Origin of the sequence: Micromonospora sp. NPDC050397, from assembly GCF_044901685.1 — a bacterium.
In the GTDB taxonomy this organism is placed as follows: domain Bacteria; phylum Actinomycetota; class Actinomycetes; order Mycobacteriales; family Micromonosporaceae; genus Micromonospora_G.
Window position 1 is genome coordinate 55,665 of record NZ_JBJDPS010000003.1, and the last position, 57,671, is coordinate 113,335.

A 57,671-nucleotide genomic window follows, 5' to 3' on the forward strand; every position below is an offset into this window, starting at 1 on the left:
CGGGCACCGAGCTTGCCGAGCACGTTGCCGACGTGGGTCTTCACCGTCTCCACGCCGACCACCAGCGTCTCCGCAATTTCCACATTGGATAGACCGGCGGCCATCAGGCGCAGCACCTCGGCCTCCCGCCCGGTCAGCCGGGCCCGGTCGAGCCGGTCCCCGCCGGCGCCGCCGTAGCTGGCGACGAGTCGCCGGATGGCCGCCGGGAAGAGCAGCGAGTCGCCCCGGGCCACGATCCGGATCGCGTCCAGCAGCTCCGCCGGTCTGGCCCGTTTGAGCAGGAAACCGCTCGCGCCGGCACGGAGGGCGGAGTAGACGTACTCGTCGTTCTCGAAGGTGGTGATCACCAGCACCCGGGGCGGGTCGGCGGAACCGGCCAGCAGTCGCCGGGTCGCCTGGATCCCGTCGATCGCCGGCATCCGTACGTCCATCAGCACCACCCTCGGCCGCAACCGGGCGAGCAGGGCGGGCAGTTCGGCCCCGTCGCCCGCCTCGCCAACCACCCGCAGGTCCGGTTGTGCGTCGATGATCGCCCGCAGGCCGACCCGGATCAGCTCCTCGTCGTCCACGATCAGCACGTCGATGGTCAAGGCGTGTCCACCCTCCCGATCGGCCTGTCCACCCTCCCGATCGGCCTGTCCACCCTCCCGATCGGCCCGTCCACCCTCCCGGCCGGCAGGCGGACCGACACCCGCCAGCCGCCGTCCTCCGGCCCGGCGGTCATCCGTCCACCGAGCAGCAGCACCCGTTCCCGCATGCCGGCCAGGCCCCGTCCGCGCCGACGCCGATCCGCCGCCCCGCTCACCGGGTTGACCACCTCGATCTCGAGATACCCGGCGGGTACGCCGACCCGTACCGAGACCCGTTGCCGGCCGCTGTGCCGTACGGCGTTGGTCAGCCCCTCCTGGACGATTCGGTAACCCTCCCGGGAGATCACCGCCGGCAGCCGGTCGACCGCACCGGTCAACTCGATCTCGACCGGCAGTCCGGCCGCCCGGGTCTCGGCGACCAGCCGGTCCAGGTCGGCCAGGTCCCGCCCGGCCCGCCCGTCCCACTCGTCCCGCTCGTCCCGCCTGTCCTGTCCGTTCCGCTCGTCCCGTCCGTCCCGCCTGTCCCGCTCGTCCCGTGTTACCTGCCCGCCGTGTAAGACCCGCTCGTCGCGTCCGGCCCGCTCGTCGTCGCCGTCACGTTCGCGGAGCAGGCCGAGCACCTGGTCGAGGTCCTCCGTCGCGGCCCGCGCGGTCTGCTCGATCGCGAGCAGCGCCCGACGGGCGAACTCCGGATCGGCGTCGAGCAGTTCCCTGGCCACCCCTGCCTGGAGGGTGGCCACGGTGAGCGCGTGCCCGACCGAGTCGTGCAGTTCGCGGGCCAGCCGGTTGCGTTCGGCGAGGCGGGCGGCCCGCGCCTCCAGCACCGCTACCCGTTCGGTCTGCGAGGGGCCGAGCAGCACCGGTGCCATCTGGGCGGCGAGCGCACCCAGCCCGGCGACCGCGTAGCCGAGCCCGAGCAGCAGCGCCAGGCCGGCGACGACGAACCAGACGGTGTCGTGCTCGTCGAGCGGGCCGAACCGGGCGCCAGCCATCGCCTCGGAGCCCACACCGAACCACTGGACGATGAAGACCAGCGCCATCGGCAGGGCGGTGATCAGGCCCCACATCACCAGTCCACCGCTGACCAGGTGCAGGCCGATCCAGAGCGCGGCCCGGAGCCGGGACTCCCGGTCCAGCCGTCCGGACCGGGCCGGCTCCGGCAACTCGACGTCGAGCAGGGCTCGCGCGGCGGCGATCTCAAGCGCCCGGCTGCCACCGAGGAAGATCGGTACGGCGGCGATCACCACCGCCACCGTCAGCACGATCCAGGTGGCGCCGCGCGGCGCCGACGACTCGGTCAGCATGGTGCCGAAGAGCACCCCGAGCAGCAGGTACGGCAACAGCAGCACCCCGCCGAGCAGCAGGAAGACGCCACGGCGGTAGGTCGTGCCCCGTACCAGTGGGGCCAGTGCCGAGCGGAGCGTCACCCCGCCATTGTCGGGGTTGGACGGCCGCCGGTGGGGTCAGCGATGGGCCTGGATGTACTGCTGCGGGTCCTTGTCGTGGAACATCAGGCCCTTGCCGTTCGGGTGCTGGCCGTAGAAGGTGAGCCAGCGGGCGCCGAGTTCGGCTCGCAGTTCGTTGCCGGCGTGCCGCCGGAAGTCGGCCAGCGCCCCGTCCTCCTCCTCGGCCAGGTGCTCGCTGTTCTCCCTGCGAGCCCGCCAGACCGCCGCCCACCACTCGCTGGTGCCGAGCACGTACCGCTTCGCCTCGGCGATCGCGTCCCGGATCTTGTTGTGGTCGCCGATCGCGTCGTCGGTCTCCGCCGGGCCGTCGTCCCCGTGTCGGACCAGGTACGGGTAGAGGATCGACTCCTCCGCCTCGGCATGGATGTCCAGGTGCAGCGCGAGCGCCTCCCAGACCGCCCGGATCTCCGCCTCGTCACGGGCGTCGTCGAGCCGCGCGAAGCCACGTCGGAAGGCGTGGTGGTCGTCCAGGATGAGTGCGGTGATGTCGTCCATGTCGGTCGCGCCCTTCGCTCAGGGTTAAGGAGGGGCCCCTTATTAACGCATAGCGTTAATAAGGGGCCCCTCCTTAACGCCAAATTCCGTCAGAGGATGGGCGGCACCTCGGCGCTGATCGGCATCGCGAGCACGGTCGGCCCGTCCGCGCCGAGCGCGGCCCGGAACGCGTCCACGAACTCACCCGGTGTACTCAGCCGGGGCGCGTGGCAGCCGAAACCGGCGGCCACCGCCGGGATGTCGAGTCCGGGCAGGTCCAGGCCGGGTACGCCGTCGGTCTCCTTGAACCGGGCGAACGCCTTGAGGATGCCGTACTGGCGGTTCACCGGCACCACGAAGATCACCGGCAGCCGTTGCTGGGCGGCAGTCCAGAGGGCCTGCACCGAGTACTGGAACGAGCCGTCCCCGATCACCGCGATCACCGGCCGGCGCTGACCGGTGACCCGCTGGGCGAGCGCGATGCCAACGGCGGCCGGCAGACCGAAACCGAGCCCGCCACTGGCGGTGGTGAAGTACGAGCCGGGACGGGTCACCGGCAGGTAGCGGCGCAGGATGGTGAGGTTCGACGGGGTCTCGGTGACCAGCATCCCGTCCGCCGGCCAGTGCCGGGCGAGCAGGGCGAAGAGCGCGGCCGGGGAGAGCGGGTCGCCGGCCTCCGGCTCCGGCGGTGGTTGCCGGGGTGGCGGCGGCGGGCGCCGCGCGACCGGCACCAGGGCGGCCAACGCGGCGCAGGCCAGCCCGGGGTCGCCGAGCAGGCTCTCGCCGACCGGGGCGCGGGCGGCCTCGGCCGGGTCGTCGGTGATGTGCAACAGGCGGGTGCCGTCCGGCAGGTAGTCGCCGGGCACGTGCGGGTAGTAGCGGAAGACCGGCGCCCCGATCACCAGCACGGTGTCGTGTCCGCGCAGCCGCTCGCCGAGCGGTCCGATGGCGAACGGCAGCACGCCCTGGAACTGCGGGTGGTCCTCGGGAAACCCGACCCGTTCCGGTGCCGGCGCGGACCAGACCGGCGCCCGGGTCCGCTCGGCCAGTGCCACCGCCGCCGGCCAGCCTCCGCTGCGGTCGACGCCACCACCCATCACCAGGACCGGGTTCCGGCTCTCCGCGAGCAGGTCGGCGAAGTGCGCCAGCCGCTGCGGGTCGGCGGCGTACCGGCGGCTGACCTCGCGGAGCTGCGGTGCCGGGTCGGCCGGATGGTGCCAGTCGTCGAGCGGCAGGGAGAGGAAGACGGGTCCGGCCGGTGGTTGGACCGCCGTGCTGTACGCGCGCATCAGCGCGGCCGGGATGTCCTGCGCCCGGACCGGCTCGTAGCTCCACTTGACGTACGGCTGGGCCAGCTCGACGGCGCGTACGTTGGTCAGCCGGGGCTCGATCAACAGCATCTCGCGGGCCTGCTGGCCGGCGGTGACGATCAGCGGGGTCTTGTTGTACCAGGCGCTGACCAGGGTGCCCATCGCGTTGCCGGTGCCGGGGGCGGTGTGCAGGTTGACGTGCGCCGGTTCGCCGGTCGCCTGGGCGTACCCGTCGGCGATCGCCACCGCGGACGCCTCCTGGAGCGCCAGCACGTAGCTGAAGTCGTCCGGAAACTGCCCGAGGAACGGTTCCTCGGTCGAGCCGGGGTTGCCGAAGACCGTGGTCAGGCCGAGCTGCCGGAGCAGGTCGTACGTCGTCTCCCGGACCGTGGCCATGGACAAACTCCCCCCGTCTGAGCGGGTCTACCCACGATCACGCCAGATATCCGGGGGGATTTTCCCCGTCCGGTCCGGGCCGGCGAACGCGCTGGTCAGAAGCGCCGGGCGAACGCGCTGGTCAGAAGCGCCGGGCGAACGCGCTGGTCAGAAGCGCCGGGCCGGCGAACGCGCTGGTCAAAAGCCAGCCGGAAGCCGGTCAGAAGTATGCCGGGTAGAGGTTGTTCGTGGGCCAGGTGGTGACCTTGCCGGCCGCCGCCCAGAGCAGCGGGTCGATGTCGGCGTAGCCCAGCCCGGAGGCATCGTCGCGCTGGTTGAACAACACCGCCCAGCTCCGCCCCTGGTACGTCCGGACCAGCAGCGAGTACGTCCCCGGCAGGCTGCCGGTGTGCCAGGTGTTACGCCCGGTGCCGCCGGTGGTGACGGGGCGCACCTGCCAGCCGAGCCCGTAGTACCAGCCGGACGGGTTGACCCCGATGCCGCCCGGGGCGGCCCAGACCCGCCCGAGCGAGGTGCTGTTCAGCACCGGACCGGCCGCGTCGAACGCGGACGCCCAGCGGACCAGGTCGACGGCGGAGGCGATCCAACCCCCGTTGGCGTCCTGCAACCGCATGCTGAACGTGCCGTACGGGCCGGGGACGGTGGCGCCGGTCTCGTTCAGCACGGTCGGACCGCTGAACTGGGAGCGGTAGCCCACCTCACCGCCGTGCGGGGCGATGCTCCAGCCCTGCGCCATCCGGGTGATGCCGAGCGGGGCGAGGAGCTTCTGCTGGACGTACGTGGCGTAGGGCTGGCCGCTCACCGCCTCGATCACCCGTCCGGCGAGCTGGTAGCCGAAGTTGCTGTACGCGACCGTCGTACCCGGGTCGTGTTGCAGCGGCTGCCCGGCCATGTAGCGGATGACGTCGGCCGGGTACAGCTCCATCGGCACGCCGAGCGCCCGGGAGATCGTCCGGTCGGCGAAGTTCGGGTCGTACGCGAGCGCCCGGTCCCAGCCGCCGGTGTGCTGGAGCAGTTGCCAGAGCGTCACCCGGGACAGCCGGGGGTCGGCGGTCTGCCCGGCCGGCGGGGTGAGGTCGAGCAGCGAGCCGACCTGGTCGCCCAGGGCCAGCGCCCCGTCCTGCGCCAGCCGGGCCAGCGCGGCGGCGGTCACCGACTTCGACAGGCTGGCGATCCGGAACAGTGAGGTCGGCGAGACGGTCTGGGCGGGGTCGTCGCTGAAGCTGTAGCCCCGGGCGAGGACCAGCCGCCCCTGGTGGGTGACGGCGAGCTGACCGGCGGAGATGTTCCGCGCCTGCATGAAGCTCTTCATCGTGTCGTCGAAGCTCTTCAGCGCGGTCACCGCCGTGCCGCTGACCTTCCAGACCGGTGCGGCGGCCCGCGCGGGCGCGGCGGTCACGGCCGCGGCCGGCAGCGTCCCGACGCCCGCCGCTCCGACCAGCTTGCCGAAGGTACGCCGACTCACCCGCGCCTGTCGCATGCCCGTCCTCCCCACGATCATCGACGGAGGTCAGGGTAACGGAGAGACGAATTTTTCCCGTCGGTGGTGGGGGCTACGGTGTGGCCCGTGGACCTCACCGTCATCCTGGGCCCGATGAAGAGCGGAAAGTCGCTCGAACTCGTCAGCCTGCTCTCGCCGCTGCAATACACCAACGTCCGGCACCGGGTCTACCAGAGCGCCCGGCACGTACGCGACATCGGTGTGGTCTCGCGCAGCGGCGCCGCCCTCGCCACGGTGAAGACCACCACCCTCGGCGCCGCCCTGGACGAGGAGGTCGACGTCGTCGGCATCGACGAGGTGCACATGTTCACCGTCGACGACGTGGCGGTGGTCCGGGCGCTGCTGGCCCGGGGGACCAGGGTGGTGGCGGCCGGGATCGACCTGGACCACCGGGGCGAGATGTTCGCCCCGGTGCGCGCCCTGCTCGAACTCGGTCCGGCCACGGTCACCTACCGGCGCGCGGTCTGCGACATCTGCCGCCACTTCACCGCCGTCTACACCCAGGTGCTCGAACACGGCGAGCCGATGATCCGGGTGCTGCCGCCGTCGACGGCCCTGCCCGACGACGGCACCTACACCTACGAGGCCCGCTGCCGGGACTGCGTGGTGCTGCCGGTCAACACGACCGTGCCGGTCGGCGCGAACGCCTGAGCCGGCACGGTCGGCGCCGTCACTCCGTCGGCTCGTAGCCGAGGTTGGGGCGCAGCCAGCGCTCCGCCTCGGCGGGCTGCACGCCCTTGCGGGCGGCGTACTCCTCGACCTGGTCCCGGCCGATCCGGCCGACCGCGAAGTAACGCGAGCCGGGGTGGGCGAAGAGCAGGCCGCTGACGCTGGCCGCCGGGGTCATCGCGTACGACTCGGTGAGGTCCATGCCGAGCGCCCGCGCGTCGAGCAGGTCGAAGAGCTTCGCCTTCTCGGAGTGGTCGGGGCTGGCCGGGTAGCCGAAGGCCGGACGGATGCCCCGGAACCGTTCCGCGTGCAGGTCGGCCAGGTCGGGCTCCACCCCCGGCTCGTACCAGGCGCGGCGGGCTTCGAGGTGGACGTACTCGGCGCACGCCTCGGCTAGCCGGTCGGCCAGCGCCTTGACCGAGATCGCCCGGTAGTCGTCCTGCTCGGCCTCGTACCTGGCGGCAAGCTGGTCGGCGCCGTGGATCGACACCGCGAAGGCGCCGAGGTGGTCGCCCTCGGTGGCGACGTAGTCGGCGAGGCACCGGTTCGGCCGGGCGTCGCCCCAGGCCGCCTGCTGGCGCAGCATCGGGAAGCGGGGGCCGCCGTCGACCACCACGTCGTCGCCCTCGCGGTGCGCCGGCCAGAAGCCGTACACCCCGCGCGCCTCGAACAACCCGCCCGCGATGATCTCGTCCAGCAGGGCGTTGGCCTCGTCGTACAACTCGCGGGCGGCCGGCTGCTCCAGGATGCCCGGGAACTTGCCCTTGAGTTCCCAGGCGGAGAAGTAGAACTGCCAGTCGATGTAACCGCGCAGCACGGTCAGGTCCGGCGTGACGACCCGGATCCCGGTGAAGTCCGGCGTCGGCAGGTCGGCGAAGTCGAGCCGCTCACCCCGGGTCCGGGCGTCGGCGAGCGACAGCAGGGTCCGCTGTTCCTTGGCCGCGTGCTGCTCCCGCAGCCGTTCCTGGTCCAACCGGTTGGCCTGGTCGAACTCCTCGACCCGCTCCGGGTCGAACAGGTCGGCGACAACGCCGACGACCCGGGACGCGTCGAGCACGTGCACGGTCGGCTGGGCGTACGCGGGCGCGATCCGGACCGCCGTGTGCTGCTTCGAGGTGGTGGCACCGCCGATCAGCAGCGGCAGTTTGAGGCCCCGCCGTTCCATCTCCCGGGCGACACTGATCATCTCGTCCAGGGAGGGGGTGATCAGCCCGGAGAGGCCGATCGCGTTCGCGCCCTCGGCGACGGCGGTGTCCAGGATCTTCGCCGCCGGCACCATCACCCCGAGATCGATCACGTCGTAGTTGTTGCAGCCCAGGACCACCCCGACAATGTTCTTGCCGATGTCGTGCACGTCGCCCTTGACCGTCGCGAGCACCACCTTGCCCTGCACCCGGCCGCCGTCGGTCCGCCCCTCCCGCAGCGCGGCCTCCTTCTCCTCCTCCATGAACGGCTCCAGGTACGCCACCGAGCGCTTCATCGCCCGCGCGCTCTTGACCACCTGGGGCAGGAACATCTTGCCGGCGCCGAAGAGGTCGCCGACGATCTTCATGCCGTCCATCAGCGGTCCCTGGATCACGTCCAGCGGCCGGTCGAGCAGGAGCCGGGCCTCCTCGGTGTCCTCCTCGATGAAGTCGACGATGCCGTGCACCAGCGCGTGCCCCAGCCGCTCACGCACCGTCCCCTCCCGCCAGGCGAGGTCACGCTCGCGCCGGGTGCCCGAGCCGGTGACCGTACCGGCGAAGGTCACCAGCCGGTCGGTGGCGTCCGGCCGCCGGTCGAAGATCACGTCTTCGACGAGTTCGAGCAGGTCGGCCGGGATGTTCTCGTAGACGACAAGCTGGCCGGCGTTGACGATGCCCATGTCCAGCCCGGCCCGGATGGCGTGGAACAGGAACGACGAGTGCATCGCCTCGCGGACCACGTCGTTGCCCCGGAAGGCAAACGAGAGGTTGGAGATGCCGCCGCTGGTACGCACCCCCGGGCAGCGCTCGTGGATCAGCGGCAGCGCGTCGATGAACGCCTTGGCGTACCCGTTGTGCTCCTCGATGCCGGTGGCGACGGCGAGCACGTTCGGGTCGAAGATGATGTCCTCGGGCGCGAAGCCGGCCTCCCGGGTGAGCAGGTCGTACGCCCGCCCGCAGATGGCCACCTTGCGCTCGGTGGTGTCGGCCTGGCCCTGCTCGTCGAAGGCCATCACCACCACGCCCGCACCGGCCTCGCGGATGTGCCGAGCCTGGGCCAGGAAGGACTCCTCGCCCTCCTTGAGGCTGATCGAGTTGACCACGCCCTTGCCCTGTACGCAGGCGAGCCCCGCCGCCAGCACGCTCCAGCGCGAGCTGTCAACCATGATCGGGATCCGGGCCACCTCCGGCTCGGTCGCGATCAGGTTGAGGAAGGTGGTCATCGCCTGCTCGCCGTCGAGCAGGTCGGCGTCCATGTTCACGTCGAGCAGGTTGGCGCCGCCCCGGACCTGCTCCAGCGCCACCTCGACCGCGCCCTGGTAGTCCTTCGCCTCGATCAGCCGGCGGAACCGGGCCGAGCCGGTCACGTTGGTCCGCTCGCCGATCATCACGAACCCGGTGTCGGGGCCGATCTCGAACGGCTCCAGCCCGCTGAACCGGGTGCGCGGCTGACGCCTCGGCAGTCGGCGCGGGGCCACCCCGGCGACGGCGGCGGCGACCCGCTCGATGTGCGCGGGGGTGGTGCCGCAGCAGCCACCGGCGACGTTCAGGAAGCCCGACTCGGCGAACTCGCGCAACTGCCGGGCGGTGTCCTGCGGCTGCTCGTCGTAGCCGCCGAACGCGTTCGGCAGCCCCGCGTTCGGGTGGCTGCCGACGTACGTCTGCTCGGCCAGCCGGGACAGCTCGGCCACGTGCGGGCGCATCTCCTTCGCCCCGAGCGCGCAGTTCACGCCGACGACCAGCGGTTTCGCGTGCTCGACCGAGGACCAGAACGCCTCGACGGTCTGCCCGGAGAGGGTACGGCCGCTCAGGTCGACGATCGTGACCGAGAGCCAGATCGGCACCTGGGGCGCCACCTCACGGGCCGCCGCGAGCGCCGCCTTCGCGTTCAACGTGTCGAAGATCGTCTCGATCAGGAACAGGTCCACGCCGCCGTCGGCCAGGGCCAGCATCTGCTCCGCGTACGTTGCCTTGACCTGGTCGAAGGTGACCGCCCGGTGCGCCGGGTCGTCCACCCGGGCCGAGATCGAGAGGGTGACGTTCAGCGGGCCGACCGAGCCTGCGACAAAGCGCCCACCGGCCTCGTCGGCGGCCTGCCGGGCGAGCCGGGCGGCGGCCAGGTTCATCTCCCGCACCTCGGCTTCGAGGCCGTAGTCGGCCTGGCCGATGCTGGTCGCGGTGAAGGTGTTGGTGGTGGTGATGTCCGCGCCGGCCGCCAGATACTGCCGGTGTACGTCGAGGATCAGGTCCGGCCGGGTCAGGTTCAGCAGGTCCGGGTCGCCGGTCAGGTCGTGCCCGTGGTCACGGAACCGTTCGCTCCGGTAGTCGGCCGCCGTCAGCCCCGCGCCCTGGAGCATCGTGCCCCAGGCCCCGTCGAGTACGAGAATCCGCTGCTCAAGCAGCTCTCGCAAGCCCTGTCCGTGATCCGCCACCCGTGTTCCTCCATCGCCAGCGCGGCACCACCGCGTCCCGTACGTCACCCGCGCGGCGCTGCGCGTTCCGTAAGAGCGTAGGCGGGTGCCGGTTGGCCGGCGCACAGCCCACGCAGGACGAGCCCGAGCAAATGCGGATCTTCTCCATCAGCGGGTCCCCGACCGGGCGATCGGACCCGTATCGTGCCCCGGTGACCGACTCCGCTCCCCCAACCGCAGCCCCCTCCGCTCCCCCAACCGCGACCCCCTCCGCCTCTTCGGTCGGGTCGAACCGCCGGGGCACTGTCGCGCTCGTGCTGGCCGGCATCAGTCTGGTGATCTCGCTGATCTCGTGCGGGCTGGCGGTCCTTCCGCCGGGAACGGACCTGGTGCGGTTGCAGTCCGAGCCGGAGGCGGCCACCGCGTCCCAGGTGGAAGCGGTCGCACACGTGACGCTGCCGCCCGGCACGGTCTTCCTCGCCGCCGCCTACAGCAACGGCCTGGACACGATGTTGGCGGCAAAGTTCCGCATCCCGCGTGCCGGGGTCGACGCGTTCATGACCTCGGGTGACTTCACCGCCCCGCTGACGCCGGGCCTGCGCGCCATCACCGAGGCGCACAACGTCGGTGGCGGCAACCTCTGGGACCCGGAGAGCCACGTTTCCGTCTCCGGACTCGAAGAGAACGAACCGACCAGCGACGGCACGTACCGATCGTTGCTGCTCGGCCTCGACTCAGCCGACACCGTCACCGTCTACCTGCACGCCAGTCGCGGCTGACCGGGTGGGACGCGGCGCCCCGAGCGTCAGACCGTCCCGGCCTTGAGCGCGGCCAGGAAGCCGGTCCAGGTGGTCGCGCGGAACGCCAGCACCGGCCCACCACGGTCCTTCGAATCGCGTACGCCCACCGCCCCACCAACAAACCGCACCTCGACACAGGCTGCGTTGTCCGAACTGCGGGTGGACTTGAACCAGCCAGGGTCCGAGGATCTGTCGAGGGGGGTCACCTCATCTCCTTGGCGATCCACCGGATCAACGCCAGCGACTCCGCCGAGCTTAACGCGCGCTCGCGTGCCTCCTCGAAGGTCACCGAGTAGTCCGCCACCCTGGTCGACTGATCGATGATGTCGGTTGAGGTCAACACCTCCTGCCACACCAGATCGGGCAGCCGGAGCGACGGAAAGCTGAGGATCTGGAACGGTCCACCGGGAGCGGGATGCGCCCCGGCGGCGAACGGCATCACCCGGATCTCGATCTGCTCGGGCCGCTCGGTGCCGAGCCCGAGCAGGTGTTCGAGTTGCGCCCGCATCACGTCCGGCCCACCGACCTGCTGCCGCAACGCTCCCTCGGCGACGACGGTGGTCAGGCGCAGCGGGTGGACTCCGTCGAGCCGGGCCTGACGGGCCATCCGCACACCAACCCGACGGTCCATCTCGGTCAACCTGACGTACGTGCTGCCACCTCGGATCACGGCGCGGGCGTACGCCTCGGTCTGCAAGAGCCCGTGCAGCAACTCGTTGTGGTAGCCACGGATATGATCGGCTCCCGCTTCGTAACCGAGGAAGCGCAGGAACTCGGCCGAAAACAACTGGGAATACTGGTGCCACCACGCCCGCCTGCTCGCCGCGACACGCAACGCCTCCAACTCCACGGCAGACGAGCGCTACGACCTGCTCGGGACGATCGAGGTCAAGGTCGACCGCCTCAACCCGAACAGGTTGAGCGAAGGACTGCACCCGTGGGCGTTGGCCACCCTCACCGCAGGCGGCTTCGGCTTCGGCCGCTACTACGCCGCATTGTGCACCTTGGACGACGATGGCGAGCCGTACCGAGCCCTGGCACACCAAGACATCGACTGGTCCGGCACCGCCGTCCTGGTTCCGGTAGAGCCAACAAACGGGTCTTCCCTTGATCACGAAGAGTTCGGCTCGCTATAGCCGGCCAAACTCTTCGCGATCATCAAGGGCTTGTCGGGATTTCAGCCGAGATGAGGCAGGAGGAGTTGCTGGGTTTCGCGCCAGAGTTGGGCTTGCAGGACGGGGTCGTCCCCGGGCGCCGTGGGCTGGATTCGACGGGTTCCCCGGACGGTGTAGTAGCCGCCGGAGAGCCCGGCGAAACGCGGGTCGGTGGCGAGGGCGACGATGAGGCCGGCACCGCGCGCCGGGTCGCCGATCCCGAGTTGGACGAGCACCTTTTCCAGGGTGCCGGCAAACCGCAGTTCCCGGCCGAGACCGGTGGTGTTGAAGCCGGGATCGACGCAGTTGGCGGTGACGGTGGTGCCGGCCAGACGGCGGGCGAGTTCCGTCGTGAACATGATGTCGAGCAGTTTGGTCTTTCCGTAGTGCGCTGACGATCCTCGCGCATTGAACGGGATCGTCTCGGTGAGGTCCTGTGGGATGCGCAGGGTGCCGTGGCGGCGGGACGCTTCGGAGGCGACGTTCACGATCCTGGCTGCAGGCGCACGGCGCAGGGGCGCCAACAGTTCGTGGGTCAGGAGCCAGGGTGCGAGGTAGTTGACGGCGATCATCTCCGGATAGCCGTCCGGGGTGGTACGCGACCGGAAGGCGTGAATGCCGGCGTTGTTGACGAGCACGTCGACACGCTCGTAGCGGTCGGCGATCTCGCGACCGATACGCCGAACGTCGTCGAGCCGGGTGAAGTCACCGAGGAAGACGTCGACCCGGTCGGTGCCGATCTCCCGACAGACCTGTTCCGCCTTCTCCTGACTTCGGGCGGTGATGACGACACGCGCGCCTCGCCGGGCGAGGGTGATGGCGGCAAGGCGACCGAGCCCGCTGGTGGCGCCGGTGATGACGATCGTGGGTTCCATGACGGTCCTGTCCGGGGATGGTGGACGCGGAAGCTCTGCCGACGAGGCAGTTTGCATATGTCCACCACCTAAGCTGATATGGTTCGGATATGCAAACTACTTCCGGTGCCGGGGCCGAACGCCGACACCAGGTCGAGCTGGCTCTCGGCGAACGGATCAACGCGCTGATCAGCGCGACCCGCGCGTTGAGTGAACGCAGCGCCACGCACTTCCACCCGGGACTGCAACCGGCCGCGTTCCACATCGCGCGCTGGCTCTACGCCTTCGGGCCGGCACGTCCGAGCGAGGTCGCCGAGGCCGTCGGGATGGACCGCAGTTCCACCAGCACCCTGATCGGCAAGATGCGGTCACTCGGACTGTTGGAGGACTCACCCGCTCCGGACGACCGGCGCAGCATCATCGTGCGACTGAGCCCCGAAGGCCAGGAAAGCGTCGCCGCGACGCTCGAGGAGCGCGGCAAGGAGTTCTACGCCCGTACCCGGGACTGGTCGACCGACGACCTCGCCCGCCTCGTCGAACTCCTCGGACGCCTCACCTCCGAGCGACCACCGGAAACCGGAGCCAGGACATGACCCCGCACCTCCCCCGCCAGGGACAGGGATGCCGCGGACAGGGACGGGTATGGCCCGGGTCGCACGGCGGTCGGACCCACGGATGATCGAGACGAGCGCGCTCACCAAGTGGTACGGCTCCGTACCGGCCGTCGAGGGCGTCACCCTCAGCGCGGCGGCTGGCCGTGTCACCGGCTTCCTCGGGCTCAACGGCTCGGGTAAGACGACGTGTCTGCGGATGCTGCTCGGCCTGGTCCGCCCGACCTCCGGCACCGCACTGATCAACGGCCGGTCGTACCGTGACCTCGCCCATCCGCTCCAGGAGGTCGGCGCCGTGCTCGAACAGGGCATCAGCCATCCGGGCCAGACCGGTCGCGCCCACCTGGTCAGCCACGCGATCCTCGTCGGCGCGAGCCGCGCCAGGGTCGACCGGTTGATCGAGTACGTCGGCCTGGCGCACGCCGCCGACACGCGTACCGGTGGTTATTCGCTCGGCATGCGGCAGCGCCTCGCGGTGGCGACCGCGCTCCTGGGCGACCCTCAGGTGCTCGTCCTCGACGAGCCGGCGAACGGCCTCGATCCCGAAGGCATGGCCTGGCTGCGGGAACTCCTCCGCGAGCAGGCTCGCCGGGGCGGGACCGTGCTCATCTCGAGCCACCTGCTCGCCGAGTTGGCCCAGCTCATCGACGATGTCGTGATCATCGCGAAGGGCCGGATCAGGTGTGCGGCGCCACTGGCCGACCTGTACGGTCGCACGACCACCCGACTCCGGATCCGTGGCGAAGACCCCGGGCGGCTCTGGCAGGCGTACGAGAGGGCCGGTGCCCGGGTCGGCACGGACGGGCGGACCCTGGAGGTGACCGGACTCTCCGCGGAGGACGCGGGCAGGATCGCGCTGCGCGTAGGGGTTCCCGTCTACGAACTGACCGCCGACGTGCCGAACCTCGAAGAGGTCTTCCTCAGCCTGGCGGCGAGCCGGTGATCGCCCTCGTCCGTGGCGAGTTGCACCGGGCGGCGACGATCCGGTCGAGTTGGCTCTCCATCGCCGTCCTCTGTGTTCTCACGACGCTGCTCGGGTGGCTGAGCGTCGACTTTTGGAAACTCCTGGTCGGGCTCGGCGCGTTCGGTCTCGCCACCGCGCAGACAGCCCAGCACTACCAGCACCGGACCGCCGTCCTGCTGCACCTGGCCCGCCCTGATCGGCTGCTGGTGCTGGCCGGACAGCTCGTCGCCAGCGTGGTCGTGACCGTGGGCTTCGCCGCCGTCAGTGGGGTGACCGTGCTCGTCAACGGTCATGTCGAGCACTATCGGGAAACCTTGGTCGTAGCGCCGTTGATGGCCGTGTTCGCCGCCGCCAGCGCGGCGATCTTCCGCCGTCCGACCTGGCTCTTCCTCAGCTTCGGCGTCTGGTTCGTCCTCGTCGAGGGGCTGTTCGGTCGGTTGGAGAAGCCGTTGCCGTTCAGCGCCTTCCTCCAGGCCGGCGTCGGCGACCGGCTCAATCTGCTGATCTTCGCCGGCTGGGCGGCCCTGGCGGTCGTCGGTGCCGTCATCGCGGTCCGCCGTGACCTTGTCGGTGAATGACGGGTCGAATTGATCCGGCGAATGGGCACGGAAAGAAACCGATAAACAGCGATGCCCTGGTCGGCCCGAATTGGGTGCCGATCAGGGCATCACTCAAGGGTGGAGCCGAGGGGACTCGAACCCCTGACCCCCACACTGCCAGTGTGGTGCGCTACCAGCTGCGCCACGGCCCCTTGCTTTTGTCCCCGGTCTCCCAGGCACTTGCTGAATAGTACACATCCCCGGTCCGTTGGTCATCTCGGAGGGGGGTGGGTCCGGCTCCTCGCTCCGACCAGCTAGTTCAGTGCCACGTCCGGCGGGAAATGTGCCACCGCCGCCATCATGCCGCCCTGGCGGCGCAGCACCATCGGCCACAGGTCGTCCGGCCGGTCGACAAACGCGTCACCGGGCAGCGCGTCCAGGACGAACCAGGAGCCGCTCTCGATCTCCGTTTCCAACTGCCCGGGCGACCAGCCCGAATAGCCGGCGAAGACTCTTATCCCCGAGATGGCCTCGCCGAGCCGGTCGGGGTCGACGGAGAGGTCGACCGTGCCGACCGCACCGGAGACCTGGTGGAATCCCTTCACCCGGCGCACCGGGGTCCGCATCCGGGCCAGGCAGATCGCCGACTCGGGCTGCACCGGCCCACCCTCGAAGAGCACCGCCGGCTCACCGGCCAGGCTGCCCCAGGCGCCGAGCACGTCCGCGACCGGTACCTCGGTCGCCCGGTTCAGCACCACACCGAGGGCGCCGCCGGGCTCGTGGGCGACCAGCAGCACCACCGTACGGTCGAAGTTGGGGTCTTTCAGAGACGGGGTCGCGACCAGCAGTTGCCCGGTCATCGACGCCATGGCCCGCCCCCCGATCGCCTGGCCCTCACCCTGTACGCCGGACATCTGCTACTCGGGTACGCAGTCACGGGAAGGACCGAGCAACGCCGGCCATACCGGATCCACACTCTCAAACGCGACCATGCGCGCAGTCAACGCCATGCCTCGCACCATAGCTTGCACGACTGTCGCTGGCTAAGGTCTGGACGGCCAGTGACCATCGGGCATCCGGCGGGGTTCGGAGCGTGATCCGGGTCACCTTGACATCGGGTCCGACACTCGCCTAGGCGCCCGTTGGCAGACGCCGTCGTCGCGTCGCCGTGCCGGCACGCAGGCGCCGGAACGGTTGTGCCCGTGCGGGCGGTGGCCAGAGGGGGCCCCACCCTCCCGATCGAGCTTCCGCGAGCCGCACGGACCATTCTGGAGGCCGGACGACCCTGATCCGCCGGTGGCAGGGAGACCGCCGACGGACCAGGGCGGGCCGCGCGGGGCGCGGCTGTCCCGGCGCCCGCCGACGGTTCAGCGGGCCGAGGTCAGGATCAGGGGCCGCCCGAAGGCGGCGTCGAGCACGGTACGGGCACCGAGCGGCTGCTCCAGGTTCACCGTGACCGGTTGCAGCAGCAGTTGGTCGGTGCAGATCCCGTCCGAGCGGACGGCCGTACCGCCGACCAGCACGAGGTCGTCCTGTTCGCGTACGAGCGGGGTGACCTGGGTGTCGCAGGCGCCGACGCCGAGGCGGTAGGTGAGCTTGGCCCCGTCGACCGCGACCAGGTCCTGCGCGCCCACCAGCCCCTTGGGCAGGCTGCCGCTCGGGCCGGGCGCCTCCGGCAGGGTGCCGGTCGCGCCGGGGGCGACCGCCACCCGGGCGATCGTGGTGCGAAGCTCGTCCACGGTGAAGAGCCAGGCCGGCACGGTCGCCTCGCCCCGGCTGGTACGGACCGTCGCGGTGCCCAGCTCCACCTTGCTCACGGTGAGCGGGGTGCACGCGGTCGACGCCGGGCCGCTGACCGTGCCGTCCGGCCCGGTTCCGCTCGGGACGGGTGGTGGTTGCGCCGGTCGACCGGGGCACGGCGGCGGATCACCCTGGTCGAGCTGGCGGTACGCCTCGGCCGCGCTGACCAGCGGCACGCTCAGGGTCCCGTCCGGGAAGGTGATCGTGCCGTCGGCCGGTACGGCCGGTGGCATCGCCACCCGCTCCCGGTACCAGCCGGCGAGGAACGCCTGCTTGGTCTCCTCGCCGAAGGTCGCGCCAGCGGGCACGATCGTCGGGTCCTGCAGGGGGACGTAGCCGGTGCGCCAGTCCGGCCGCGACGCCGCCTGCCACACCTGCGCGACCTCGGTCGCACGCTGCTGGAACGCCTCGTCCCGCTGGTCGGGCGAGGCTCCGGGGCCGGACGGTTCACCCGGCTGGGCGCAGCCGGCGAGGATCATCAACATCGCGAGGCCCAGCGGGGCGGGAAAACGTCGCATGTCGATCAGACGTACGCCGCCTCTGTCGGGTTCCCAACACCTGCCGGATCGACGGTGCGGATCAGGCCGGGGCGCCGATGTCGGTGCCGTACGCCCGGTAGACCAGATCCGCTCCGCGCTGCCGGTGCCGGGAAAGCTCCCGCAACAGGTCACCGGCCCAGCTCCGCAACTCCTCGGCGGTGGCCTCCGGCAGCTCGGCCCGGCGCTGCAACGCGGAGAGTACGGCGGCCACGGCGGCGTGCTCACGCAGCAGTACGTGCACGTTGCGGGAGAGTCGGGGTGCCCGGTCGAGCAGTTCGGCGAAGAGCCCGTCGCGCCCCTCGGTCAGCCGCACGTGTTCGGCGAACTCGCCGCGCAGCCCGCTCAGCCGAAGGGTGACCCGGGGTCGCCAGTCGGGGTCGCCGGCCGGGCTGGCCAACGCCTGTTCGAAGGAGTGGATCTCGCGGAGCAGCCGTACGCGCTGCCGCCGCGCCGCCCGCAGGACGGCCGGCTCGCCGATCGGGAACGCCGCCACCGGGTGCTGGATCGGGCCGGTCACCATGACGCACCTCCTTGAGCGCCTACCGCCTGAGCTGATGGTGAATCCCCCGGACCACCGCTGTCCAGCCCCGAAGGCGCGGGATCTGCTCGGATCGACCTCGGCGGGTCGGGTGAACGACCGTGAGATCGGCCCGACCGGGTACGGAAACGACCCTGCGCCCCGGTCCGGGGACCGGGGCGCAGGGCCTGTAGTGGAGGTGCCGGGAATCGAACCCGGGTCCTTCGTCGGATTGTCAGGACTTCTCCGAGCGCAGCTCGCTATGCCTCTACTCGGCCCCACCGCTCACGCGAGCGAGTTGGTGTGACGGGCCCAGTCGCTGATTAGTCTCGCCGCACGAACCCCGCGACCGGGTTCGATTGGCCAGCCTTCTAGCTGATGCCGGCAGACTGGGACGAAGGCGCTCCCAGGCCGACAGACTTGCTACTCGCCTCAGGCGGCGAGAGCGAAGTCAGCGCGATTTTGCTTGGCGCTTATTGGTTTCCGACGACCGATTCACGAGACGACGTCGGCTTCCTCGGCTCGCTTCCCCTGACGCAGCGTACGAAGTCGAAACCAGTCACCCCCTAGACAGGGCCGCCACGGTACGGCGACCACCCCAACCTTAACGCCTCGCGCCGCCGACTTCATTCCGGATACCGCTGCGGCGCGTCCTGCCTGCTCAGCCCCGGCTGGCACCGGGACCGGCTCAGTCCATACCCTTGCCGCGCCGGCCCGCCGCCCGCTGGATTTCCCGGTCGGCGTCCCGCTTGGCCAGGTCCTGCCGCTTGTCGTAGGACTTCTTACCCCGGGCCAGAGCGATCTCCACCTTGGCCCAGCCGTCGGAGAAGTAGACCGAGAGCGGGACCAGGGTCAGACCGGTCTCCTTCAGCTTGCCCAGCATGCGGCTGATCTCGATCCGGTTGAGCAGCAGTTTCCGGGTCCGGCGAGGCTCGTGGTTGGTCCAGGTGCCCTGGGTGTACTCCGGGATGTGCATGCCGTGCAGGTAGATCTCGCCGTCACGTTCCTGGGCGAAGGCGTCCACGAGTGAGGCGTGTCCGGCCCGGAGCGACTTGACCTCGGTGCCGGTCAACGCCATGCCCGCCTCGTACGTGTCGAGGATGGCGTAGTCGTGGCGCGCCTTCCGGTTGGAGGCGACAACCTTCCGCCCCTTCTCCCGTGGCATCCGCGCCACCCCTCTCACTGGTCGACCGGCCGTCACTGTCTGACGGCCGCGCAATGCTACCCCGTACCGAAGGGCCCCCGGTTAGCGCTTTTCGCGCAACCAGGGGCCCTTTTAACCGATGTGCGTGTTTTGTCGGCTGGATCGCCGTACCCGAAGTTAGACCCGCAGGTAGAAGTGGAGGGTGATCCAGGCCGTGACGGCGCTGACGAGGCTGCCTACGCCGGCCATCAGCGGGAGCATCAGCAGCACCCGGCCCCACTCGATCGGGGTGAGCAGGTCGGTCAGGTCCCGCAGTGAACCGTCGAGCAGGAACACCTTGCCGAGCACCAACGCACCGAAGCCGATAAGTGCGCCGATGAGACCGGCGACCACCGCCTCGAGTACGAACGGCGCCTGGATGAACCAGTTGGACGCACCGACGAGTTTCATGACCGCGACTTCGCGTCGTTTGCTGTACGCGGCCACCTGGATCGTGTTACCGACCAGCAGCAGGGCTGCGATCGCCATGATCGAGGCGGCCACCAGGCCCATCTTCTGCACCGCGCTCAGGATGTTGAAGATCTTGTCCAGCAGTCGTCGCTGGTCGACGATCTCGTCGACGCCCTCGGTGTCCTTGTACTTGTCGTAGACCGCCTGGTATTCCTCCGGGTTCTTCAGCTTGACCCGGAAGGACTCGGGAAGCTGCTCCGGCTTGACCGCGTTCACCAGGTCGGGCGCGTCGGCGAACATCTGCTTGAACTTGTTGTACGCGTCCTCGCCGGACTCGAAGATGACGCCGTCGACCAGTGGATCGGCCTCAAGTTCACCCTTGATGCCGTCGCGCTGCTCATCCGGTACGTCGACCTTCAGGAAGATCGCGACTTCGATCTTGTCGTAGTAGAACTTCTTCATGGTGTCGACCTGTAGGTACATCAGGCCGCTGGCACCCAGCATCGTCAACGACACGGCCATCGTAATGATCATCGCGATGGTCATCGTCACGTTGCGCCACAGTCCGACCAACACCTCGGACAGGACGTATTTCACGCGCATCGGGGGTTCCTTCCGGATCTCCGCAGAGGGTCGTTCGTCGTCAGGTCAGGGCCGGTTCGGCCGTCCGGGCGGGCGGCTCAGCCGTAGACGCCACGGGCCTGGTCGCGCACGATGCGACCACTCTCGATCTCGATGACGCGTCGGCGCATCTGGTTGACGATGTTGGAGTCGTGGGTGACCATCACGACCGTGGTACCGGTTCGGTTGATCCGGTCCAGCAGACGCATGATCTCGATCGACGTGTCCGGGTCGAGGTTTCCGGTGGGCTCGTCGGCCAGCAGGATCAACGGCCGGTTCACGAACGCCCGCGCCACCGCGACACGCTGCTGCTCACCACCGGAGAGCTCGTGCGGGTAGCGGTGCTCCTTGCCGCCGAGGCCGACCAACTCCAGCACCTCGGGCACGACCCGGCGGGCGACCGCCTTGGTCTTGCCGATCACCTCGAGGGCGAACGCCACGTTCTCGTAGGCGGTGCGGTTGGGCAGTAGCCGGAAGTCCTGGAAGACGCAGCCGATCGAGCGCCGGAAGTTCGCGATCTTCCAAGAACGCATTCCGGTGACGTCGCGGCCGTTGACCACGACCTTTCCCTTACTGGGAGTCACCTCGTGCAGCAGCAGCTTGATGATCGTCGACTTGCCGGATCCGGAAGGACCGATGAAGAAGACGAACTCACCCTTCTCGATCGAGACCGATACCTCATCGAGCGATGGCCGGGACGCCTTCGGGTACGTCTTCGTCACTTGCTCAAGCTGAATCACGGGTGGTGAGTCTACGCGGTGTAACGAAAAACCCAAGTCCCACGGGCAGCAAACTGACCCGCAATGTCGGAAAGGAGTGGCCCGCCGCCGACGCCGTCAGCGCCTCGACGGGCCGCCGCTCAGGCCGCCTCGCCCGCGAGTTGACGCTGCTTGCGCCAACGGATCCCGGCCTCGATGAAGCCGTCCAGCTCGCCGTCGAAGACCGAGGCCGGATTGCCGGTCTCCTGCTCAGTTCGCAGATCCTTCACCATCTGATAAGGGTGCAGCACGTAGGAGCGCATCTGGTCGCCCCAGGAACCGGCCGCGTCGGTCTTCAGACCGGCCAGTCTGGCCTGCTCTTCCTGGCGCTTGCGCTCCAGCAGTCGGGCCTGCAACACCCGCATCGCGGAGGCCTTGTTCTGGAGTTGGGACTTCTCGTTCTGACAGGTCACCACGATGCCGGTGGGCAGGTGTGTGATCCGTACCGCAGAGTCGGTCGTGTTAACGCTCTGTCCACCTGGTCCGGACGACCGGTAGACATCCACCCGGATCTCGTTCTCGGCGATGTCGATGTGGTCGGTCTGCTCGGTCACGGGTAGCACCTCGACCCCGGCGAAGCTGGTTTGCCGCCGCCCCTGGTTGTCGAAGGGGCTGATCCGGACCAGCCGGTGGGTGCCCGACTCAACACTGAGAGTGCCGTACGCGTACGGCACCTTGACCGCGAAGGTGGCCGACTTCAGCCCGGCCTCCTCGGCGTACGACGTCTCGTAGACCTCGGTCGGGTAGCCGTGCCGCTCCGCCCAGCGCAGGTACATCCGGAGCAGCATCTCGGCGAAGTCGGCCGCGTCCACCCCGCCCGCACCGGCCCGGATCGCGACCAACGCCTGACGTGAGTCGTACTCACCGGAGAGGAGGGTGCGCACCTCCATCTCCTGGATGGCCTTGCCGAGGCCACCGATCTCGGCCTCGACCTCGGTGAGCACCCCGGGGTCGGACTCGGCCTCGGCCAGCTCCAGCAGCACGTTGGCGTCGTCGAGGCGGCTGCGCAGGGTCGACAGCTTCTCGATCTCCCCGTTGACGTAGGAGAGTTGGGAGGTGACCTCCTGGGCCCGGGCCTGGTCATCCCACAGGTCGGGTGCGGAGGCCGCCTCTTCGAGCTTGACCTTGTCCTGGCGCAGCCGGTCGACATCGAGGACTGCCTCGATGCTGCGGAGCGTGGCATCGAGGTCTTTGAGCTGGTCGGCGTAATCGGCAGCGGTCACAACCGTCAAGAATAGCGACCGTCAGGGCAACCAGCCCACCGCCACGGCAACCACCGCCCGTACGAGATCAACTGGCCGGTGCCGTCTTCAACCAGGAGAGCGCCGCCTTGTGGTACTGGACGGCGAACTCGAGCGCCGCCGCGCCGTACGAGTCGCCCGCCTTCTTCGCGTCCTTGGCCTGCTCCCGGGCCATCGCGAGGGCCTCGGTGTGGTACTCGTTCGCCCCGCTGTAAAGGTTGCGCAACTGGTTGGCCGAGTGCTGCTCGCCGAAGGCGACCCGCAGCGCGGTCGGGTTGCGGACGGTGTCACGTCCGGGGATCTCGGTCAGCCAGCGGGAGAATGTCCGCTTTCCGGCCGCGGTGATCGCGTACGGCTGGCTGGAGCGTGGGCCGGGCTTGCCAAGCCGGACGAGTCCCTGGTCGGCCAGCACCGGAAGCTCCCGGTACACCTGACTCCGGGTCATCGACCAGTACGGCATCAGCCGTCGTTCGGCGGCGGCCATCAACTGGCCACCGGTCATTGGTCCTTCGTGGAGCAGCCCGAGCAGGGCTGCCGCCGTTGGGTTGATTCCTGAATCCGCCATGCCCTTTACGCTGCCACTTTGGCGCCGTCGCGTCTAGGATTTGGCATGATCTGCGGGAGGTTGTACTCCACTGTGCACTGTCCGTGGCAGACTGTCCAGTGAGGATGATCGATGTCGCCGTCCGTTCGGCGGGCTCGACACCACCCGTACGGGTGACCCACTCCCCGCCCCCGGACCACTCTCCACGCACGAACCTACGCTGCGGCGTAGAGTACGCCACAATTCCGGCATTCCGCCCAACATTCCAAGAACCCACCACAAGAACCACCCACCCGGCCCCCTCCCCCCACCCACACCGCCACTTCCCCCTCCCCGCCCCCTCCCCCTCCCGCCGCCCGCGATCTAGGGCAAATCGGCGTGATCGGAGATCAAGTAACGCGGATTAGCCCTAGATCGCGAAACGAGGGGGTGGGGGGCGCGGCGGAGGGAAGGGGGCGGAAGGGGAGGGGGAGAGGGGGTGGAAGCAGGGGGGTTAGTGCATGTGGGGGTAGCGGTGGTCGGTGGCGGGGACGAAGGTTTCCTTGATGGTTCGGGGGGAGATCCAGCGAGCCAGGTTGTGCCAGGAGCCGGCCTTGTCGTTGGTCCCGCTGGCCCGGGCGCCGCCGAACGGCTGCTGTCCCACCACGGCGCCGGTCGGCTTGTCGTTGAGGTAGAAGTTGCCGGCGGCGTACCGGAGCGCCTCGCTCGCCCAGTCCAGCACCCGCCGGTCGGTCGCGAAGATCGAACCGGTCAGCGCGTACGGGGCGACCGACTCGGCCTGCGCCACCACGTCCTCGAAACGGGCGTCGTCGAAGACGTGCACGCCGAGGATCGGGCCGAAGTACTCGGTGGTGAAGACCTCGTGCCCCGGGTCGTCACATTCGAGCAGGGTCGGCCGGACGAAGTAACCGACTGAGTCGTCGGCGCTGCCGCCGGCCAGCACCCGGCAGCTGTCGGCACTCTTGATCATGTCCAGGGCGGCGGTGTGCCGGGCGAACGCCTTGGCGTCGATCACCGCGCCGCCGAAGTTGGAGAAGTCGGTGACGTCGCCGTACGCGAGCGACTCCACCGTGGCGGCGAGCCGGTCGCGCAGCCCGCCCTCCCAGAGCGACCGGGGCACGTACGCCCGCGACGCGGCCGAGCACTTCTGCCCCTGGTACTCGTACGCGCCTCGGACCAGGGCGGTGTGCAGGGCATCCACGTCGGCGCTGCTGTGCGCGATCACGAAGTCCTTGCCACCGGTCTCGCCGACCAGGCGCGGGTAACCCCGGTAGCCGCCGAGGTTCTCCCCCACGGTCCGCCAGAGCTGCTGGAAGACCTTGGTCGAGCCGGTGAAGTGGATGCCGGCGAGGTCCGGGTCGGCGAGCACCACCTCGGAGACCTCGATGCCGTGCCCGGTGACCATGTTGATCACGCCGGGCGGCAGGCCGGCCGCCTCGAACAGCCGCATGGTGAAGTGTGCCGCGAACTGCTGGGTCGGCGCCGGCTTCCAGACCACGGTGTTGCCGAGCAGTGCGGGCGCGGCCGGCAGGTTGGCCGCGATGGCGGTGAAGTTGAACGGGGTGACCGCGTAGACAAAGCCCTCCAGCGGCCGGTGGTCGAACTGGTTCCACACCCCGGCCGAGGAGTTCGGCTGCTCGGCGAGGAGCTTGCGGGCGAAGTGGACGTTGAACCGGAGGAAGTCGATCAGCTCACAGGCGGCGTCGATCTCGGCCTGGATCGCGGTCTTGGACTGGCCGAGCATGGTCGCGGCGTTGAGCGTGTCCCGCCACGGCCCGGAGAGCAACTCGGCCGCCCGGAGAAACACGGCAGCACGGTCAGCAAAGGACAAACTACGCCACATCGGGGCAGCTTGCTTGGCGGCCGTCACCGCCGCCTGAGCATCCGCGTTGGTTGCGTTGTGGGTCACCCCCAGCACGTGCTGGTGCCGGTGCGGCTGAACGACGTCGATCGCGGCACCCGCAGCCATCCGTTGCCGGCCACCAACGGTCATCGGCAGCTCCAGCCGCTCCGCGGCCAGCTCGCCGAGCCGCCGTTGCAGGCTGGCCCGCTCGGCGCTTCCCGGGGCATAGTCGCGGACCGGCTCGTTACGCGGCTCGGGTACGGAAAAAACGGCGTCCATCACATGCTCCTGAGCGATCTCGACAACGTCGGCGAAACCGGACCCACCTCTGCCGGCCGGTTGGCCGGTCGCCGTGACCCGTTCGCCGGGGGTGCCGGTTGCCCGGGGATGGGACCTGCGCCAATCCTCCCACGTACCCCGGGTCTCGCTGATCACGGCACGACCCGGCAGCGCCCGGTCGGCGCCGGTCCACGCAGGTGGGCGCGCGGGCCGCGACGGCGAGCCACGTACGCTGAGAAGCCCGGCGGCCGATTCGCGCCGCGCCCGGGTCCCCGCCGTCCCACCGGCGTGGCGGCCGGGTACCCGTCGAAGGGGAGACGATGAGCACACAGTCCGGCAGCACCGCGGTCTCGCCCCCCGATCGGCCGGCCGTCGACGCGGCCGAGTCGGAACCGGGCAGCGGCGCCACCGCGCCCGCGTTCGCGCCCGCCGCGCTCGGCCTCGCCCTGCTGGCGCTCGGCTGGCTCGCCGCGATGCTCTGGATCGGCCAGGCCGAGATCACCTCCTCCGACATCAACTCGATCGTGATCGCCATGGCGGCGCTCGCCCTGCCCGGTCTGATCTCGGCCAGCATGGTCGGTGGTGCCGGGGCGGCGGTCGTGGTGGCGAACCTGCTCACCCGGCGCGGCGTACACCGCAGCACGCCCCGGTTCGCCTTGGCCGTGGGTGCCGGGCTGCTGGTCGGGCTGCTGGCCGCGCTGACGGTGACCCTGAGCTACGGCGACGGCGACTCGATCACGGTGCTGGCCGGGACCGTGGCGGCGGCGGCCACCGTCGGTGGGATCGCCGGAGGCGTACGCGCGGTGCCGGTGGTGGGCGCCGTGGTCACCGCCGGGCTGGCCGTGTTCATGATCAACACGCTGTTGAACATCTTCAAGGACCCACTGCTCGACCTGTACGGGTACGGCGACACGGACCAGTCGCAGACCGGGGCGCTGGAGTGGTTCTCGCGTACCGGGTCGATCGGTGGCGGGCTGGTGGCCGGGCTGCTGGTCTTCGCGTACCTGAGCTGGGCCCGCCGACGTACGGTCGCGCTGAACCCGGCGGCGACCCTGCCGCGCTGGCCGGCCTACCTGGTCGCGGGCGCCGGCCCCGGCCTGCTCCTGCTCGCGGCCGAACTGCTCACCCACACCGCCGGGGCCCGGCTGCTCGCCGCCGCCGGCTCGCTCAGCGAGGTCGACCAGGGGCTACAGGACTCGCTCAGCGAGTTCCGGTTCGACCAGGCGCTCTGGGTGCTCTTCGTGGGCGCGCTCACCGCGCTCATCGCCTTCGGACGCACCCTGAAGCCGACGACGGGCGAGCCGCTGGACGACGACACCGATTCGGTGCGGCCGGACGGTCCCCGGACCGGAGACGACGGGGACAACGGGGACAACGAGAACGACGGGGACAACGGGAACGACGGGGACAACGGGAACGACGGAGACACCCGGGACGGCAAGGGCGCCGGGGAGGGCCAGAACGCCAAGAACGCCAAGAACGCCAAGAACGGCGAGGACGCGAAGAACGGCGAGGACGGCAAGAGCGCCGAGGTCGCGGCAGCGGAGAGGGTCGACGGCGAGCTCACCGGGGTTGACGACGACGAGATCGGGTGGGGCGACGAGGTCGAGCCGCAGCGGCGGGGAGGCCGGCGGGCGGAGTCGGACGCGGCCCGTCCCTGAGCGCCGCGACCGCCCGCACCGACGCGCGGAAAAGCGGGGACGCTGGCGAGTCAGCCGAGTTCGTCCAGTTCGGAGGCGTCGTACCAGGCCAACTCGTGGTCCTCGACGCTGTCGACGGTGAACTGCGCGTCCTCGTCGCCGGCCAGCGCGGAGGTCACCACGGCCACCGCGGCGGTGACGTCGGCGACCGCGTCGTCGTCGTCCAGGTGGATCGCGGCGACGCTGGCCACCTCCAGCGGGCCGTCCACGCGGACGGCGCTGGAGCCGAGTTCGCCCGTGCCGCGCTGCACCCGGCCGGGCGGCAGGTCCGCCGAGATGACCACGCGTCGGCGCGGCGCCCCGGGATCCTCCTGGAGCAGGGGCAGCGCGTCCTGGGCGGCGCGGGTGAAGGCGACGTACTCCAACTCCTCCTCGTCGCCCTCGGCGTACCACTCGCGCAGCATCGGCGTCACCGCGTGCGCCTCACCCACCGCCAGCGTGCCCTGCTTGCGCAGCGCGGCCAGCATCGGCAAGGTAGCCGGGAGGTACACCCGCACCAGTTCTCCGCGCACCGTCATCGTCTCCCCACTCGCCCCGGCCGGCGACGCCGGCCGGCTCCGGCGCCGTCCCTGTCATACACCTCGCCGTCCCGCACCGGCGACGCGCCCCTCCCGACCGTGTCCGATCAGCAACGCACCACCCGGGCATACCGGGTCGTACGCGGTCCTACGCGTCCGTCGGTGGTCGGTGGCAAACTGAAGCGAACACCACCCTCACCGGGAGTCACTCGTGGAGCCCAGGTTCCTGCTGCTGTCCGACGTCGCCGCCGAGCTGAACGTCTCCGACTCGCAGGTCTACCACATGGTGCGCAGTGGCGAGTTGCCCGCGATCAAGATCGGTGGCCGGGGCCAGTGGCGGGTCGAGCGGGCCCAACTGGAGCGTTACATCGAGCAGAAGTACGCCGAGACGGCCGCCTGGGTGCGCGGTAACCCGCTGGTCGAGCGCGAGCCGGAGTAGCTCCACCTGGTTCCCGAGGGGTGACGCCCGAACGATGGCGTCTCCCCCGTCCCCCGCTACCCGAAGAACCTTGACCGGCCAGCCATCGTTCGCTACTAATGTAATCAGTCGGAGGCAAACGAAAGCAAACGCAAGATCAATAGCCGACCCGGCGAGCGCGAAACCGTCATCCGGATCGTCGAGAGAGGACCGACATGGCCGTCGTACGGACCCGGCCCCTCGCCCGCCCCGCCGTACGACTGCGTGCCGTGCCACCCCTCGACCCACCGTTCGACGACGAACTACCCGGGGCGAACTGGCCGGTCGGGCTCGCCGGGCAACTCCTGCTCCCGATCGCCGCACCGCCGAAGCCGCCCGGCGGACGGGGCGCAAAACGGAGCTGGCCGCCCCGACCGCTACCGCCGGCTTCCCGCTCGACAGGCACGCCCGGCGGGCCGGACGCCGCCTTCACCGGCACCGCCGCTTCCACCGGCACCGCGGTTTCCACCGGCACCGCCGTCACGACGGGCGCGGCCGGGGCAACCGCACTGCCGCCGGAGGCGCTGGCCGGCGCGTCGGCCGAGGCACGGCAGGCCGCACACCGGTTCCTCGGCACCTGCCTGGAAATCCTCAACGGCTACCGACCGGCCAGCCACGTCCGGCCACTGGCCAGCGGCGCCGAGGCCATGGCGATCACCGATCACCTGGTCGCCGCCACCCGGCGGCTGGCCGACCGACGCCCGCGCCGGCCCGACCCGGTCGTGCGTGGACCGGCCCGTCGCGGCACCGGCCGCGTCGACCCGGTCGGCACCGGCCGCGTCGGCGAACGCGCCCGCACCCCGGATCTGGTGCGGCTACGGCGACTGCGGGTCAACGAGCCCCGTCCGGGGATCGCCGAGGCTGCCGCCGTACTGACGGCGGACGGGCGGTGCTGGGCGATGGCCTTCCGGCTGGAACGGCGACGTGGCAACTGGCTGAGCACCGTCGCTCGGGTGCTCTGAGGACGCGGAAACTGGCTGAGCACCGTCGCTCGGGTGCCCTGAGCGGGTGGCCCGGCAGGGTGGCTGGAATGCCGACCGGGTCCGCCCCGACCACCTCGCGGTGGTCCGGACGGACCCGGTTTCGGTCTTGTCTCCCCGTCCGCCGGCCGGCGGTGGCGGGTACGGACGATCAGGAGCCGGTCGGTGAGCCGTGGCAGCGCTTGTACTTGCGGCCGGAGCCGCACGGGCAGGGCGCGTTGCGGGACGGTCCCTCACCGCCGACCGCCTGCCCGGGTGCCGAAGCGCGGCGGGCGGCGGGCGAAGGCGTGGGCGGCGTCTGGCGCCCGACACCGAGGGCCGGTGCCTGCGGCTCCTGACGCTCCAGGACCACGCCACCGGCACCCGCCTCGCCGTCGATCACCGGCGCGGAGTACTGCAACCCCTGCCGGCGCGGCGCGCGGGCCAGTCCCTTGGCCCGGATCTCCACCGGGGCCTGGTCGAGCACGACCTCCGGCGCGTCCTCGGCCCCCGCCGGCTGGCCCTCCGACTCGACCTGGACCTCCAGGTTGAACAGAAAGCCGACGGTCTCCTCCTTGATGCCGTCCATCATGGTGGCGAACATGTCGAAGCCCTCACGCTGGTACTCGACCACCGGGTCGCGCTGGGCGTAGGCCCGCAGGTTGATGCCCTCGCGGAGGTAGTCCATCTCGTAGAGGTGCTCGCGCCACTTGCGGTCGATGACCTGGAGCAACACCATCCGCTCGAGCTGGCGCATCGCCTCGCTGCCCAGCTCCTCCTCGCGCCGGGCGTACGCGGCCTGCGCGTCCTCCCGGATTCGGGCGAGCAGGAAGTCGGAGTCGAGGCTGTTCCGTTCGCCGCCCGCCTCCTCCACCAGGTCGTCGATGGTGACCCCGACCGGGTAGAGCTGCTTCAGGCTGGACCAGAGCTGGTCCAGGTCCCAGTCCTCGGCGTAACCGTCGGCGGTCGCACCGGTGACGTACGCGGTGACGGTGTCCTCGATCATGTGCTGGACCTGGTCGCTCAGGTCCTCGCCGTTGAGCACCCGCAGCCGCTCGGCGTAGACCACCTGGCGCTGCTTGTTCATCACGTCGTCGTACTTCAGGACGTCCTTGCGGACCTCGGCGTTCTGGCCCTCGATCTGGGCCTGCGCGCTCTTGATCTGCCGGGTCACCATCTTCGACTCGATCGGCACGTCCTCGGGGATGTTGAAGCGCTCCATCACCGCCTCGACCGCACCGGCCCGGAACCGCCGCATCAGCTCGTCCTGGAGCGAGAGGTAGAACCGGGACTCACCGGGGTCGCCCTGCCGGCCCGCCCGACCGCGCAACTGGTTGTCGATCCGGCGCGACTCGTGCCGCTCGGTGCCGAGCACGTAGAGGCCACCGGCGTCGGTGACCTCCTCGGCCTCCTCGTCACACGCCTGCTTCCAGCGCGGCAGGATCTCCTCCAGCGCCTTGGCGTAGTCCTCCTCGTGCTCCACCGGGTCCAGGCCACGCTGGCGCAGCTCGTTCGCGGCGAGGTACTCGGCGTTGCCGCCGAGCAGGATGTCCGTACCCCGGCCGGCCATGTTGGTCGCGACGGTGACCCCGCCCTTGCGCCCGGCCTGGGCGATGATCTCGGCCTCGCGGGCGTGGAACTTGGCGTTGAGGACCGCGTGCGGAATGCCCCGGCGGCGCAGCAACTGGGAAAGGATCTCGGAGTTCTCCACCGAGACCGTGCCGACCAGCACCGGCTGCCCGATCGCGTGGCGCTCGGCGATGTCCTCGACGACCGCGTTGAACTTGGCCTTCTCGGTCTTGTAGATGACGTCCGGCTTGTCCATCCGGACCATCGCCCGGTGGGTCGGGATCGACACCACGCCGACGTTGTAGACCTTCTGGAACTCGCCGGCCTCGGTCTGCGCGGTACCGGTCATGCCGGAGAGCTTGCTGTAGAGGCGGAAGTAGTTTTGCAGGGTGACCGTGGCGAGGGTCTGGTTCTCCTGCTTGATCTCCACCCCCTCCTTCGCCTCGATCGCCTGGTGCATGCCCTCGTTGTACCGACGACCGTGCAGGATGCGACCGGTGAACTCGTCGACGATCAGGACCTCGCCCTCGCTGACGATGTAGTCCTTGTCCCGCTTGAAGAGCTCCTTGGCCTTGATCGCGTTGTTCAGGTAACCGACCAGCGGCGTGTTGACCGACTCGTACAGGTTGTCGATGCCGAGCCGGTCCTCGACCTTGGCCACGCCCCGCTCGGTGACGGCGATGGTCCGCTTGGCGTGGTCGACCTCGTAGTCGCCCTCGCCGTCCTTGCCGGGCTGGAGCCGGGCGACCACCCCGGCGAACTCGCCGTACCAGCGGGCCGAGTGTTCGGCCGGGCCGGAGATGATCAACGGGGTACGCGCCTCGTCGATCAGGATCGAGTCGACCTCGTCGACGATCGCGAAGTTGTGCCCGCGCTGGACCAGCTCCTCCTGCGACCAGGACATGTTGTCCCGGAGGTAGTCGAAGCCGAACTCGTTGTTGGTGCCGTACGTGATGTCGGCGGCGTACGCGGCCCGGTGCTCGCTGGCCGGGCGGTTGGGCAGGATCACCCCGACGGTCAGGCCGAGGAACTCGTGCACCCGGCCCATCCAGGCCGCGTCACGTTCGGCGAGGTAGTCGTTCACCGTGACGATGTGCACGCCCTTGCCCGACAGCGCGTTCAGGTACGCCGGCAGGACCGAGGTGAGGGTCTTGCCCTCACCCGTCTTCATCTCGGCGATGTTGCCGAAGTGCAACGCGGCGCCGCCCATGATCTGTACGTCGTAGTGGCGCTGGCCGAGCACCCGGGCGGCGGCCTCACGGGCGGTGGCGAACGCCTCCGGCAGCAGGTCGTCGAGGGTCTCGCCATCGGCGATCCGCTGCCGGTACTGGTCGGTCAGGCCCCTGAGCTCCTCGTCGGTGAGATCGACATAGTCGTCCTCGATCGAGTTGATGGCATTGGCGACGGCCTTCAGCCGCCGCACCATGCGGCCTTCGCCGGCGCGGAGGAACTTTTCGAGTATCGACACGGATCAACGCTCCCCTAGACGGTCTGCCGAACCATCGTAGGCGCTCCGCCGGGGCATTCGGCAGCCGTGCCGGCGACCCAGATCAACAAACCGGACAATTCACCCTATAGGTCGGACCGGACACGCCAAATCCGGTTACGCCCAGCGCGAACTCTCCGGCAAGATGGCCGGCGTGAAGCCCGTGGAGATCGTCGAGGACGACCTGCTGCTCCGCCCCTGGGCGCCGACGGACGCGGCCGATGTCCACCGGGCCTGCCAGGATCCGGACATCCGGCGTTGGACTTCCGTTCCCTCCCCGTACCTGCTGGAACACGCGGAGGGTTTTGTCACCGAAATCGCGCCCACGGCCTGGGCCGACGACACCGGTGCCCACTTCGCGGTCTGCGACGCCGCCACCGGTGAACTGCTCGGCTCCTGCGGCCTGGTCTCGATCGACCGGAGCCTGCGTTCGGCCGAGGTCGGCTACTGGACCGCCCCGTGGGCCCGGGGCGCGGGGATCGCGACCCGGGCCACCCGGGTGATCGCCCGGTGGGCGTTCCGGGAAGTCGGCCTGCGTCGCCTGGTCTGGCAGGCGGAGGTGGGCAACCACGCGTCGCGGCTGGTCGCACTCCGGGCCGGCTTCCGGATCGAGGGCGAGCTCAGGCTGGCCACCCCGCACCCGCTCGGCAGCGCCGACGGCTGGATCGGTTCGCTGCTCCCCGGCGACCTGGCCGACAGCAGCGCCGGGGCGGCCGGTGCCGGCCATTCGGGCGGGGCCGCCGCGCACGGCTCGCTGGTGGCACACCGGGCCGCGGTCTTCGGACGCCCCCAGCCGGTGCTCTTCGCCACCGTCGGAGACGGCGAGATCCGGCTGCGCCAGCCGGAGGAACGGGACCTCGACGCCATCGTCACCGCCTGCCGGGACCCGGAGACGGTGCGCTGGACCACGGTGCCGGACCCGTACCAGCGCTCCGACGCGGAGTTCTACGCACACCGCTACACCTCCGACCGCTGGGCCCGGGGCAGGGGCGCGGTCTTTGTCATCGCCGACCCGGACGACAACTACGCCGGCACCATCGAGGTCCGGCTGGCCGCCGACGATCCAGGGCTGGCCGACGTCGGCTACCTGGTGGCCCCGCACGCCCGTGGGCGTGGCTACTGCTCGCGCGGGCTGGCCGCCGTCTGCGCCTGGACCTTCGGCAGCCTCGGCGTCGGGCGGATCGAATGGCGGGCGCACCTGGGCAACGACGCCTCGCGGCGGGCGGCCGAGAAGGCGGGCTTCACCGTCGAGGGCATCGCCCGGCAGGGCATCCCGCACCGGGGCGCCCGGGTCGACGTCTGGGTCGGTGCGCTGCTGCCGACCGGCGGTCCCGTACCGACCTCCGGTCCCGACCCGAACCCGTGAGCCGGCCCGAGGTGGACCGCGAGACGATCGAGACCGACCGGGTACGACTTCGTCTGTTCCGGGACCAGGACACGGACGGACTCGTCGCGGGTTGTGGAGACCCGCTGACCCGGCGCTTCCTCCCGCACCTGCCCGACCCGTACACCGTGGCCGACGCCCACTGGTGGATCAGCGAGGGTACGGCGGCGGTCTGGGACCGGGGCGGTGCGGCGTACGCGATCGCCGACCCGGCCGACGACCGCCTGCTCGGCGGGATCGGCCTCGACCACGTGGTGCCGGCCCGGGCACAGGGTGAGGTCGGCTACTGGCTCGCCCCCTGGGCCCGGGGACGGGGGATCGTCACCGCCGCCGTACGGGCGCTCGCCGAGCGGGCGCTGGGCGATGGCTTCGCCCGCCTGGAACTCCTCACCGAGCAGGAGAACGCGGCCAGCCAACGGGTCGCGCTGGCCAGCGATTTCCGACGCGAGGGCGTACGGCGCGGTCTCGGCAGCCGACCGGACGGCAGCCGGCACGACCTGGTCGCCTGGGCCCGACTGGCCGACGACCCACCCGGTCCGGTGACCCGGGTCCTGCCGGACCTGCCCGGCGGCACGCTCACCGACGGGGTGGTCACCTTACGCCCGCTGGCCGCCGACGACGCGGACTTCGTCCATCGGATGCACAGTCTGCCGGAGGTGGTGGCGCACAGCGTGCCGCCGATCGCACCGGATCGCGCCCAGGTCGGGCGCAGGTGCGCGGAGGCGGCGGCCCGTTGGCTGGCCGGCGCTCGCGCCGACCTGCTCATCCTCGACGCCGCGACCGGCCAGCCGACCGGCGAGATCGCGCTCTACTACCAGGAGCCGGAGACCGGCCAGGCCATGATCGGGTACGCCATGCGACCCGAGTGGCGGGGGCACGGTTACCCCAGCCGGGCCGCGAGGCTGCTGGCTCGTTGGGCGTTCGACCAAACCGGCATCAGTCGGTTGGTCGCCGGGGCGGCGCCGGAGAACCGGGGCTCCCAACGGGTCTTGGAAAAGGCCGGTTTCCGGCGCGAGGGACTGCAACGCGGCCGGCTGCCCGGCCCCGCGGGGGATCGGGCCGACGACGTGCTCTTCGCCCTGCTGGCGCGGGACCTGGCGGACTGAGCCGAGCCGGAGCGGGGTCGACGGCCGGACCGAGCCGGGTCGGCGGACGACAACCCCCGGCCCGGCCGCACGGGCGGTGCAACCGCTGGAGCCCGTACGGCCGACCGGTGTTCCTGGGTCTGTGAACTGGTACGTCCCGCCGTCGAGCGTTGGTCCGGCCCCGCTGGACGGTGTCCTGCCGGCCGGGCGGACCGCTCGGCGGCCGCGCTACTCGGCGAGCGCGATGAGGCCGTAGTCGTAGCCCTTACGGCGGTAGACCACGCTGGACCGGCCCGATTCCTTGTCCAGGAACAGGTAGAAGTCGTGCCCGACGAGTTCCATCTGGAACAGCGCGTCGTCGACCGTCATCGGTTCGGCCGGGTGCAGCTTCGCCCGTGCGATGTGACCCGGCTCGTGGGCGTCGTACTCGTCGTACGGGTCGGGGTCGGACGCCGACGACTCACGGTGGTCGGCTTCGCGGGTCAGGGTGGCGAGCGCGCTGCCGCCGAGGTCGGCCACCGGCAGGCCGGCCGTCGCGGCGGCGACGGAGATCGGCGCGTGCCGGCCACGGTGTACCCGGCGACGGTCGGCGGCCCGGCGCAGCCGGGTGTCCAGCTTGGCTATCGCGACGTCCAACGCGCTGTAGAAATCCTTGGCGCACGCCTCCGCGCGGACCACCGGTCCTCGCGATACGCAGGTGATTTCCACTCGCTGACAGTTGTCGGCCTGTCGCGGGTTGCGTTCGTGGGACAGTTCGACGTCGACTCGAATGAGCTTGTGGTCGTAGCGTTCGATCTTCGCGAGCTTGTCGGCTACATGCACCCGGTAGTGCTCGGGGACTTCGACATTACGGCCCTTGACCACGACATCCATGCGTGACCTCCTGTGTCCGGACGGTCCAGAAACCAAAAAACCCGGCCAGGCTGCCCCCAGGAGTTCTTCCTTCGGCACTGACCGGTCGAGAATGACGCCGCCTCCTTTCTCATGCCCGGGGCGGGGTGGAGTCCCTCATACCCCCGGTGAACAAAACGCTAACTCCTGTCCCGTCTATAGTCACCCCCCGCTACCAAGAACCTTTTGAAACACTCACTTGTGGCACGATCGTGTGAAATCGCCTGCACGTACCGTTACCACTGGGCCCGTCGGATCGTTGCCGCCAACACCGCGGCGGCGTCCACCCGTACCCCGGCGGCCCGGAGCGAGCCGGTCACCGCGGCGAGGGTCACCCCGGTCGTGACGATGTCGTCGAGCACGATCACGAACCGCCCGGCGGCCACCCGTCGCAGCGTCGGCAGCCGCCCCGCCCGCTGGGCGAACGCCTGCCGGGCCGCCGCCGCCCGACCGGCACTGTCCAACGTGGCCGAATCCGGCCTGGGCAGGGCGCGCAGCGGCGATCCGAGCACCACCGACCAACCCGACGACCGCAGCCGGTGCGCCGCGTGCCGGGCCAGCCGGCGCAGGTGGTCACCGTGCCGGGCGCGGACCGCCGCGGCGGTGGTCGGCACCGGGATCAACAGCACGGGCCGTGGGGCGCCCGCCGCCTCGGCGACCACCTCGGCGACCACCTCGGCGAGCAACCGACCCAGCGGCCGGGCCAGCGAATGGCGGCCCCGTTCCTTGTACGCCAGCAGCGTCTCCCGCAACTCACCCTGGTACGCCCCGAGCGCCACACAGTCGGGCAGCCCCGGCGGAGCCGGCGTCGGCCGAGCCGGGGCGGGACGCAGCTCCTGGAGCGCACTGGCGCAGCGCGTACAGACGCCGTTGCGGAGTGCGGTGCGACCCACCCGGCAACCGGCGCACTCGGCCGGTAGCACCAGATCGGTCAGGTCGGCCCAGATCCCGGTCATCCGACTCCACCCGGCTTCGACGAGGCTCAGTACCAGAAGAACGGGGCGCTGGGCCGGTCCGACGTGTTCGACGAGGTCGCCGGCATGCTCACCTGTTCCTTGCGGATCTGCAGGCTCGCCGCGGTGGCGACACCGTTCGCCTCGAACATCAGGCCGGGCGAGACCCGGTGCATCGGGGTGTCCGGGTACGCCGACAGGTGCCGTACGGCGCCGTACGTGTCCTCCGCCGGGTACTCGAACGCCCCGTCGAGCCGGACGGTCTGGATCACCGACGACCGGCCCGGCTGTGACCCGGCCACCGCGAGCGTGCTCTCGCCGGTCCAGTCGACCCCGGTCACCGGCGTCACGGAGGTCGCCACCCGGCGAGCCCGACCGACGGTGACCGTCGGGCCGTCGGTGTTCAGCGCCGCGAGATACAGCGCGTTGTCGGCGACGACGGCGACCCGCTGCCCGTCCGGCGCCGCCCCGACACCACTGATCCGACCGGAGACCCCCGGCACGACCACCTTCACGAGCTGAGCCCGGTCGTCGAACCGGTACAGCTCACCGTCGGCCACCACCAGCCCGATCAGCGGGCGCAGGTCGCTCCCGTACAGCCAGACCGGGCGGTCCATGGTCCCGAACGTCCGCGTCTGCTCGAACCTGGACAACGGTGCGGCCCCGGTCGCGACGCGCAGGGCGAACCGCTCCCCGGTCGAGATCACCAACGCCACCTCCGCGTGGCCCGGGTCACCGGCGAAGGCGGCGGAGTGGACGTCGTGGTTCTGCTCCGGATCGACCGGTACGGCCTGGATCGCCTCGTTCTCCACCCGGAGCGGGTAGACCACCCCGCCGAACACGCAGAAGCGTTTGGGGCTCCCACTGATCCCGTAGAGCGGGTGGTCGCGGCGGTAGTCGTCGACATCCTCCACCTTGCGCCGCTGGCTCTGGATCTTCAGCTCCAGTTCACCGTTGGGCATGTCCGAGTCGGTCGGCAGCAGCGACCAGGCAAGCTGGGTGAAGAGGCGGTCCAGTTCGGTGTCGTCGTCCACCTCGGTGGCCGGTACGGCGAGGTTGACCTCCAGACGGTCCCCGGGGTTCGGGACGTTGCCGATCCTGCTGGTCCCCTCGGGCAGCGGCACGACGGCCGAGGTGAGCCACGGCGTGGGGCCGCCGATCAGCCAGCCGAGGATCTCGGTCGCCTGTGACTCCCGGGGCAGCGATTTGGGCAGATAACGCGGGTCGGGCACGAGCGTCGTACGCGCCGCGTTCCAGAAGTAGATCGTCCGGTGGTTGTAGTACGTCTCCAGCGCGTCCGTGCTGAGCAGGAGCACCGGCGGAGGTTTGATCATCCACACCCCGCCCAGCGGCTGGGTCGTGCCGCCGACGGTGGTGGTCACCTCGCGGATGGTGAAGACGTAGCTCTCCTCGGTGAGCTCGGGCTCGCCCACCGACCCGTCGGCCCGCAGTACGCCGACCTGCTGGACCTGGATGGTGACGGTCCAGCCATTGGCGTCCGAAATGTTCTCCGACTTCGGAGCACCCTTCAGCCGGACGATGTTGATCACCGGCTCGCCGCCGGCCTTCGGCTTGAGCTTGCCGCCGTCGTCGTCCGGGATGTAGCCGTTCACCCGGTTGTAGACCTCGGCGGCCTCGCCCCCCTCGGCGGCGGCGGCCAGGTAGTTCGCGGTGAACTGGGCCGGATCGGTGGTGTCCGTCCGCAGCGGGAGCCTCGGCGTCGAGCCGAGGCCGGTGCCGAGCCCGGACTGGGGTCCCCTGCCGTCCACCCGAACCTCGGTCTCGGCCGGGATGCCGCAGCCGGCCAGCCCGACACAGAGCAGCAGCGCCATCGTCGCGGCGGGCATGACGGGCCGGTTCACCTGGTCACCTCCGTACGCGGAACGCCGACCGGTGATTCGGCCGGGTGGTCGGACCCCTCGGGCCCGGATTCCGTCCCCTGCGCCGGTGTCGCCCCCGGCCCGATCGCCAGCCGGGGGGCGTTCGGCACCTGCAACACCGGGACGATCGTGGCGTCGCCCGGCACCAGTCGCAGCGGTGCCGAGGTGAGCCGGTCGCCGGCCCGGACCGGCAGGGTGAGGCGGAACTGCGCACCCTGACCGGGCGCCCCCCAGGCTTCGAGCCAGCCACCGTGCAACCGGGCGTCCTCCAGGCTGATCGACAGCCCGAGCCCGGTCCCGCCGGTCTGCCGGGCCCGGGACGGGTCGGCCCGCCAGAACCGGTTGAAGACCAGCTTCTCCTCACCCGGCTTGAGCCCCACCCCGTGGTCCCGCACGGTGATCGCCACGGCCTGCTCGTCCACGCCGAGCACCACCTCGACCGGACGCCCCTCGCCGTGCTCGACCGCGTTGCCGACCAGGTTGCGCAGGATCCGCTCGACCCGGCGGGGATCGACCTCGGCGATCACCGGCAGGTCGGGCGTGGTCATCCGCAGCGGTACGCCCAGCCGGGCGGCAAGTCCGTCGAGCCGGTCCACCACCCGGTGCACCACCGGGACCAGATCGGTCGGCTCCGCGTCGAGCATGGCGAAGCCGGCGTCGAAGCGGCTGATCTCCAGCAGGTCGGTCAGCAGCCCCTCGAACCGGTCCAGTTCGGCCTGGAGCAGTTCGGCGCTGCGCGCCACGGCGGGATCGAACTCGTCCCGCTCCGCGAAGATCAGGTCGGCCGCCATCCGTACGGTGGTGAGCGGCGTACGCAGTTCGTGCGAGACGTCCGAGGTGAACCGGCGCTGCAACCGGGACATCTCCTCCAGCCGGACGATCTGCCGCTGGAGGTTGGTCGCCATCTGGTTGAACGAGGCGGCGAGCAGCGCCAGGTCGTCCTCGCCGTTGACCACCATCCGCTGGTCGAGCAGGCCGGCGGAGAGCCGCTGGGCGGTCCGGGAGGCCACCCGTACCGGATTGACCACCAGGCGGGTGACCAGCGCGGAGAGGAGGCCGAGCAGCAGCACCAGGGTGATCCCGGTGGCCACCACGGTCGACCGGGACTCCTCCGCGATCTTGTCCCACCGGGTCAACGGCACGAAGTAGTAGAGCTCCACCTGACCGAACTTGGTCGGCACCGGGGAGCCGTAGACGAGGTACTTCGCCGTACCGGCGTCGAGGTCGCCGGTCTGGATCTGGTGCGCGACCTCGCCGCCGACCACCCGCTCCCGCAGTTCCTTACTGATCATCGGACCCACGTCGACCCGGGCCGGCGAGGTGGCCGCCGGGATGCTCGGGTAGCGGTCCGCCTGGAGCGCGACCACCACACCGGCGACCTGTTCGGGGTCGTTGCCGGCCAGGTAGAGGGCGGTGGCCTCGAAGGTGGCGCCGAGCTTCGGCGCGTACGACACCGGGTAGACGCTGATCTGGCTCTCCGCGTAGTTCCGGCCGTTCTCCAGCCTTTCCTTCACGTCGGCGGTGGCGTTGTCGAGCAGGATGTTGGTGATCCGCTCGGCGACCAGCACCGCGAACCCGCCCACCAGCAGGCTCGACGCTACCAGGGTGATGCTGACGACACGGAGTTGGAGAGACCGGCGCCAGGTCTGGTGCAGGCCGGCGCCGAAGGCCCTGGTCCGGGCGAACGCGACACGCCAGACCTCCCGCGCGGCGGTGCCGACGCGGGTCAGGAGCTGGGGAACGATGGGGTGGGCCACAGTGGCACCCAGGCTATCCGGTGCCCGCCTTGTAACCCACGCCGCGCACGGTGAGGATGATTTCGGGTCGCTCCGGATCCGGCTCGATCTTGGCTCGCAGGCGCTGCACGTGCACGTTGACCAGGCGGGTGTCGGCCGCGTGGCGGTAGCCCCAGACCTGCTCCAGCAGGACCTCCCGGGTGAAGACCTGCCGAGGCTTGCGGGCCAGCGCGACCAGCAGATCGAACTCCAGCGGGGTCAGCTTGACCTCTTCGCCGTCCCGGCTGACCGTGTGTGCCGGCACGTCGATGTTGATCTGGTTGCCGGGCGGGCCGATGGTCAGCAGCTCCGGCGCGGCGTCCTCGCCCCGGCGCAGCCGGGCCCGCATCCGGGCCACCAGCTCCTTGGGCTTGAACGGCTTGACCACGTAGTCGTCCGCGCCCGACTCCAGGCCCAGCACGACGTCGACGGTGTCGCTCTTCGCGGTCAGCATGACGATCGGTACGCCGGACTCGGCCCGGATCGACCGCGCCACGTCGATCCCGCTCATCCCCGGCAGCATCAGGTCGAGCAGGACGATGTCGGGGCGGCTGTCGCGGAACGCGGCCAGCGCCCGCTCCCCGTCGGCGACAAAGGAGGGCAGGAAACCCTCGCTGCGCAGCACGATGCCGAGCATCTCGGCCAGCGCGGGGTCGTCGTCGACCACCAGTACCCGGGCTCTCATGGCATTAATATTCCATCCCCGTTCACGTTCGTGGGACCGGCACCACCCCGCCGATCAGTCAAAGAGTGCGCGCCCCCAGAAATCGCCCCGATCTTGTACGCCCGGCGGGCAGGCAAAGAGACCACTGGATACGTGACGTAGATACTCGTTCAACCCATCGTGACGAGCAAGCTCCGTCTGGATCGGCACGAACTGCCGACGCGGGTCCCGCTGGTACGCGATGAAGAACAGCCCGGCGTCGAGCCGGCCCAGCCCGTCCGAGCCGTCCACGTAGTTGTAACCCCGCCGGAGCAGCCGCGCGCCGTTGTGACGGTCCGGGTGGGCCAGCCGTACGTGCGCGGTCTCGGCGATCCGGGGTTGCCCGTCGGGCCCGGTCGCCCCGAGGTCGATCGGCTGGAACTCGTCCCGCTGGCCCAGCGGCGCGCCGCTGCCCTTGGCCCGACCGACCAGTTCCTCCTGCTCACCGAGGGAGGTACGGTCCCAGGTCTCGATGATCATTCGGATCTTGCGGGTGACCAGGTACGAACCGCCGGTCATCCAGTCCGGTCCGTCCCCCGGCTGGACCCAGAGGTGCTCGCGGAGCAGGTCGGTCTCCTCGACCTTCAGGTTGGCCGTACCGTCCTTGAAGCCGAAGAGGTTGCGCGGCGTGGCCTGGTGCTGGGACGTCGACGAGGTACGCCCGAAGCCGAGCTGGGACCAGCGCACGCTCACCACGCCCATGCCGATCCGGGCCAGGTTCCGGATCGCGTGCACGGCCACCTGCGGGTCGTTGGCACACGCCTGCACGCAGAGGTCACCGCCGGATATCTCGGGGCGCAGCGCCTCGCCGGGGAACTTCGGCAGCTCGGCCAGGGCGGCCGGGCGCCGGTCGGCGAGGCCGAACCGGTCCCGGCCGTCGGCGTCCCGGAACAGCGACGGCCCGAACCCCACGGTCAGGGTGAGTCCGGACGGCGGCAGGCCGAGCGCCTCACCGGTGTCGTCCGGCGGCGCCTCCTGGGCCCCCTTCACCGCACCGACCGGCCCCGCGTCCTGGCCGAGGGTCATTCGGGCGGCGGCCGCGCTCCAGTCCTGGAGCAGCTCGACCAGCCGGGCCCGGTCCTTGGTGATCACGTCGAACGCGACGAAGTGGAGTCGGTCCGGCACCTCGGTGGTGATGCCCGCCTGGTGATCGCCGTGGAACTGCACCCCGTCCGAGGGCGAGGCGGCCGCGTGCGGCGATGGGTCGAGCGCTCCGTGCAGCAGCGCACCGGTCACGCCCGCGACCCCGGCGCCGGCGATACCGGCCGCGCCGGCCAGCCCGATCGCCCGGCGACGTGACACCCGGTTCTCCGACACCGCCCACCTCCTCTGACCGCCACACCCACACTTGAGACGAGCCGCCGCGCTCCTGTGCCGACTGCACCGCCACGCTCTCGTGCGACCGTGCCGCCGGCGCTCGTACCGACCGAGCCGCCGGGCCTACTTGGCGACGACCGCCGCGACCTTGCTGATCGGCTCGGCGAGCGCGTTGATCGCGTCCGAGAGGTCCTTCAGCTCGGCCTGGCTCAACTCGTTGTGCAGCTTCCAGCCGTCGCCGGCCCGGTGCTCGGCGAGCGTGCTGTCGACCGTGGCGAAACCGCCGTCGAGCGAGGTGACCAGCTCCGGGGCCCGCTCGGTGAGCACCGGGCGCAGTGCGGCGACGGCCGCCTTGGAGCCCTCGACGTTCGCGTTGAAGTCCCACAGGTCGGTGTGCGAGTAGCGGTCCTCCTCGCCGGTGATCTTGCCGGTCGCCACCTCGTCGAGGAGTTCCTTGGCGCCGTTGGCCAGGTTGAGCGGGGAGAGCCGCTCCGCGTTCGCCTTGGTCACGATCTCCTTCACGTCGGCCAGCAGCCGGTCGGCGATCGGGCCGTCCTTGCTGATGTCGCCGGTGGTCCAGAGATCCTTCTCCAGGCGGTGGAAGCCGGTGAACTCCATCCCCTCCTCGATCACCTCTTCCCGGCCGTCGATCTTCGGGTCGAGGTCACCGAAGATTTCCGCGACCGGCTCGATCCGCTCCCAGTAGGTACGGGCCACCGGGAAGAGCGCCTTCGCCCCCGCGACGTCACCGGCCTTGACCGCGTCGACGAACTCCGTGGTCTTGTCCAGCAACGCGCCGGTCTGGCTGCGGACGTACCGCTGGTAGCTGTCGGTCGCGCTGGCCAGCGCGGCGTCGTCGGTGAGCGGGGCGGACGAGCCGCTGACCGTCAACGCGCCCCGGATGCCCTTGCCGATCATGCCCGGCTTGCAGGCCGTCTCGTACGTGCCGGCGGGCAGTTCGACGTGCAGTTCGCGGCTGAGGCCGGGCACCACGTTCTCCACCTCGCCCATCACCCGGTCACCGGCGGCGTAGACGTAGAACTCGGTCACCTTGGCCCCGGAGTTGGTCACGCTGAACACGACCGTACCGGCGCCGACCTCGGTCTCGGCCACCTCGCAGGCGGTGTCGGTGGCCTTGACCCTGATCGGCCCCCCGGCGGCGGCGGTGCCGGCGTCGTCCTTGGCACCGCAGCCGGCCAGGCCGGCACCGGCGAGCACACCGGCGGCGGCGAGCGCCACGAGTCGGGTGGTACGCATGCGAGTTCTCCTTGCGGTTCGGAACAGAGGCGGGTGGGTGCCGCGCTCAGGCGGACCGGGTGGCGGTGGCCGGACCGGTCGTGGCGCCGACGGTGGCGGGGGTGGTCCCGGAGGCACGGCGTCCGGGAAGCAGGAAGAGGATCAACACCGGGACCGCGTACGCGACCCAGGCGACGACCTCCAGCACGGTCGACGAGGCGGTGATGTTGAACATGCCGCTGAGCAGGGTGCCGTACCAGGTGCTCGGGTCGAGCACACCGGAGATGTCGTACGCGACACGCTTGATGCCGGGCAGGACGCCGGCCTCCTGGAAGTCGTGGGTGCCGTACTTGAAGATGCCGGCGGCGACCAGGATCAGCAGCGCGCCGGTCCAGGTGAAGAAGCGGGTCAGGTTGATCCGGACCGCGCTGGCGTAGAGCAGGTAGCCGATCGCGACCGAGGTGACCACCCCGCCGATCAGCGCGTAGAGCGGGCCGCCGTCGACGTCCGCTCCCTGCACCGCCGAGTAGAAGATGAGCGCGGTCTCCAGCCCCTCCCGGACCACGGCGAGGAAGGCCATCAGGGCAACCGCGAGGGAGCCGACGGCGAGCGCCTCGGTGAGCTTGCCGCGCAGTTCGCCGCTGAGCGACCGGGCCGCCCGGCGCATCCAGAAGATCATCGCGGTGACAAAGGCGACCGCGGCCACCGAGGTCACCGCCTCGAACAGCTCCCGGTCGGCGGAGTCCGCCAGCAGCGTGGTGCTGGTGTATTCGAGCAGCCAGCCGAAGAAGACCGAGAGCGCGACGGCGGCGGCCACCCCACCCCACACCTGCGGCAACCGGTCCCGGCGGTCCGACTTGACCAGGAAGGCGACCAGGATGCTGACCACCAGGGTGGCCTCCAGGCCCTCACGCAGGCCGATCAGGTAGGTGGCGAACATGAGGAACCCCGGGTTCGTCAATAAGGCTGGCCTAACTTAGGACAGCCTACCTTCTACCCCGTTTCCGCAGGTTGTCAAGGTGGCGCCGGCCACTGCGGCTCTGATCCAATGGCGGGGTGAAGGCCTTCGTACCGTGGCTCGTCGTCCTGGTGGTCATCATCGCGCTCAACGCGCTACGGCTGCGTCCACTCGCCACGGCGGTCGCGCTCGGCTGGCTCGGCTACTGCGTCTGGACCTGGGTACGTCCCACCCGTACCCGGCACGACGACGGCCGGGCCGGCTGACCCGTGAAGGTCAGCCGGCCCGGCCGGTACGACGAGGTGACTCAGTAGCGGTAGTGCTCCGGCTTGAACGGACCCTCGACCGGAACGCCCAGGTAGGCGGCCTGCTCCTTGGACAGCTCGGTCAGCTTGGCGCCGAGCGCGCCGAGGTGCAGCCGGGCGACCTTCTCGTCCAGGTGCTTCGGCAGCACGTACACCCCGACCGGGTAGTCGTCGGTCTTGGTGAAGAGCTCGACCTGCGCGATGGTCTGGTTGGCGAACGAGTTCGACATGACGAAGCTCGGGTGCCCGGTGGCGTTGCCCAGGTTTAGCAGCCGGCCCTCGGAGAGCACGATGATCGAGTGACCGTCGTCGAACTTCCAGACGTCGACCTGCGGCTTGATGTTCAGCCGCCGTACGTCCGAACGCTTCGCCAGACCGGCCATGTCGATCTCGTTGTCGAAGTGACCGATGTTGCCCACGATCGCCTGGTGCTTCATCCGGGCCATGTGCTCGTTGGTGATGACGTCGAAGCAGCCGGTGGCGGTGACAAAGATGTCGGCCGTCTCCACCACGTCGTCCAGCGTCGCGACCTGGTAACCGTCCATCGCCGCCTGCAACGCGCAGATCGGGTCGACCTCGGTGACGATGACCCGGGCCCCCTGGCCGCGCAGCGACTCCGCGCAGCCCTTGCCCACGTCGCCGTAGCCGAGCACGACCGCGACCTTGCCGCCGATCAGCACGTCGGTGGCCCGGTTGATGCCGTCGATCAGCGAGTGCCGGCAGCCGTACTTGTTGTCGAACTTGCTCTTCGTCACCGAGTCGTTGACGTTGATCGCCGGGAAGAGCAGGGTGCCGGCCTGCTGCATCTCGTAGAGCCGGTGCACGCCGGTAGTGGTCTCCTCGGTGACCCCCTTGATCCCACCCACGACCCGGGTCCACCGCTGGTTGTCCTCGGCGAGGGAGCGGTGCAGCACACCCAGGATGACCGCGTACTCCTCGGAGTCGGCGGACTCGACCGGCGGGACCACACCGGCCGCCTCGAACTGGGCGCCCCGGTGCACCAGCAGGGTGGCGTCACCACCGTCGTCGAGGATCATGTTCGGGCCCTGTCCGTCCGGCCAGAGCAGCACCTGCTCGGTGCACCACCAGTACTCCTCCAGGCTCTCGCCCTTCCAGGCGTAGACCGGGACACCGGCGGGCGCGTCGACCGTGCCGTTCGGGCCGACCACGATCGCGGCGGCGGCGTGGTCCTGGGTGGAGAAGATGTTGCACGAGGCCCAGCGGACCTCCGCGCCCAGCGCGGTCAGCGTCTCGATCAGCACCGCGGTCTGGATCGTCATGTGCAGCGAACCGGTGATCCGGGCGCCGCGCAGCGGCTGGGCGGTGGCGTACTCGCGGCGCAGTGACATCAGGCCGGGCATCTCGTGCTCCGCCAGCTCGATCTCCTTACGGCCGAAGTCGGCCAGCGACAGATCCGCCACCTTGAAGTCACCGTCGGCCACCGTCGCGGGCCGGGCTCCGGTCGACGCACCGCCAGAGGGCGCCGGGAGAGTGCTGGTCATGAAAGCTCCTGTCGTACGGGTCTGCTGCGCGACCCTCCACATTACGCCCGGCCGCATTCGCGCCGGCACAGGCGGTGCCGGCACTCCCGGACATCCGCGACAATCCACGACGCATGGCCCGTCGGGCGACGGCCACCCGGAGACTATCCAATGCCCGCCGTCCCGGCCCGGCTGGCGCGGCCCGGCTGGCGCGGCCCGGCTGGCGCAGCCCGGCTGGCGCAGCCCGGCTGGCGCGGGGGCGTCCGGCGGCGTCCGTACCGGTCGCCCAGGCAGGGCGCGGAGACCGGCCGCGCCCACCCACGCCGCCGACGGTACGCAGCGCGCGGGGCGGTGGGGCGTGGACGGTTTCCCGCCCAGCGTCCCTCCGCCCCGCGCATCCCCCCGGTTTGGTACCCCCGCGCGCGCCTACGACCCCCATCGCAATGACGCTGCGTAGTTATAGAGTCACAGCACGCAGCATCACTGTCAAGCCAAACCGGAAATGTCCGACTCGACAGGTGAGGCGAGGTCTGGGAGTTCGACCGGCAGGCGCGAAATCTCAGGCCGGAAGCGACAATCCGGCCGAACCCACGAAAACTTCACCAGTGCCGGAGAAGAGGAGCGGACCACCGTCCGCCGCGCTGATCGCCGCCCGCCCCGGCTCGACCGTGACCTCACCGGCCGCGTCCCGGACCCGTACCGAGCCGGAGCCACCGAGCACCACCCGGGGCCCGGTCAGGGCCAGTCGCGCCTGCGGCACCTCGGCGTCCAACCGGACCCGGTGCAGCGCGAAGTCGTCGATCGGCACCCGCCAGCCGACCACACCCGGCGCCACCGGCACCGGTGCGAGCAGCGGATCGTCCAGCACCTCGAACCGCAGCACCCGCAGCAGTTCCGGCACGTCCACGTGCTTCGGCGTCAGCCCGCCGCGCAACACGTTGTCGCTGCCCGCCATGATCTCCACCCCGGCCCCGCGCAGGTACGCGTGCAGGTTGCCGGCCGGCATCCAGATCGCCATCCCCGGTTCGAGCCGTACGTGGTTGAGCAGCAGCGCGACCAGCACACCCGGGTCGGCCGGATACCAGCCGGCCAACCACCGGACCAGCTCCTGCTCGGCCGCGAAATCCGGACCGAGATCGGTGCCGCGTACCGTCTCGACCAACCCGGCCCGGTCCACCGCCGGCCAGGACAGCAACCGCTCGACCGCGTCGCGCAGCCCGTCCACGCCGCCGCGCAGGGCCGCCACCACCGGCTTGAGCGCCGGAATGTCGAACGCCTCCAGCACCGCCGCCGACACCCCGGGGTCCCGGAATCCGCAGAGCGCCTCGAACGGCGCGATCGCCACCAGCACTTCCGGCTTGTGGTACGGATCCACGTAGTTGCGCTGCGCGGTCGGCGGCAGCGCCTGGTCGGCGGCGTAGCCGAGGCGGGCCTGCTCCGGGTTCGGGTGGGCCTGCAACGACAGCGGCGCCTCCGGCGCCAGCAGCTTCATCAGGAACGGCAGCCGACCGTCGAACCGGGCCAGCACCTCGTCGCCCAGCCAGCGCCGGGGCTCGGCGGCGAGCAGTTCGAGCAGGCTCACCCGGGCCTCGCCCTGGTGCACCATGGCCGGAGAGGCCGGGTGCGCGCCGAGCCAGAGTTCCGCCTCCGGCCCAGGGGTCGGTACGGTGCGACCTTGCAGGCCGGCAATCACCGTACGTGATCCCCAGGCGTAGTCACGGATCGGTCCGTGCAGTGGTTCCACGATCAGCCTTCCCCACCCGATTCGGAGGCGGTCGCCGGGTCGGCGCCCTCCGACGGCGACTCCCGCCGGGCGCTGTAGATGTCCGGCTCCAGGTAGATGACCCGGGCGATCGGCAACGCCGACCTGATCCGCGACTCCACGGCGTCGATGTCCCGGGCCAGCCCTTCGGCCGAGGCCGACGGCTGGACCGCGATCTTCGCGGCGACCAGCAGCTCCTCCGGCCCCAGGTGCAGGGTACGCATGTGGATGATCCGCTCGACCTCGGAGCCCTCGGTGATCGCCCGCTCGATCCGGCCGACGTCCTCGGGGCTGGCACCCTCGCCGAGCAGCAGGCTCTTTGTCTCCATGGCCAGGATGACCGCGATCGTGACGAGCAGGAGACCGATCGCCGCCGTACCGGCCGCGTCCCACCTGCCGTCGCCGGTGACCAGGGTCATCGAGACGCCGACCAGGGCGAAGATCAGACCGAGCAACGCGCCGAGGTCCTCCAGCAGCACCACCGGCAGCTCGGGTGCCTTCGCCCGGCGGACGAACTGCGCCCAGCTCGCCTTGCCCCGGACGTGGTTGGACTCGACGATCGCGGTCCGGAACGAGAACGACTCCAGGGCGATCGCGACGAGCAGCACGGCGACCGGCACCCACTGGTGGTGGTCGATCCCGTGCGGGTCCTTCCACTTGTGGTACGCCTCGTAGAGGGCGAACAGGCCACCGACGCTGAACAGCACGATCGAGACGATGAAGGCGTAGATGTAGCGCTCACGCCCGTACCCGAAGGGGTGTTGCGGGGTCGCGATCCGCAACGCCCGACGGCCGCCGACCAGCAGCAACGCCTGGTTGCCCGAGTCGGCCAGCGAGTGCACCGCCTCGGCCAGCATCGACGACGACCCGGTCAGCAGCCAGGCGACGAGCTTGGTGACCGCGATGCCGAGGTTGGCCAACAGCGCGGCGATGATCGCCCGTGTCCCCCCACCGGCGCTCATGTCGCGCTCCCCTCCTGGCTGCCGCGCACGTTCACGGGTTCGAAAGCTCCTTCATCTCGGTCACCGCCGGCACCGCCATCGGGTCGAGCCCGTGGGCCAGGGCCAGGTAGACGGAGGCGAAGTCCGGTACGGCGATCAGCGACGCGAGCCGCTCCAGCGCCGAACCACCCTCGGCGGTCACCACGTCGCACCGCACCCCACGGCGCTCGGCCAGGGTCTGCAACGCGTCGGCCCGCCGCTCCTCCACGGCCAGTGGCTCGTCGCTGTCGTCGTCGGCGTTGAGGCCGCCGTCGCGCAGCAGCACCACCCGCAGCCGGGTCCGGTCGGACTCGTCCTCGGGGTCGGCGAAGATGTCCCGGGTCGACTCGGCCAGTCCGCCGAAGACGCCGTCGAGCAGCCCCACCCGGCCCCGCCCAGCCTCGCCGAGCGCACCCGCGACCACCGGGTAGCGGGCATTCGCCGAGAGCGTGTCACCGAACCGCCGCGCGGCGACCGTGGCCAGCGGGGACGAACCCCAGACCACCGGCACCGAGTTTGCCAGCCCGAGCGCCAACGCCTTGGCCGGGTTGACAAACGATTCGGCGCTGGGCCGGCTCCGGTCGGCGTCCGCGTCGAGCCGGGCCGCGGTCTCGGCCAGATCCGCCTCGTTCACCTTCACCAGCCCGAGTGCCCTCGCGGCGAGCAGCACCGGCACGGTCAGCCCCCAGAGGCTGGCCCGCGCGGGCGCGCGCCGGGGCACCGGGATGAACGGGGCCCGGACCCCCTCCGCCACCGACTGGAGCTGCGAGTCGGGCGCACCGACGGCGACCAGCCTGGCCCCGCGCCGGGCCGCCGCCTCGGCCGCGCCGAGCGCCTCCGGGCTGCGCCCCGAAGCGCTGACCGCGATCACCACGTCGGCCGCACCCACCCAGCCCGGCACCCCGGCGCTGCGGTGCGCGATGACCGGCACCGGGCAGCGCGGCCCGGCGACCGTGGCGAGGATGTCACCGGTCCGCCCGGCGGTGCCGATGCCCGCGATCACCACCGCCCGTGGCCGCCCCTCGTCGGCGAGCACCCCGAGGTTCGCCTCCGCGGCGAGCGCGGCGGACTCGCGTACCTGGGCGCCGGCCGAGGCGGTGAAGCGGAGCATGCCGCCCGGATCGGCCTCGGACAGTGCCGACGAGTCGTCGAGCAGCCCCTCGTCGGGGACCCGTCGCCCGCTCACGCCGGCGTGGGCGTCCATCACTTCTCCTCCTGTGCGGCACCGCCGCGGGCCTCGTCGAGCAGCAACACCGGTACGTCGTCGCGAACCTCGAAGATCCGCTGGCACTCGGTGCAGGTCAGGGTCTGCCCCACCGGGTCGTAGTCGAGCGGGGCGTGGTGTGTGTCCGGGCAGGCAAGAATCTCGAGTAACTGCGGGTCGAGGGCCACGGTGCGGCTCCTTCCACGTCATCCGGCGGCCGAGGGCGTTCCGGCCGGCGCACGGGATCTTATCGGCGTACCAGCTCGAGCACCTCGTCGCGGAGCGCGATCATCCGGTCCTCGGTCGGCCCCTCCACGTTCAGCCGCAGCAGCGGCTCGGTGTTGGAGGGCCGCAGGTTGATCCAGGCCCCGTCGGGGAAGCGGACCGTCAGCCCGTCCAGCTCCTCGGTCTCGGCGCCCTGGTAGACCTGCCTGACCTCGGCCAGCTTCGCCGCCTGGTCGGCCACGGTCGAGTTGATCTCGCCGGAGCAGACGTAGCGCTCGTACTCGGCGGCGAACTCGGAGAGCGGACGGTCCTGCCCACCGAGCGCGGCGAGCAGGTGCATCGCGGCGAGCATGCCGGTGTCGGCGAACCAGAAGTCACGGAAGTAGTAGTGCGCCGAGTGCTCCCCGCCGAAGACCGCGTTGGTACGCGCCATGTCGGCCTTGATGAAGGAGTGCCCGACCCGGCTGCGAAGCGGCTCGCCACCGTTCTCCCGGATGATCTCCGGCACGGCGCTGGAGGTGATCAAATTGTGGATCACCGTGGAGCCGGGGTGTTTGGCCAGCTCGCGTACGGCGACCAGGGCGGTGATCGCGGACGGCGAGACCGGCTCGCCCCGCTCGTCGACCACGAAGCAGCGGTCCGCGTCGCCGTCGAAGGCGAGTCCGAGGTCGGCGCCGTGCTCCCGGACCGCCGCCTGGAGGTCGACCAGGTTGGCCGGGTCCAGCGGGTTCGCCTCGTGGTTGGGGAAGTTGCCGTCGAGCTCGAAGTAGAGCGGCACGATGGTCAGCGGCAGGGCGGGCAGCACCGCGTCGCCGAGCACCACCGGCACGGTGTAACCACCCATCCCGTTGCCCGCGTCGACCACCACCTTGAGCGGACGGATGCCGCGCAGGTCGACCAGGCCACGCAGGTGTGCCGCGTACTCCGAGAGCAGGTCACGCCGTCGCAGCGGCGGAAGCGGGTCGCGCACCGGCAGCGGTTCGCCCTTGTCCAGCAGCGCCTCGGCCCGGTCCCGGATCTCGGCCAGGCCGCTCTCCTGCCCGATCGGGCGGGCGCCCGCCCGGCACATCTTGATCCCGTTGTACCGGGCCGGGTTGTGGCTGGCGGTGAACATGGCGCCGGGCAGGTCGAGGCTGCCCGAGGCGTAGTAGAGCAGGTCGGTGGAGCCGAGGCCGGCGTCGATCACCGACATCCCCTCGGACCGGACCCCGGCGGCGAACGCCTCGGCCAGCCCGGGGGAGGTTTCCCGCATGTCGTGGGCGATCACGACCGTCTCCGGGGCACCGGCCGTCCCGGCGACCTGGTCCCCGCGCAGAAGCTGCGCGAAGGCCACGCCCAATGCCTCGGCGACCCGCTCGTTCCACTGCTCTGGGACAGTGCCACGGACGTCGTACGCCTTGACGACCTGGGACAAATCAGACAACGGTCTCGCTCCTCGGTGATACGCCAGCCAACGGCCTGAGCGTATCGGAGCCGACGCCCCGGCCGAGGGTAAGGACGGTTGCCGAGCCAGCTCGACGCGGACTCGGGACGGTCATGATCAGATCAGGTCGGCATCAGCTCGCGACGCCGCCACCACCAACCGACGTGGGTCGGGTCAGGGGCGCACCCTGGGCATGATCACCGTAGAGTCGCCGCCCCTCGGGATCACCGTGGTCGAGTCGCCGCCCCCTGGGATGACGGTGGTCGCGTCGCCGCCCCTGGGAATGACGGTGGTCGCCTCGCCGCCCCTCGGGATCACCGTGGTCGCCTCGCCGCTCCTGGCCCCGTACACGGTCGGGACACCGCCGCCCGGCGGGTACGGCGGACGCGGCCCACCCCCGGGGGGCATCCCGCCCGCACCCGGCTCCTCCCGGCCGCCGCCCCGGGCCCGGCGCAGCAGCAGTACCAGCAGGGCGATTCCGATCGCCACCATGCCGACCCCGACCACCATCACCATCGAGCCGATCCCGCCGCCGCCGTCACCGCCGGCACCGGCACCCAGACCGGGCTGACCCGTCGGTGCCGCGACCGCCGCCTCGGTGACCTCGGGCTCCTCGGCCTCGAGCGTCTCCTCCGGCGTCGGGCTCGGCGAGGCCGACGTCCGGGACGGCGTCGGGGTGACCTTGGCGCCGTTCACCTTCCGGGACTCGGCGTCCTGCTTGAGCAGGTCACCACCGGCCGCGTACGCCTCGCCCACGACGTTGATCCGACCGGCCGGCACACCGGCGGCGAGCGCCAGCTTGTAGCGCATGGTGACGCTCTTGCGGTCACACAGCTCCGGCTTCTCCGGCGCGCTGCGCGCGCTGCGCAGCGTCCCGTCGCCGGACATGGCGACCGGTTGCCAGCTACCGTCGACGGCGACCAGCAGCGTGACGTCGTCGGCCGACAGCCCCGACATCTGCAACGCCACCCCGGTCCGGACCGAGACGCAGCCGTCGGACCGCTTCGACACGGCCACGTTGACCGAGCCCGGCGTCCCCCCGGCGGTGAAGCTGCTGGACGAGCTGAGCCGGACCGAGACCTCGTCGTCGGCCAGCGCCGGTGCCGCTCCGGCCACCACCAGGCCCGCCAGGAGCGCGCACACCGTCGCGAGTCGAGCCGCGCCGCGCCGTACCAACATGATCACCTCGCCGCTTCCGGTAGGGGTACGGCCGACAGGCTACCGTGCGCGACCACCGGCACTTCGTCCCCGGCCACGGCGCGAGCGCGTCGACATCGCGGCGCTCGGTCCGGTGGCGCGGTCGGCCCGCCGCCCGGGTCAGGGCAGCTCGGCGGCCAGGTTCGCCAGCCACTCCGTCGACTCCGCACAGGTCAGGGCGTCGGAACGGAGGTTGTCGAAGACCATCCGGTAGCGGGCCACCCCCGGCTCCTTCTCCACGTAGATGTCGCCCGCCTCGTTCTCGACGTAGACCACGTCACTGTCCGCCGGTTCCCCGGTCGGCTCGTCGCCGTCCATCCCGTCGGCGAAGCTGAGCAGCATGAAGGGGCCGGTGTTGCAGGCGTACGCGCCGCGCGCGAACGGCAGCACCTGGAGCTGGACGTTGGGCAGCTCGGCCATCTGCACCAGGTGACGCAACTGCGGACCCATCACGTCCGCCCCGCCGACCTGCCGGCGCAGGACCGCCTCGTCCAGGATCGCCCAGAGCCGGACCGGATCCTCGGCACGGGTGAGAATCCGCTGCCGGGCCAGGCGTACGACCAGCTTCTCCTCGGCCGACTCGGGCGTCTGCTCCAGCAGCGTCTTCCGCAGCACCGTACGGGCGTACTCCTCGGTCTGGAGCAGTCCGGGCAGCACCGAAGACTCGAACGTACGCAGCTCGCTCGCGTCGTGCTCCAACGCGATCAGGGTCGAGTACTCCCAGGTGAGGGTGTCGCTGTGGGCCTGCCACCAGCCTGCCTCCTGGGCCTGCCGGGCGAGCGCGACCAGCCGCTGCCGCTCGGCCCCCTCGACCCGGTAGACGTCGAGCAACTCGTGCACGGTGCCGGGCGTGATCCGTACCCGGGCGGTCTCGATCCGACTCACCCGCGACGGCGAGCAGCGCACCTCCAGGGCGACCTGCTCCGCCTTGAAGCCCGCGGCCTCGCGCAACTTGCGCAGTTCTCGGCCGAGTTGCCGGCGTCGCACGGTGGGTGGTGATCCGACAACCATTCGGTGCCTCCCTGTCCGATTCCCCGAGGCATCCTCCCGCACAGCACGTGCTTTGTCAGCAACAGATCGTTGCCTTTCCTGCCGGGCGGAAGGACGTCACCGTGCGTCGTGACCCGCGCCGGGCCCGGCCGAGCACCGACCCGGCCGGCATCACTCCAGGTCCGAGGCGGGCAGTCGGCCCAACGCCCCCCGACACAACCGATCCGCCTGGCGGGTGCTCTCCGGCAGCCGGTAACGCGGAGTGAGGGCCAGTACCTGGGCGCAGGCGTTGTCGAGGTCCATCCGATGCCCCACCGACACGAAGACCGGCTTCACCCCGTCCCGGGTGCGCAACACCCGCCCGACCGTCTCCGTGCCGTCCCGCAACGGCGACCATGATCCCCGCGTCGCGGCCGGGGCCTCCCAGGTGCCGAGCAGCGGGGTCTTGCCGACCCCGATCGCCGGCAACCCGGTCAGCACGCCGAGATGGCACGCCAGCCCGAACCTGCGCGGGTGAGCCAGCCCGTGCCCGTCGCAGACCAGCAACTCGGGTGCGGTGGTCAGTTGTCCGAGCGCCTCCATCAGGGCGGGCAGCTCGCGGAACGCGAACAGGCCCGGGACGTACGGAAACGCGGCCCGACCGACGGCCACCGCCGTCTCGACCACGGCCAGCGTCCCCGCGTCCAGCACGGTCACCGCCGCCGCCAGCCGGTCACCACGCTCGGCGTACGCGACATCCAGGCCGGCGATCGTGCGTGGCCGCGCCGGCCCCGGCCCCACCAGGTCGACCAGCGGTCGCAACCGATCCTGTACGGCCTCCGCCTCGGCCACCGTCTCCGGGCACACCGCACTCGTCACCCGACCCACGTCCCCTCCCAGCCAGGCGGCCTCCGCGACACGGCTCCCGCGCCACATGGCGGCTCCCGGGCGTGTGCTGTCCCAGGCACCGTCCAGGTCACAGTGGCGGGTTGGTCGCCGCCCGTTCGTGCCGTCTGGCAAGGGTCTCGTGCACCGCCATCCCGGCGAGCAGCAGGGTGGCGACGAGCGGCGAGATCATCGGATTGACAAACGCCATGCCCGGCGCCACCAGGATGAGCGCCATCATCCCGCCCCGGAGCGACGGATTGACCCGACCGAACAGTTGGTACTCGAAGAGCAGCCGACCGGCCAGGAAGACAACCGGCCCGCCGAAGATCACGGCGACCCAGGCCGGGTCCATCGGCGGGTCCGGGTCGTCGATAACCAGCCGGTAACCGACCCCGGCGATGATGATGCCGGCCACCATCAGCAGCAACGCGTAACTCGCCGACTGGCCCAGCCCGGCGGCGCTGCGGGCCCTGGCCAGCGCCGCCGCCAGGCCGAGCCCGGCGTGGTAGAAGAAAATTCGCCAGAACAGCAGCGTGGTCAGGAACGACGCGACGAAGATCGTCATCTGACCGGTCGTGAACGGCCGAACGCTGATCGCGATTCCGGTGGCGATCACCGACTCGCCGAGCGCGATGAGCAGGAACTGCGTGTAGCGCTCCGCGAGATGGTCCTCGGCCATGATCCACTTGTCGTTGCCCGGGGAGCCGAGGAACGGGGTCCGCCAGTGCAGCGCCGGGCCGAGCAGCTCGATCAGCACGGCGATCGTCCAGAGTGCGCCCCGGGTCTCCGCCTCGAAGAAACCACCGGTGAGCCAGAGGCTGGCGGCAAAGACCGACCAGCACAGGATCCGCACCGAGGGCGGCTGGCGCGGGTGCCCCCGCATCGCCCAGACCAGGTACAGCGGTCGACCGATCTGGATCACCACGTACGTGACGACAAAGATCAGGCCCCGCTCGCCGAACGCCTGCGGCAGGCAGACCGCGATCAGCAGACTGCCGAACATCGTCACGATCACCACGAGCTGGATATCGGACCGTTGCGGATCGAACCGGCTGGTCATCCAGGCGTTCAGATACCAAATCATCCAGAGCGCGCCCAGGAACAGCATGGTCTGGCCGGTCTCGGAGAGCAACGCCTTACGGGAGATGGTGAAGTCGTCGGTCAGCCGCTGGGCGACCCGGGTGATGGCGAAGACGAACACCACGTCGAAGAGGAGTTCCAGGACGGTGACCCGGGGCGTACTCCTGCTGTCGCCGAGTCGACCGGTCGCGAAGGGAGTGGTCACGACCCGTACGGCAGTGGACGGAGCGTCAACTGACCGGGCCGGCTCGACAGGCACTCGGCATGCGACTGTTCCGGACGCGGCATATCAGCACTAACGAGCGAACCAGGGTTGGGTCACCGAGATCACTTCGATCCGTTCGACCGCCGGTGGCGCGGAATCAGTCGGCGAGAGAGGGATCGGCCCCCGGATCGCCCTCGCGCCGCAACTTCTCCTCGAACATCCGGAACGTACGGCGCCGAATTCCCCGGACCAACGCCTTTTCCTCGACGGTCAGGAACCGGTTCTCCTCCCTTTCCCGCGCCACGATCGCCTGGACGGTCTCGTAGAGCGCGAAGACCGGTCCCTCACCACGCAGATAGCGCCCTCGGTCCCGCTCGGTGTGCTGCACGAATTCGTCCCGGGAAAGCTCGTCCACCTCGCCCCCTACGTCCGAGACGATCCGGAGTACGAGATGGTTCACCGGCTCCCAGCCCCCGGTGTCGATCGTCATCCGCCAAGCCGCCAGCCCGCCATCCGGCGTCCCAACCATCTTGACCGGCGAGTCGTAGTAACTGAAAAAGGCAGGCAGGGCCAGTCCCGGCGCCGCTGTCATGCTCACCCCACCTCCGGCATGGTCGACTGCAACGCCTCCCAGAACCGCCGCTGTTCCTCGCGGACCAGGCTGTCACAGATAGCTCGTTCGGGAGCCGTCAGCACCCGGCCCTCCTGCTCCGCGTTCGCCTCGATGTCCCGCCTGACCTCGAACAGCGCATGCTCCCACACCGCCACCTCGTCAAGCGCCGTCAGGTGTAACCGGAACTCCCCGATATGGCCGTTCGCGGTCCGCAGCATGAGCTGAATATCGCGGTAACCACTCCGTTGCGGTCGCTGGAACCGATCGCTGAACTTCACGACGTTCACCGTCGGATCGAGCCGAAGCCGCTCAAGGGCGGCATACAGATCGTCCAACTTCTGGAACTCGACCTTTGCCCCGGCAACATCCTTGAGTCGGTTGACGAAGCCCTGGTAGGCGGCAATCTTGTCTTCGGCGCGTTGCCGGCCTTTCGGGGTCTGCCGCCATCCTGGCTTACCCCCGCCGGGCTCACCCTCGTTGGAGAGCCTTCGGGCCAGCGCGGAGAGTTCCCGCTGGGCGGACTCGGCCGCCACGTACAACTCGTCCAGGTAGGCCGCCCGGTAGTCGGGGTCGCCCCGACGGGAAGCGTCGAACCCCGGCTGGATGGGCTCCTCCTCCGGAACCCGGATCGCGGCGCTCACTTCGAGTTGCCACGGCTGGAGGGCGGTCGGCTCCGGCCTCGCCACCGGCTCCGCCGCCACGACCTCGGCACCCCGAACCGCGATGTCCTCCAGGACCGAGGCCACCACGTCGATCGCCTCCTGGTGGCTCGCGAGGTGATGCAGGGTCAGCGGACGGGCGAGCAGCGAGTTGGCCAGTTCCGGCGAGGCCCCGACCATCCGTACCAGGTCGACGCGTTGGGTGAGCCGACCCAGCAGCTCCTGCGCCAGCAACGGCTCGTCCTCCGGCGGCGTACGCCACGCGCGGTCGAGCATCGCCGGTACCCGAGGATCGGCAAGGAACTGGGCAACCACCGCCGCCTCGGGCTCGCCGAGGCCCGGCACCAGGCGCGTCAGGGCATCGTGATCCAGTCGAGCGGCCACCTCGGCCGGCGACACACCCCCGGCAAGTACGTCACCGAGCGTTGGGCCCGCGGCGATCAGGCTCTCCACCGACGGCGGCCCGCCGGTCGCACTGCCAGCGGCAATCAGTCGTTGCTCTGCGGCGGATTGCCCTCCCACTGGAAGACCCAGTTGATCGACTCCTCGTCCGGCACCTGCTCCCCACCGGTCACCTGCGGAGCGATCCGCTCCACCGTCTCCCGATCCACCGTCTCGTACCGGTCGAAGTTCCGATGGTCGTCGAGAATCCGTACCACCAGCGACGGGTTGTATGACCATGCGTGCTGACGGTGATCCCAAATCAGCGCGTGCCCCCCGCTGCCCATCACGAAGACCCCCGACGGGGTCGCCTTCTCGTCGGTCCGGTAGAGCACGTAGTACGCCAGCATCAGCACCCTCCAGTTCGGCGGCGACTCGGGCCGAGATCGGCAGGTCCGCCGCGACCAGCCCGAATTCGGCGACAATCTCGGCAAACGTTCGATCGTTGTGATCCAACCACGCCCGGTAGTCCCGCCAGACGAGCCCGTCGCCAAGGATCCACTTGGCGAAAGTGGCGTCCTTGGCCCCGAACCTCACGGCAAGGTCCGGCGGGATTTTCGCCGCCATGCCGAACCGCTTGTTGATCTGCAACATCCGCAGGTAGGCGTGCACCCGCCGAGGTGCGAGTTCGTCCTTCCGACGGAGGACCTCATACGCCTCGTGGGTCAGTTTGCCCGCGCGTCGCGACTCATCCGTCGGCAACTGCAGC

General features: G+C 70.5%; 51 protein-coding genes, 1 tRNA gene and 1 other RNA gene (2 of these 53 cut by a window edge). 11 read left to right on the forward strand and 42 right to left on the reverse strand.

The features are described 5' to 3' along the window. The 5 genes from ACI2K4_RS11275 to ACI2K4_RS11295 all read right to left on the reverse strand — a co-directional run. Positions 1-590, reverse strand: the 5' portion of a protein-coding gene (locus ACI2K4_RS11275) for a response regulator (protein ID WP_404510378.1). 64 nt of this gene lie to the left of the window's left edge; 590 of the gene's 654 nt are visible here — the first part of the coding sequence; its start codon is at positions 588-590; the stop codon falls past the left edge of the window. Next, complete coding sequence (locus ACI2K4_RS11280) at positions 587-2,017, reverse strand: sensor histidine kinase (RefSeq protein WP_404510379.1); 1,431 nt, start codon at positions 2,015-2,017, stop codon at positions 587-589. Before ACI2K4_RS11280 ends, ACI2K4_RS11275 begins: the two co-directional genes overlap by 4 nt. A gap of 36 nt (positions 2,018-2,053) precedes the next feature. Then, positions 2,054-2,551, reverse strand: a complete 498-nt coding sequence (locus tag ACI2K4_RS11285; protein ID WP_404510380.1) for a hemerythrin domain-containing protein — start codon at positions 2,549-2,551, stop codon at positions 2,054-2,056. 89 nt (positions 2,552-2,640) lie between these two features. Next, the gene (mdlC, locus tag ACI2K4_RS11290; protein ID WP_404510381.1) at positions 2,641-4,236 is read right to left on the reverse strand and encodes a benzoylformate decarboxylase; all 1,596 of its coding nucleotides are present in this window, start codon (positions 4,234-4,236) and stop codon (positions 2,641-2,643) included. A 199-nt stretch (positions 4,237-4,435) separates the two neighbouring features. Continuing rightward, the gene (locus ACI2K4_RS11295; RefSeq protein WP_404510382.1) at positions 4,436-5,716 is read right to left on the reverse strand and encodes a serine hydrolase domain-containing protein; all 1,281 of its coding nucleotides are present in this window, start codon (positions 5,714-5,716) and stop codon (positions 4,436-4,438) included. Positions 5,717-5,803: 87 nt separating this feature from the next. Here ACI2K4_RS11295 and ACI2K4_RS11300 point away from each other — a divergent pair, with 87 nt between their 5' ends. Beyond that, positions 5,804-6,388: a thymidine kinase gene (locus ACI2K4_RS11300; protein ID WP_404510383.1), complete on the forward strand. Its 585-nt coding sequence runs from the start codon at positions 5,804-5,806 to the stop codon at positions 6,386-6,388. Positions 6,389-6,407: 19 nt separating this feature from the next. On the opposite strand, the gene metH is transcribed toward ACI2K4_RS11300, so the two are convergent. Continuing rightward, positions 6,408-10,001 (reverse strand): methionine synthase, encoded by a 3,594-nt coding sequence (gene metH, locus ACI2K4_RS11305; RefSeq protein ID WP_404510384.1) that lies wholly within the window; start codon positions 9,999-10,001, stop codon positions 6,408-6,410. 314 nt (positions 10,002-10,315) lie between these two features. On the opposite strand from metH, the gene ACI2K4_RS11310 reads away from it, so the two are divergent. Then, the gene (locus ACI2K4_RS11310; RefSeq protein ID WP_404510385.1) at positions 10,316-10,780 is read left to right on the forward strand and encodes a hypothetical protein; all 465 of its coding nucleotides are present in this window, start codon (positions 10,316-10,318) and stop codon (positions 10,778-10,780) included. 26 nt (positions 10,781-10,806) lie between these two features. Here the strand turns inward: ACI2K4_RS11310 and ACI2K4_RS11315 are convergent, their stop codons facing one another. The 3 genes from ACI2K4_RS11315 to ACI2K4_RS11325 all read right to left on the reverse strand — a co-directional run bounded on the left by ACI2K4_RS11315 (position 10,807) and on the right by ACI2K4_RS11325 (position 12,830). After that, positions 10,807-11,007, reverse strand: coding sequence for a DUF397 domain-containing protein (locus ACI2K4_RS11315; protein WP_404510386.1), 201 nt, complete (start codon positions 11,005-11,007; stop codon positions 10,807-10,809). Further along, complete coding sequence (locus tag ACI2K4_RS11320) at positions 11,004-11,588, reverse strand: DUF5753 domain-containing protein (RefSeq protein WP_404510387.1); 585 nt, start codon at positions 11,586-11,588, stop codon at positions 11,004-11,006. The genes ACI2K4_RS11315 and ACI2K4_RS11320 overlap by 4 nt, the downstream gene beginning before the upstream one ends. A gap of 390 nt (positions 11,589-11,978) precedes the next feature. Continuing rightward, complete coding sequence (locus ACI2K4_RS11325; protein ID WP_404510388.1) at positions 11,979-12,830, reverse strand: SDR family NAD(P)-dependent oxidoreductase; 852 nt, start codon at positions 12,828-12,830, stop codon at positions 11,979-11,981. Between the two features lie 89 nt (positions 12,831-12,919). On the opposite strand from ACI2K4_RS11325, the gene ACI2K4_RS11330 reads away from it, so the two are divergent. The 3 genes from ACI2K4_RS11330 (at position 12,920) to ACI2K4_RS11340 (ending at position 14,962) form a co-directional block, all read left to right on the forward strand. Continuing rightward, complete coding sequence (locus ACI2K4_RS11330; protein ID WP_404510389.1) at positions 12,920-13,402, forward strand: MarR family winged helix-turn-helix transcriptional regulator; 483 nt, start codon at positions 12,920-12,922, stop codon at positions 13,400-13,402. An 82-nt stretch (positions 13,403-13,484) separates the two neighbouring features. Next, positions 13,485-14,363 carry an ABC transporter ATP-binding protein gene (locus tag ACI2K4_RS11335; protein ID WP_404510390.1) on the forward strand — a complete coding sequence of 293 codons (879 nt, stop codon included), beginning with the start codon at positions 13,485-13,487 and terminating at the stop codon, positions 14,361-14,363. Then, complete coding sequence (locus tag ACI2K4_RS11340) at positions 14,360-14,962, forward strand: hypothetical protein (RefSeq protein WP_404510391.1); 603 nt, start codon at positions 14,360-14,362, stop codon at positions 14,960-14,962. Before ACI2K4_RS11335 ends, ACI2K4_RS11340 begins: the two co-directional genes overlap by 4 nt. Positions 14,963-15,062: 100 nt before the next feature. Here ACI2K4_RS11340 and ACI2K4_RS11345 read toward each other — a convergent pair. From ACI2K4_RS11345 to pruA, 11 genes are all read right to left on the reverse strand, one after another. Further along, positions 15,063-15,135 (reverse strand) — tRNA-Ala (locus ACI2K4_RS11345). 102 nt (positions 15,136-15,237) lie between these two features. Further along, positions 15,238-15,837 carry a YqgE/AlgH family protein gene (locus ACI2K4_RS11350; RefSeq protein ID WP_404510392.1) on the reverse strand — a complete coding sequence of 200 codons (600 nt, stop codon included), beginning with the start codon at positions 15,835-15,837 and terminating at the stop codon, positions 15,238-15,240. 453 nt (positions 15,838-16,290) lie between these two features. Beyond that, entirely contained in the window at positions 16,291-17,241 is a 951-nt protein-coding gene (locus tag ACI2K4_RS11355) for a hypothetical protein (protein ID WP_404510393.1), read from the reverse strand. 61 nt (positions 17,242-17,302) lie between these two features. Continuing rightward, positions 17,303-17,782: a hypothetical protein gene (locus ACI2K4_RS11360; RefSeq protein ID WP_404510394.1), complete on the reverse strand. Its 480-nt coding sequence runs from the start codon at positions 17,780-17,782 to the stop codon at positions 17,303-17,305. A gap of 188 nt (positions 17,783-17,970) precedes the next feature. Further along, positions 17,971-18,346: a transfer-messenger RNA gene (gene ssrA, locus ACI2K4_RS11365) on the reverse strand. Between the two features lie 121 nt (positions 18,347-18,467). Then, complete coding sequence (gene smpB, locus ACI2K4_RS11370) at positions 18,468-18,944, reverse strand: SsrA-binding protein SmpB (protein WP_404510395.1); 477 nt, start codon at positions 18,942-18,944, stop codon at positions 18,468-18,470. A 156-nt stretch (positions 18,945-19,100) separates the two neighbouring features. Continuing rightward, entirely contained in the window at positions 19,101-19,976 is an 876-nt protein-coding gene (ftsX, locus tag ACI2K4_RS11375; protein ID WP_404510396.1) for a permease-like cell division protein FtsX, read from the reverse strand. Positions 19,977-20,053: 77 nt separating this feature from the next. Continuing rightward, entirely contained in the window at positions 20,054-20,734 is a 681-nt protein-coding gene (ftsE, locus tag ACI2K4_RS11380) for a cell division ATP-binding protein FtsE (RefSeq protein WP_404510397.1), read from the reverse strand. Between the two features lie 119 nt (positions 20,735-20,853). Continuing rightward, a complete protein-coding gene (prfB, locus tag ACI2K4_RS11385; RefSeq protein ID WP_404510398.1) occupies positions 20,854-21,975 on the reverse strand; it encodes a peptide chain release factor 2 in 1,122 nt (373 codons plus the stop codon). Positions 21,976-22,042: 67 nt separating this feature from the next. Continuing rightward, positions 22,043-22,558 (reverse strand): PadR family transcriptional regulator, encoded by a 516-nt coding sequence (locus tag ACI2K4_RS11390; RefSeq protein ID WP_404510399.1) that lies wholly within the window; start codon positions 22,556-22,558, stop codon positions 22,043-22,045. A 472-nt stretch (positions 22,559-23,030) separates the two neighbouring features. Continuing rightward, positions 23,031-24,659 carry an L-glutamate gamma-semialdehyde dehydrogenase gene (gene pruA / locus ACI2K4_RS11395; protein WP_404510400.1) on the reverse strand — a complete coding sequence of 543 codons (1,629 nt, stop codon included), beginning with the start codon at positions 24,657-24,659 and terminating at the stop codon, positions 23,031-23,033. A 320-nt stretch (positions 24,660-24,979) separates the two neighbouring features. On the opposite strand from pruA, the gene ACI2K4_RS11400 reads away from it, so the two are divergent. After that, positions 24,980-26,320, forward strand: a complete 1,341-nt coding sequence (locus ACI2K4_RS11400) for a hypothetical protein (RefSeq protein ID WP_404510401.1) — start codon at positions 24,980-24,982, stop codon at positions 26,318-26,320. 50 nt (positions 26,321-26,370) lie between these two features. On the opposite strand, the gene ACI2K4_RS11405 is transcribed toward ACI2K4_RS11400, so the two are convergent. Continuing rightward, on the reverse strand, positions 26,371-26,877 hold the full coding sequence (locus ACI2K4_RS11405) for a DUF6912 family protein (RefSeq protein ID WP_404510402.1): 507 nt from the start codon (positions 26,875-26,877) through the stop codon (positions 26,371-26,373). Between the two features lie 211 nt (positions 26,878-27,088). Between ACI2K4_RS11405 and ACI2K4_RS11410 the strand changes: the two genes are divergently transcribed. Both ACI2K4_RS11410 and ACI2K4_RS11415 read left to right on the forward strand, forming a co-directional pair. Beyond that, a complete protein-coding gene (locus ACI2K4_RS11410; protein ID WP_404510403.1) occupies positions 27,089-27,316 on the forward strand; it encodes a helix-turn-helix transcriptional regulator in 228 nt (75 codons plus the stop codon). 194 nt (positions 27,317-27,510) lie between these two features. Next, positions 27,511-28,296, forward strand: coding sequence for an Rv3235 family protein (locus tag ACI2K4_RS11415; RefSeq protein WP_404510404.1), 786 nt, complete (start codon positions 27,511-27,513; stop codon positions 28,294-28,296). 169 nt (positions 28,297-28,465) lie between these two features. On the opposite strand, the gene secA is transcribed toward ACI2K4_RS11415, so the two are convergent. Then, positions 28,466-31,330 (reverse strand): preprotein translocase subunit SecA, encoded by a 2,865-nt coding sequence (gene secA, locus ACI2K4_RS11420; protein WP_404510405.1) that lies wholly within the window; start codon positions 31,328-31,330, stop codon positions 28,466-28,468. 163 nt (positions 31,331-31,493) lie between these two features. Between secA and ACI2K4_RS11425 the strand changes: the two genes are divergently transcribed. Both ACI2K4_RS11425 and ACI2K4_RS11430 read left to right on the forward strand, forming a co-directional pair. Next, the gene (locus ACI2K4_RS11425; RefSeq protein WP_404510406.1) at positions 31,494-32,714 is read left to right on the forward strand and encodes a GNAT family N-acetyltransferase; all 1,221 of its coding nucleotides are present in this window, start codon (positions 31,494-31,496) and stop codon (positions 32,712-32,714) included. Between the two features lie 11 nt (positions 32,715-32,725). Beyond that, entirely contained in the window at positions 32,726-33,838 is a 1,113-nt protein-coding gene (locus tag ACI2K4_RS11430) for a GNAT family N-acetyltransferase (protein ID WP_404510407.1), read from the forward strand. Between the two features lie 207 nt (positions 33,839-34,045). Here ACI2K4_RS11430 and hpf read toward each other — a convergent pair whose 3' ends face one another. The 8 genes from hpf to efeU form a co-directional block, all read right to left on the reverse strand. Beyond that, complete coding sequence (hpf, locus tag ACI2K4_RS11435; RefSeq protein WP_404510408.1) at positions 34,046-34,690, reverse strand: ribosome hibernation-promoting factor, HPF/YfiA family; 645 nt, start codon at positions 34,688-34,690, stop codon at positions 34,046-34,048. 254 nt (positions 34,691-34,944) lie between these two features. Then, the gene (locus tag ACI2K4_RS11440) at positions 34,945-35,664 is read right to left on the reverse strand and encodes a ComF family protein (protein WP_404510409.1); all 720 of its coding nucleotides are present in this window, start codon (positions 35,662-35,664) and stop codon (positions 34,945-34,947) included. A 26-nt stretch (positions 35,665-35,690) separates the two neighbouring features. Beyond that, positions 35,691-37,523 carry an LpqB family beta-propeller domain-containing protein gene (locus ACI2K4_RS11445; protein WP_404510410.1) on the reverse strand — a complete coding sequence of 611 codons (1,833 nt, stop codon included), beginning with the start codon at positions 37,521-37,523 and terminating at the stop codon, positions 35,691-35,693. Continuing rightward, the gene (gene mtrB / locus ACI2K4_RS11450; RefSeq protein WP_404511746.1) at positions 37,520-39,196 is read right to left on the reverse strand and encodes an MtrAB system histidine kinase MtrB; all 1,677 of its coding nucleotides are present in this window, start codon (positions 39,194-39,196) and stop codon (positions 37,520-37,522) included. Before mtrB ends, ACI2K4_RS11445 begins: the two co-directional genes overlap by 4 nt. Positions 39,197-39,311: 115 nt before the next feature. After that, on the reverse strand, positions 39,312-40,001 hold the full coding sequence (gene mtrA / locus ACI2K4_RS11455; RefSeq protein WP_404510411.1) for an MtrAB system response regulator MtrA: 690 nt from the start codon (positions 39,999-40,001) through the stop codon (positions 39,312-39,314). 54 nt (positions 40,002-40,055) lie between these two features. Beyond that, the gene (gene efeB, locus ACI2K4_RS11460; protein ID WP_404510412.1) at positions 40,056-41,336 is read right to left on the reverse strand and encodes an iron uptake transporter deferrochelatase/peroxidase subunit; all 1,281 of its coding nucleotides are present in this window, start codon (positions 41,334-41,336) and stop codon (positions 40,056-40,058) included. A 123-nt stretch (positions 41,337-41,459) separates the two neighbouring features. Continuing rightward, positions 41,460-42,593, reverse strand: coding sequence for an iron uptake system protein EfeO (efeO, locus tag ACI2K4_RS11465; RefSeq protein WP_404510413.1), 1,134 nt, complete (start codon positions 42,591-42,593; stop codon positions 41,460-41,462). 46 nt (positions 42,594-42,639) lie between these two features. Then, a complete protein-coding gene (efeU, locus tag ACI2K4_RS11470) occupies positions 42,640-43,533 on the reverse strand; it encodes an iron uptake transporter permease EfeU (RefSeq protein ID WP_404510414.1) in 894 nt (297 codons plus the stop codon). 95 nt (positions 43,534-43,628) lie between these two features. On the opposite strand from efeU, the gene ACI2K4_RS11475 reads away from it, so the two are divergent. After that, entirely contained in the window at positions 43,629-43,796 is a 168-nt protein-coding gene (locus tag ACI2K4_RS11475) for a hypothetical protein (protein WP_404510415.1), read from the forward strand. A 41-nt stretch (positions 43,797-43,837) separates the two neighbouring features. Here the strand turns inward: ACI2K4_RS11475 and ahcY are convergent, their stop codons facing one another. The 12 genes from ahcY to ACI2K4_RS11535 form a co-directional block, all read right to left on the reverse strand. Then, positions 43,838-45,337 carry an adenosylhomocysteinase gene (gene ahcY, locus ACI2K4_RS11480; RefSeq protein WP_404510416.1) on the reverse strand — a complete coding sequence of 500 codons (1,500 nt, stop codon included), beginning with the start codon at positions 45,335-45,337 and terminating at the stop codon, positions 43,838-43,840. Between the two features lie 538 nt (positions 45,338-45,875). Then, positions 45,876-47,060, reverse strand: a complete 1,185-nt coding sequence (gene manA / locus ACI2K4_RS11485) for a mannose-6-phosphate isomerase, class I (RefSeq protein ID WP_404510417.1) — start codon at positions 47,058-47,060, stop codon at positions 45,876-45,878. 2 nt (positions 47,061-47,062) lie between these two features. Continuing rightward, the gene (locus ACI2K4_RS11490; RefSeq protein WP_404510418.1) at positions 47,063-48,040 is read right to left on the reverse strand and encodes a cation diffusion facilitator family transporter; all 978 of its coding nucleotides are present in this window, start codon (positions 48,038-48,040) and stop codon (positions 47,063-47,065) included. Positions 48,041-48,071: 31 nt separating this feature from the next. Beyond that, entirely contained in the window at positions 48,072-49,265 is a 1,194-nt protein-coding gene (locus tag ACI2K4_RS11495; RefSeq protein WP_404510419.1) for an SIS domain-containing protein, read from the reverse strand. After that, positions 49,262-49,450 (reverse strand): Trm112 family protein, encoded by a 189-nt coding sequence (locus ACI2K4_RS11500; protein ID WP_404510420.1) that lies wholly within the window; start codon positions 49,448-49,450, stop codon positions 49,262-49,264. The genes ACI2K4_RS11495 and ACI2K4_RS11500 overlap by 4 nt, the downstream gene beginning before the upstream one ends. A gap of 59 nt (positions 49,451-49,509) precedes the next feature. Beyond that, positions 49,510-50,910, reverse strand: coding sequence for a phosphomannomutase/phosphoglucomutase (locus ACI2K4_RS11505; RefSeq protein ID WP_404510421.1), 1,401 nt, complete (start codon positions 50,908-50,910; stop codon positions 49,510-49,512). Positions 50,911-51,084: 174 nt separating this feature from the next. Then, positions 51,085-52,089 (reverse strand): hypothetical protein, encoded by a 1,005-nt coding sequence (locus ACI2K4_RS11510; protein WP_404510422.1) that lies wholly within the window; start codon positions 52,087-52,089, stop codon positions 51,085-51,087. A gap of 138 nt (positions 52,090-52,227) precedes the next feature. Continuing rightward, positions 52,228-53,118, reverse strand: coding sequence for a helix-turn-helix domain-containing protein (locus tag ACI2K4_RS11515; protein ID WP_404510423.1), 891 nt, complete (start codon positions 53,116-53,118; stop codon positions 52,228-52,230). Positions 53,119-53,268: 150 nt separating this feature from the next. Next, positions 53,269-53,955, reverse strand: coding sequence for a deoxyribonuclease V (gene nfi, locus ACI2K4_RS11520; RefSeq protein WP_404510424.1), 687 nt, complete (start codon positions 53,953-53,955; stop codon positions 53,269-53,271). 97 nt (positions 53,956-54,052) lie between these two features. Continuing rightward, a complete protein-coding gene (locus ACI2K4_RS11525; protein WP_404510425.1) occupies positions 54,053-55,249 on the reverse strand; it encodes a low temperature requirement protein A in 1,197 nt (398 codons plus the stop codon). Positions 55,250-55,406: 157 nt separating this feature from the next. After that, complete coding sequence (locus ACI2K4_RS11530; RefSeq protein WP_404510426.1) at positions 55,407-55,841, reverse strand: hypothetical protein; 435 nt, start codon at positions 55,839-55,841, stop codon at positions 55,407-55,409. 2 nt (positions 55,842-55,843) lie between these two features. Further along, a protein-coding gene (locus ACI2K4_RS11535; RefSeq protein WP_404510427.1) for a hypothetical protein crosses the window boundary here: on the reverse strand, positions 55,844-57,671 show its 3' portion. The gene runs 2,876 nt beyond the window's last position; 1,828 of the gene's 4,704 nt are visible here — the last part of the coding sequence; its start codon lies off the right edge, out of view — the gene reads right to left on this strand; the stop codon is at positions 55,844-55,846.

Excerpts from the sequence above, each read along its gene's own strand:
- pruA (WP_404510400.1), bottom strand. The coding sequence starts at position 24,659 with ATGGACGCCGTTTTTTCCGTACCCGAGCCGCGTAACGAGCCGGTCCGC.
- ACI2K4_RS11330 (WP_404510389.1), top strand. The coding sequence starts at position 12,920 with ATGCAAACTACTTCCGGTGCCGGGGCCGAACGCCGACACCAGGTCGAG.
- ACI2K4_RS11530 (WP_404510426.1), bottom strand. The coding sequence starts at position 55,841 with ATGACAGCGGCGCCGGGACTGGCCCTGCCTGCCTTTTTCAGTTACTAC.
- ACI2K4_RS11350 (WP_404510392.1), bottom strand. The coding sequence starts at position 15,837 with ATGTCCGGCGTACAGGGTGAGGGCCAGGCGATCGGGGGGCGGGCCATG.
- mdlC (WP_404510381.1), bottom strand. The coding sequence starts at position 4,236 with ATGGCCACGGTCCGGGAGACGACGTACGACCTGCTCCGGCAGCTCGGC.
- mtrA (WP_404510411.1), bottom strand. The coding sequence starts at position 40,001 with ATGAGAGCCCGGGTACTGGTGGTCGACGACGACCCCGCGCTGGCCGAG.
- ACI2K4_RS11335 (WP_404510390.1), top strand. The coding sequence starts at position 13,485 with ATGATCGAGACGAGCGCGCTCACCAAGTGGTACGGCTCCGTACCGGCC.
- ACI2K4_RS11285 (WP_404510380.1), bottom strand. The coding sequence starts at position 2,551 with ATGGACGACATCACCGCACTCATCCTGGACGACCACCACGCCTTCCGA.
- ACI2K4_RS11405 (WP_404510402.1), bottom strand. The coding sequence starts at position 26,877 with ATGACGGTGCGCGGAGAACTGGTGCGGGTGTACCTCCCGGCTACCTTG.
- ACI2K4_RS11325 (WP_404510388.1), bottom strand. The coding sequence starts at position 12,830 with ATGGAACCCACGATCGTCATCACCGGCGCCACCAGCGGGCTCGGTCGC.
- ACI2K4_RS11490 (WP_404510418.1), bottom strand. The coding sequence starts at position 48,040 with ATGAGCGCCGGTGGGGGGACACGGGCGATCATCGCCGCGCTGTTGGCC.
- smpB (WP_404510395.1), bottom strand. The coding sequence starts at position 18,944 with ATGCCACGGGAGAAGGGGCGGAAGGTTGTCGCCTCCAACCGGAAGGCG.
- ACI2K4_RS11415 (WP_404510404.1), top strand. The coding sequence starts at position 27,511 with ATGGCCGTCGTACGGACCCGGCCCCTCGCCCGCCCCGCCGTACGACTG.
- ACI2K4_RS11440 (WP_404510409.1), bottom strand. The coding sequence starts at position 35,664 with ATGACCGGGATCTGGGCCGACCTGACCGATCTGGTGCTACCGGCCGAG.
- ACI2K4_RS11360 (WP_404510394.1), bottom strand. The coding sequence starts at position 17,782 with ATGGTGACCGGCCCGATCCAGCACCCGGTGGCGGCGTTCCCGATCGGC.
- ahcY (WP_404510416.1), bottom strand. The coding sequence starts at position 45,337 with ATGACCAGCACTCTCCCGGCGCCCTCTGGCGGTGCGTCGACCGGAGCC.
- ACI2K4_RS11515 (WP_404510423.1), bottom strand. The coding sequence starts at position 53,118 with ATGGTTGTCGGATCACCACCCACCGTGCGACGCCGGCAACTCGGCCGA.
- ACI2K4_RS11390 (WP_404510399.1), bottom strand. The coding sequence starts at position 22,558 with ATGGCGGATTCAGGAATCAACCCAACGGCGGCAGCCCTGCTCGGGCTG.
- ACI2K4_RS11355 (WP_404510393.1), bottom strand. The coding sequence starts at position 17,241 with ATGCGACGTTTTCCCGCCCCGCTGGGCCTCGCGATGTTGATGATCCTC.
- ACI2K4_RS11425 (WP_404510406.1), top strand. The coding sequence starts at position 31,494 with ATGGCCGGCGTGAAGCCCGTGGAGATCGTCGAGGACGACCTGCTGCTC.
- ftsX (WP_404510396.1), bottom strand. The coding sequence starts at position 19,976 with ATGCGCGTGAAATACGTCCTGTCCGAGGTGTTGGTCGGACTGTGGCGC.
- ACI2K4_RS11295 (WP_404510382.1), bottom strand. The coding sequence starts at position 5,716 with ATGCGACAGGCGCGGGTGAGTCGGCGTACCTTCGGCAAGCTGGTCGGA.
- efeO (WP_404510413.1), bottom strand. The coding sequence starts at position 42,593 with ATGCGTACCACCCGACTCGTGGCGCTCGCCGCCGCCGGTGTGCTCGCC.
- ACI2K4_RS11510 (WP_404510422.1), bottom strand. The coding sequence starts at position 52,089 with ATGTTGGTACGGCGCGGCGCGGCTCGACTCGCGACGGTGTGCGCGCTC.
- hpf (WP_404510408.1), bottom strand. The coding sequence starts at position 34,690 with ATGGATGTCGTGGTCAAGGGCCGTAATGTCGAAGTCCCCGAGCACTAC.
- ACI2K4_RS11400 (WP_404510401.1), top strand. The coding sequence starts at position 24,980 with ATGAGCACACAGTCCGGCAGCACCGCGGTCTCGCCCCCCGATCGGCCG.